This window comes from Orbus sasakiae, assembly GCF_039542345.1.
GTDB lineage: Bacteria > Pseudomonadota > Gammaproteobacteria > Enterobacterales > Orbaceae > Orbus > Orbus sasakiae.
On record NZ_BAABHY010000013.1, the window covers coordinates 1 to 57,671 of the forward strand.

General features: G+C 38.4%; 50 protein-coding genes and 1 riboswitch (1 of these 51 running past the window's edge). Of the genes, 21 read left to right on the forward strand and 29 right to left on the reverse strand.

Annotation, left to right across the window (positions count from 1 at the left end; all coding sequences use genetic code 11):
* The 19 genes from ABEA36_RS12270 to ABEA36_RS12360 all read right to left on the reverse strand — a co-directional run.
* Positions 1-294 (reverse strand): hypothetical protein (locus tag ABEA36_RS12270; protein ID WP_345492604.1); only part of this gene is annotated, 294 nt, incomplete at its 3' end.
* Positions 295-428: 134 nt separating this feature from the next.
* Positions 429-3,212 (reverse strand): type VI secretion system ATPase TssH, encoded by a 2,784-nt coding sequence (tssH, locus tag ABEA36_RS12275; protein WP_345492606.1) that lies wholly within the window; start codon positions 3,210-3,212, stop codon positions 429-431.
* 303 nt (positions 3,213-3,515) lie between these two features.
* Positions 3,516-4,004: an Hcp family type VI secretion system effector gene (locus tag ABEA36_RS12280; RefSeq protein WP_345492608.1), complete on the reverse strand. Its 489-nt coding sequence runs from the start codon at positions 4,002-4,004 to the stop codon at positions 3,516-3,518.
* Between the two features lie 38 nt (positions 4,005-4,042).
* Positions 4,043-5,824: an OmpA family protein gene (locus ABEA36_RS12285; RefSeq protein ID WP_345492610.1), complete on the reverse strand. Its 1,782-nt coding sequence runs from the start codon at positions 5,822-5,824 to the stop codon at positions 4,043-4,045.
* Between the two features lie 15 nt (positions 5,825-5,839).
* The gene (gene tssL, locus ABEA36_RS12290) at positions 5,840-6,505 is read right to left on the reverse strand and encodes a type VI secretion system protein TssL, short form (RefSeq protein ID WP_345492612.1); all 666 of its coding nucleotides are present in this window, start codon (positions 6,503-6,505) and stop codon (positions 5,840-5,842) included.
* A 10-nt stretch (positions 6,506-6,515) separates the two neighbouring features.
* Positions 6,516-7,868, reverse strand: a complete 1,353-nt coding sequence (gene tssK, locus ABEA36_RS12295; protein WP_345492614.1) for a type VI secretion system baseplate subunit TssK — start codon at positions 7,866-7,868, stop codon at positions 6,516-6,518.
* A 219-nt stretch (positions 7,869-8,087) separates the two neighbouring features.
* A complete protein-coding gene (tssC, locus tag ABEA36_RS12300; protein ID WP_345492617.1) occupies positions 8,088-9,617 on the reverse strand; it encodes a type VI secretion system contractile sheath large subunit in 1,530 nt (509 codons plus the stop codon).
* Between the two features lie 80 nt (positions 9,618-9,697).
* A complete protein-coding gene (tssB, locus tag ABEA36_RS12305) occupies positions 9,698-10,201 on the reverse strand; it encodes a type VI secretion system contractile sheath small subunit (RefSeq protein WP_345492619.1) in 504 nt (167 codons plus the stop codon).
* Positions 10,202-10,562: 361 nt separating this feature from the next.
* Complete coding sequence (locus ABEA36_RS12310) at positions 10,563-11,237, reverse strand: helix-turn-helix transcriptional regulator (protein ID WP_345492621.1); 675 nt, start codon at positions 11,235-11,237, stop codon at positions 10,563-10,565.
* 229 nt (positions 11,238-11,466) lie between these two features.
* Positions 11,467-11,781 carry a hypothetical protein gene (locus ABEA36_RS12315; RefSeq protein ID WP_345492623.1) on the reverse strand — a complete coding sequence of 105 codons (315 nt, stop codon included), beginning with the start codon at positions 11,779-11,781 and terminating at the stop codon, positions 11,467-11,469.
* Positions 11,782-11,929: 148 nt separating this feature from the next.
* Complete coding sequence (locus tag ABEA36_RS12320) at positions 11,930-13,342, reverse strand: FAD-dependent oxidoreductase (RefSeq protein ID WP_345492625.1); 1,413 nt, start codon at positions 13,340-13,342, stop codon at positions 11,930-11,932.
* 13 nt (positions 13,343-13,355) lie between these two features.
* Positions 13,356-17,813, reverse strand: a complete 4,458-nt coding sequence (gltB, locus tag ABEA36_RS12325) for a glutamate synthase large subunit (protein ID WP_345492627.1) — start codon at positions 17,811-17,813, stop codon at positions 13,356-13,358.
* A gap of 270 nt (positions 17,814-18,083) precedes the next feature.
* The gene (locus ABEA36_RS12330; RefSeq protein WP_345492629.1) at positions 18,084-18,956 is read right to left on the reverse strand and encodes an arginase family protein; all 873 of its coding nucleotides are present in this window, start codon (positions 18,954-18,956) and stop codon (positions 18,084-18,086) included.
* Positions 18,934-20,037 carry a GNAT family N-acetyltransferase gene (locus tag ABEA36_RS12335; RefSeq protein ID WP_345492632.1) on the reverse strand — a complete coding sequence of 368 codons (1,104 nt, stop codon included), beginning with the start codon at positions 20,035-20,037 and terminating at the stop codon, positions 18,934-18,936. Before ABEA36_RS12335 ends, ABEA36_RS12330 begins: the two co-directional genes overlap by 23 nt.
* A 71-nt stretch (positions 20,038-20,108) precedes the next feature.
* A complete protein-coding gene (locus ABEA36_RS12340) occupies positions 20,109-21,518 on the reverse strand; it encodes an aspartate aminotransferase family protein (RefSeq protein WP_345492634.1) in 1,410 nt (469 codons plus the stop codon).
* A 148-nt stretch (positions 21,519-21,666) separates the two neighbouring features.
* Positions 21,667-22,074: a DMT family transporter gene (locus tag ABEA36_RS12345; protein ID WP_345492636.1), complete on the reverse strand. Its 408-nt coding sequence runs from the start codon at positions 22,072-22,074 to the stop codon at positions 21,667-21,669.
* On the reverse strand, positions 22,074-22,430 hold the full coding sequence (locus ABEA36_RS12350; RefSeq protein ID WP_345492638.1) for a DMT family transporter: 357 nt from the start codon (positions 22,428-22,430) through the stop codon (positions 22,074-22,076). The genes ABEA36_RS12345 and ABEA36_RS12350 overlap by 1 nt, the downstream gene beginning before the upstream one ends.
* Complete coding sequence (locus ABEA36_RS12355) at positions 22,427-23,290, reverse strand: alpha/beta hydrolase (RefSeq protein ID WP_345492640.1); 864 nt, start codon at positions 23,288-23,290, stop codon at positions 22,427-22,429. The genes ABEA36_RS12350 and ABEA36_RS12355 overlap by 4 nt, the downstream gene beginning before the upstream one ends.
* Positions 23,287-24,072 carry an MtnX-like HAD-IB family phosphatase gene (locus ABEA36_RS12360; RefSeq protein WP_345492642.1) on the reverse strand — a complete coding sequence of 262 codons (786 nt, stop codon included), beginning with the start codon at positions 24,070-24,072 and terminating at the stop codon, positions 23,287-23,289. The genes ABEA36_RS12355 and ABEA36_RS12360 overlap by 4 nt, the downstream gene beginning before the upstream one ends.
* Positions 24,073-24,254: 182 nt before the next feature.
* Between ABEA36_RS12360 and ABEA36_RS12365 the strand changes: the two genes are divergently transcribed.
* From ABEA36_RS12365 to mnmL, 3 genes are all read left to right on the forward strand, one after another.
* Entirely contained in the window at positions 24,255-24,986 is a 732-nt protein-coding gene (locus ABEA36_RS12365; protein WP_345492644.1) for a response regulator, read from the forward strand.
* Entirely contained in the window at positions 24,979-26,325 is a 1,347-nt protein-coding gene (locus tag ABEA36_RS12370; RefSeq protein ID WP_345492646.1) for an ATP-binding protein, read from the forward strand. The genes ABEA36_RS12365 and ABEA36_RS12370 overlap by 8 nt, the downstream gene beginning before the upstream one ends.
* 100 nt (positions 26,326-26,425) lie before the next feature.
* Positions 26,426-27,355, forward strand: coding sequence for a tRNA modification radical SAM protein MnmL/YtqA (mnmL, locus tag ABEA36_RS12375; protein ID WP_345492648.1), 930 nt, complete (start codon positions 26,426-26,428; stop codon positions 27,353-27,355).
* A 12-nt stretch (positions 27,356-27,367) separates the two neighbouring features.
* On the opposite strand, the gene ABEA36_RS12380 is transcribed toward mnmL, so the two are convergent.
* Both ABEA36_RS12380 and ABEA36_RS12385 read right to left on the reverse strand, forming a co-directional pair.
* On the reverse strand, positions 27,368-28,327 hold the full coding sequence (locus ABEA36_RS12380; protein ID WP_345492650.1) for a sugar kinase: 960 nt from the start codon (positions 28,325-28,327) through the stop codon (positions 27,368-27,370).
* A 1-nt stretch (position 28,328) separates the two neighbouring features.
* Complete coding sequence (locus ABEA36_RS12385; RefSeq protein ID WP_345492652.1) at positions 28,329-29,156, reverse strand: DeoR/GlpR family DNA-binding transcription regulator; 828 nt, start codon at positions 29,154-29,156, stop codon at positions 28,329-28,331.
* 296 nt (positions 29,157-29,452) lie between these two features.
* Between ABEA36_RS12385 and ABEA36_RS12390 the strand changes: the two genes are divergently transcribed.
* The 4 genes from ABEA36_RS12390 to ABEA36_RS12405 are packed head-to-tail and all read left to right on the forward strand — an operon-like array spanning position 29,453 to position 33,142.
* On the forward strand, positions 29,453-30,307 hold the full coding sequence (locus ABEA36_RS12390) for a tagatose bisphosphate family class II aldolase (protein ID WP_345492654.1): 855 nt from the start codon (positions 29,453-29,455) through the stop codon (positions 30,305-30,307).
* 12 nt (positions 30,308-30,319) lie between these two features.
* A complete protein-coding gene (locus tag ABEA36_RS12395; protein WP_345492657.1) occupies positions 30,320-31,240 on the forward strand; it encodes a 1-phosphofructokinase family hexose kinase in 921 nt (306 codons plus the stop codon).
* 10 nt (positions 31,241-31,250) lie between these two features.
* Positions 31,251-32,645, forward strand: coding sequence for a PTS fructose transporter subunit IIC (locus tag ABEA36_RS12400; RefSeq protein WP_345492659.1), 1,395 nt, complete (start codon positions 31,251-31,253; stop codon positions 32,643-32,645).
* Positions 32,646-32,704: 59 nt separating this feature from the next.
* On the forward strand, positions 32,705-33,142 hold the full coding sequence (locus ABEA36_RS12405) for a PTS mannitol transporter subunit IIA (protein ID WP_345492660.1): 438 nt from the start codon (positions 32,705-32,707) through the stop codon (positions 33,140-33,142).
* 63 nt (positions 33,143-33,205) lie between these two features.
* On the opposite strand, the gene ribD is transcribed toward ABEA36_RS12405, so the two are convergent.
* The 7 genes from ribD to ABEA36_RS12440 all read right to left on the reverse strand — a co-directional run bounded on the left by ribD (position 33,206) and on the right by ABEA36_RS12440 (position 41,870).
* Positions 33,206-34,327, reverse strand: coding sequence for a bifunctional diaminohydroxyphosphoribosylaminopyrimidine deaminase/5-amino-6-(5-phosphoribosylamino)uracil reductase RibD (gene ribD, locus ABEA36_RS12410; RefSeq protein WP_345492661.1), 1,122 nt, complete (start codon positions 34,325-34,327; stop codon positions 33,206-33,208).
* A gap of 2 nt (positions 34,328-34,329) precedes the next feature.
* Positions 34,330-34,782, reverse strand: a complete 453-nt coding sequence (gene nrdR / locus ABEA36_RS12415) for a transcriptional regulator NrdR (protein WP_345492662.1) — start codon at positions 34,780-34,782, stop codon at positions 34,330-34,332.
* A gap of 100 nt (positions 34,783-34,882) precedes the next feature.
* Positions 34,883-36,172 (reverse strand): threonine synthase, encoded by a 1,290-nt coding sequence (gene thrC, locus ABEA36_RS12420; protein WP_345492663.1) that lies wholly within the window; start codon positions 36,170-36,172, stop codon positions 34,883-34,885.
* 116 nt (positions 36,173-36,288) lie between these two features.
* Positions 36,289-37,224 (reverse strand): homoserine kinase, encoded by a 936-nt coding sequence (thrB, locus tag ABEA36_RS12425; protein ID WP_345492664.1) that lies wholly within the window; start codon positions 37,222-37,224, stop codon positions 36,289-36,291.
* Positions 37,225-39,681, reverse strand: coding sequence for a bifunctional aspartate kinase/homoserine dehydrogenase I (thrA, locus tag ABEA36_RS12430; protein WP_345492665.1), 2,457 nt, complete (start codon positions 39,679-39,681; stop codon positions 37,225-37,227).
* A gap of 266 nt (positions 39,682-39,947) precedes the next feature.
* A complete protein-coding gene (locus tag ABEA36_RS12435) occupies positions 39,948-40,277 on the reverse strand; it encodes a hypothetical protein (protein WP_345492666.1) in 330 nt (109 codons plus the stop codon).
* A gap of 837 nt (positions 40,278-41,114) precedes the next feature.
* Positions 41,115-41,870 carry an SDR family oxidoreductase gene (locus ABEA36_RS12440; protein ID WP_345492667.1) on the reverse strand — a complete coding sequence of 252 codons (756 nt, stop codon included), beginning with the start codon at positions 41,868-41,870 and terminating at the stop codon, positions 41,115-41,117.
* 265 nt (positions 41,871-42,135) lie between these two features.
* Between ABEA36_RS12440 and folK the strand changes: the two genes are divergently transcribed.
* The 3 genes from folK (at position 42,136) to gluQRS (ending at position 44,269) form a co-directional block, all read left to right on the forward strand.
* Positions 42,136-42,621, forward strand: coding sequence for a 2-amino-4-hydroxy-6-hydroxymethyldihydropteridine diphosphokinase (folK, locus tag ABEA36_RS12445; protein ID WP_345492668.1), 486 nt, complete (start codon positions 42,136-42,138; stop codon positions 42,619-42,621).
* A 298-nt stretch (positions 42,622-42,919) separates the two neighbouring features.
* Positions 42,920-43,327, forward strand: coding sequence for an RNA polymerase-binding protein DksA (dksA, locus tag ABEA36_RS12450; protein ID WP_425571947.1), 408 nt, complete (start codon positions 42,920-42,922; stop codon positions 43,325-43,327).
* 57 nt (positions 43,328-43,384) lie between these two features.
* On the forward strand, positions 43,385-44,269 hold the full coding sequence (gluQRS, locus tag ABEA36_RS12455) for a tRNA glutamyl-Q(34) synthetase GluQRS (RefSeq protein ID WP_345492670.1): 885 nt from the start codon (positions 43,385-43,387) through the stop codon (positions 44,267-44,269).
* Positions 44,270-44,279: 10 nt separating this feature from the next.
* Here the strand turns inward: gluQRS and moaA are convergent, their stop codons facing one another.
* The gene (gene moaA, locus ABEA36_RS12460) at positions 44,280-45,275 is read right to left on the reverse strand and encodes a GTP 3',8-cyclase MoaA (RefSeq protein WP_345492671.1); all 996 of its coding nucleotides are present in this window, start codon (positions 45,273-45,275) and stop codon (positions 44,280-44,282) included.
* A riboswitch (molybdenum cofactor riboswitch) is annotated at positions 45,266-45,407 on the reverse strand. It overlaps the preceding gene by 10 nt.
* 637 nt (positions 45,408-46,044) lie before the next feature.
* Here moaA and rne point away from each other — a divergent pair.
* The 11 genes from rne to ABEA36_RS12515 all read left to right on the forward strand — a co-directional run.
* Entirely contained in the window at positions 46,045-48,792 is a 2,748-nt protein-coding gene (gene rne / locus ABEA36_RS12465; protein ID WP_345492672.1) for a ribonuclease E, read from the forward strand.
* Between the two features lie 202 nt (positions 48,793-48,994).
* Entirely contained in the window at positions 48,995-49,891 is an 897-nt protein-coding gene (locus tag ABEA36_RS12470) for an ABC transporter permease subunit (protein WP_345492673.1), read from the forward strand.
* Positions 49,884-50,756 carry an ABC transporter permease subunit gene (locus tag ABEA36_RS12475; RefSeq protein ID WP_345492674.1) on the forward strand — a complete coding sequence of 291 codons (873 nt, stop codon included), beginning with the start codon at positions 49,884-49,886 and terminating at the stop codon, positions 50,754-50,756. Before ABEA36_RS12470 ends, ABEA36_RS12475 begins: the two co-directional genes overlap by 8 nt.
* 2 nt (positions 50,757-50,758) lie before the next feature.
* On the forward strand, positions 50,759-51,763 hold the full coding sequence (locus tag ABEA36_RS12480) for a peptide ABC transporter ATP-binding protein (RefSeq protein WP_345492675.1): 1,005 nt from the start codon (positions 50,759-50,761) through the stop codon (positions 51,761-51,763).
* Positions 51,757-52,572 (forward strand): peptide ABC transporter ATP-binding protein, encoded by an 816-nt coding sequence (locus tag ABEA36_RS12485; RefSeq protein ID WP_345492707.1) that lies wholly within the window; start codon positions 51,757-51,759, stop codon positions 52,570-52,572. The genes ABEA36_RS12480 and ABEA36_RS12485 overlap by 7 nt, the downstream gene beginning before the upstream one ends.
* A gap of 331 nt (positions 52,573-52,903) precedes the next feature.
* Positions 52,904-53,401, forward strand: coding sequence for a peptidoglycan-associated lipoprotein Pal (pal, locus tag ABEA36_RS12490; RefSeq protein ID WP_345492676.1), 498 nt, complete (start codon positions 52,904-52,906; stop codon positions 53,399-53,401).
* Between the two features lie 612 nt (positions 53,402-54,013).
* Entirely contained in the window at positions 54,014-54,220 is a 207-nt protein-coding gene (locus ABEA36_RS12495; protein ID WP_345492677.1) for a Flp family type IVb pilin, read from the forward strand.
* Between the two features lie 303 nt (positions 54,221-54,523).
* Positions 54,524-55,831, forward strand: coding sequence for a TadA family conjugal transfer-associated ATPase (locus ABEA36_RS12500; protein WP_345492678.1), 1,308 nt, complete (start codon positions 54,524-54,526; stop codon positions 55,829-55,831).
* Positions 55,828-56,754, forward strand: a complete 927-nt coding sequence (locus ABEA36_RS12505; RefSeq protein WP_345492679.1) for a type II secretion system F family protein — start codon at positions 55,828-55,830, stop codon at positions 56,752-56,754. Before ABEA36_RS12500 ends, ABEA36_RS12505 begins: the two co-directional genes overlap by 4 nt.
* Before the next feature lie 3 nt (positions 56,755-56,757).
* Positions 56,758-57,633, forward strand: coding sequence for a type II secretion system F family protein (locus ABEA36_RS12510; RefSeq protein WP_345492680.1), 876 nt, complete (start codon positions 56,758-56,760; stop codon positions 57,631-57,633).
* Positions 57,634-57,638: 5 nt separating this feature from the next.
* Positions 57,639-57,671: the 5' end (the start) of a tetratricopeptide repeat protein gene (locus ABEA36_RS12515; RefSeq protein WP_345492681.1), read on the forward strand. It continues 1,239 nt past the right edge of the window; only the first 33 of its 1,272 coding nucleotides appear in the window; it begins with the start codon at positions 57,639-57,641; its stop codon lies beyond the right edge, outside the window.

The following is a 57,671-nucleotide window of genomic DNA, read 5'->3' on the forward strand; positions in this document are numbered from 1 at the left end:
TGTGCGAGGCATGGCCGGCGTATCGAGTGAGCTGATATGCCGCAGCATGTCACTGACACTGTGTGGTTTAAAGGAGAAAGAGGCAGGTTGGGTTAATACAGAACTGACCCGAATATGCTTATCCAAACTGGTGAACGTCACCTCATAACGCCATGGCTTATCAAGCTGCTCGTCACCCTGCACCGATAAAACTGAAATCGATGATGGCAAATCGGTCAGATTCAAAATATAAGCATTTTGACTTAAATTATCGTTGAGCCATGTTGTGCCAGTTTGTATTAGCGATTTTTTCATCATTTCCTCTTTTCAATATTGAAAGGTGGTTATTTATTATTATTGGCTTTTATACCTTGCTCATATCTTTCAATAATAGTTTAATGAACAGAACTGTTGTTTTATCGCCCTCATCGGGCGATAACCTGTTTAATTCACAGTTCGTCCTTTTTAACAACTTTTTTCGGTTTATTGGCTTTTGTTGTTTTTGTTTCTTTGGTTACTGTTTTTTTTGTTTTAGGCTTACTCGCTGCTGATTTAGCTTTATGCGTTTCCCATTCTAAAACAATGCCCTCACCATCAATAAAATCAAGGCACAATACTTGACTATTGGTATCACGTTTTTGTAATAATAAATTAGATACCACTGGTAAGATTTGTTGATTTAAAATGCTGTCAATATTACGCGCCCCTGTATCTGGCAGTAAGCATGCACCCACTAACTGCTCATACAATGCCTCACCCACTTTGAAACTAATGCGGTAATGCTGTTTGAGTCGTTTCGCGACTTTATTAAATTTCATTTCCACAATTTGACGCATGGCATCACGCGCCAGTGGCGTGAAAATAACAGTTTGGAAACGGGCTAATAACGCAGGCTGGAAATGCTCTCGAATAATGGGGCGTAATAGTTCTTGTTGGCTAGCAACAGGCGCATCGGGCATTTCATCAAACAGTGCCATTAACTGATCACTGCCGAGATTCGAGGTCATTAAAATTAATGTGTTACGAAAATCAATTTCACGCCCTTCACCGTCGCGCATAAAGCCACGGTCAAAGACTTGATAAAATAGATTTAATACGTCACGGTGTGCCTTTTCTACTTCATCGAGTAAAACAACACTGTATGGACGTTTACGGACGGCTTCCGTCAAGACCCCACCTTGGCCATAACCGACATAACCCGGCGGCGAACCTTTTAATTGCGATACAGTATGTGCTTCTTGGTACTCTGACATATTAATCGTAACCAGTGACTGCTCACCACCAAATAATGTATCAGCAAGTGCTAATGCACATTCTGTTTTACCGACTCCAGACGGTCCCACTAATAAAAATACGCCCATAGGTGCATCTTCAGAGGTCAAGCCAGTTTTAGCGGCTCGAATACGTCTTGCTAGCTCGGAAAGTGCGACATCTTGCCCGACAACGCGCATTCGCAAGTCATCTTCAATATGCAATAAGTGGCTTTGTTCATCTTTTAATAAACTTTCCAGTGGTACACCCGTCCAATCAGCAATAACGGTCGACACCGTGCGACTATCCACGTCAAGCGATAACAGAGGAGAACTGCCTTGCCGATCATGCAGCTGTTGCTGAGCGTCGCTAATTTGTTTAGCCACTTTTTTATCGTTTGCATTATCTTGAGCGCGTAAGCTAATCAGTTTTTCAACTAATGCTTTTTCCTGTTCAAATTGCGCTTTGGCTTTAGATAGTTCCTTATCCATTAACGCGATTTGTGTATCAATTTCCGTGATACGAGGTTGCAAGTCTTGTTCACCTAATGCTTGATCCGCAACCAATGCCGCTTGTTCTAGTTGTAATGCGGTGATGTTAGCTTCAAGTTTGGTTATCGATTCAGGGATCGTATCTAAACTCATTCTCACCCGCGCTGAGGCCGTGTCTAATAAATCCACCGCTTTATCGGGCAGTTGTCGGCCACTAATATAACGACGGGAAAGACTGACTGCGGTTTTTACTGCTTCATCTAAAATATGCACACCATGATGCTTTGCATAACGTGATTTTAGACCACGTAACATTAAGCAAGCATTATCGTCATTAGGTTCATCGACCTTGACCATTTGGAAACGACGTTCAAGCGCAGCATCTTTCTCAAAATACTGTTTATATTCAGACCATGTCGTCGCTGCAATGGTACGCAATTCACCACGCGCTAAAGCGGGTTTTAATAGGTTAGCCGCATCCGCACCGCCAGCTGAGTTACCTGCACCAATAATGGTGTGTGCTTCATCAATAAAAAGTAATATGGGTGTTGGTGATTGCTGCACAGCATCTATTACGTTTTTTAAACGTTGTTCAAATTCACCTTTAACGCCCGCACCCGCTTGTAATAAACCAAGATCGAGCGTCATAATGGCCACTTCTTTTAGGCTACTTGGCACATTACCTTCAACGATCCGTAACGCTAATCCTTCCACCAATGCCGTTTTACCAACACCTGGTTCCCCCACTAAAATCGGGTTATTCTTACGGCGTCTTGATAGGATATCGACCATTTGACGGATTTCACTATCACGCCCAAATACTGGGTCAATTTTGCCAAGACGGGCTTTTTCTGTTACATTTTCACAAAAACGACTTAACGCTGCTTGATGGTGTTTTTGCACATCAGGCGTCGCTTTTGGATCGTGAGTCACTTTATCAGTGCTTTCTTTACTTGCTGTTGCAATTGATTGTGTAGCATTATCAATCGCAATACCTGAGTGATAAGTTTGTTGTAGCGGGCTTTCATCCGATGTTTCATTGAGCATTGGGCGTAAGCGTTGTAATGCAATAACCGATAAACTGAGTAATGGCCAAGCATCTTTTGCTTTTAAGCAGTGAGGCGACTCTTGAAGTGCTTGTAATAAATGGACAGAACGAATTTGCTCTTCATGATCGTCAAGTGATGCTTTTAACCAAGCCGCTTGTAACAAATTAATCAATGAATGAGATAAGCTTGGTTTTTGATTAATCGTATGAGGTAGTGAATCAAGAAACGTCAGTAATCCTTGCCAAATCTCATCCATATTGAGCTGATAATGACGCACGATGACCGTAATATCCCCATTACCTTGTTCTAATAATTTGAGTAACCAGTGCTCTAACGTGATCTCAGTATGAGCACGCGTTTGACAAAGTCCTGCTGCTGATTCAAGTGCGCTGGCGCAATAAGGACTTAAACGCCGTAATAGTGTAGATGGATCAGTGATCATAACGCTTCCTTTTTCTCATTCTTACTTCATTGTTTAATGGTGTTATCAATACGGATGATTCATATTGACCGATGGGTTTATAGGATCAGTAATGATTTAATATAATTACCACTTATTATTAAAAACAACCGACTTGTTACCCATTTCGTTTAGAGGTGTGCACTTAAATTTATATCTACAAGAATTGAATAAATCCTATTGATACACCGATAATCTTAGTACACACCTCTAACTAAAATGGATTTATTCTGCCACCCTAGTGGCAGAATAAGCCCTAAATCTCACTATGTGAGAAATCGTAAATTAGCTACGACCTTCTACCCAGCTATCTGAGTGGATGATGTTGCCATCTTTGTAGGTCCAAGTAATTTTTTCATAACGAAGTTCAATACGCTCAAGGTGATTGTATTGCTCTTTCGCTGGGTCTTTGATATTGTGCATTTCAGGTTTAACAGAAACAACTTTTACGCCTTCCATTAAGGTATTGAAATACTCAATTTCTTGACCTGCGTTATCAATTTGATACCATTTGATTTCAACTGATTTTAGGTTTTGACCCGTTGTCACCGCTTTGTAAAGGTAAGGAGATGAAGAATCTACTTCTTTTACAAATTCAAGTGCTTTATGTACACGTGTACCGGTTAATTTACCTGTGTTACCATCTGTTGGGATGTAGACTTGGTGATCAAATTCAATCACTTCAACACTTCCTTCACGATCTTGAACTGTTACAGAACCTTTAATTTCTGAACCGCCGTCGTCTTTTAAAAACATATACGCTGGAACTGCCATTGTTTTAACTCCTTATTTTTATTTTTCAACATTAATGATTAGTTTTCATCCATCAACTGACACGTTGATATTTGAGGAACTAAACTTATTTCTACTCGTCGGTTTTGTGCACGATCCTCTGGAGTATCGTTACTCACCAACGGTTTTTTTGCGCCATAACCTTGTATCGCAAAACAGGTTTCAGGAATATCACTGGTTTGAATTATCCAGTCCCTGACGGCAGCTGCTCTATCTAGAGAGAGCTGCTGATTTTTAGTTGGATCACCCGTTGCATCGGTGTGTCCAGAAATGAGAATTAACCACCCCACATTATCGTTTTGTTTAATCTGCGTTTTAATTTCCATTAGCGCATTGATTAATACTTTGGTGGACTCTGGTTTTAATGCCCCCTTACCGCTTTCAAACAGAGATAAACTGTCTAATCGAATCACTGGATACTCTTTAATCACTTCAACAGGTACCGTTTCTTTTATCACAATCGTCTCAGGGATCGGGATCGGCGGCGGCGGCGGTGGTTCAGGAACATAACGGCCAATCGCTTCATTAATGGGTCGTAATAAAGCCTGACCATGGTATAAGCCAAGTCCCAATTTAACCGGTTCACCTTGTTTAAAATAGTTGTTAAGTTGCGTGTTATCCGCTTTTAAGATATTGAGTGCTTGCCATTTCTCGGCATAGCTGTCCATCGCAATTAGATCATAATGGGTAATATCATTTTCAATTTGCTGTGCGAGTTTGATGTTATTCCAATAAGAGGCACATAACCCACCGATAAAGAACAGTGATGTCATGATAATCATATTGCATACTGTTTTACGAATCGGTGAATAGGGATATGCAATCGGCATGTGCTTAACCAAACCATCTGGTGGTGTAACCACATCTTGTAACTGATAGTTGTTTGGTAAATTCAGTGTGGTCAACTTAACGCATTCACGTTCTAATAAGTTATCTTTTACAAAATGCGCATTCAGAGGATAGATTGCAACGCCCGCTGGAATACACTTAGCAATAGGTTGTTTACTGTCATTTAATACATCAAGAATGTGACGATTAACCCAAGTTTGACTCTCTGTTAGCATCACACGAATCGCAAGCCGTTTTTCACGTTCAACAGAACTTAATGTTTTATCATTAACCCAATTATTGAGCGGTGATAAAAATTCATCTAACAGATATAACTGACCTGATAACATTTGATACCAATAAATCGGTAACGTTGCTTCATCGTGATAGTGCAAATTATTTAAGCCAACGTGCGTTGAAATATATACCGGTAAGCGGTATTTCGCGACACGACAGGTATCAACCCATGACTGCCTAAAGGCTTGTAATTTCGCGGTAAATAAGCCTTGTTTTGTTTCAAGTTCAGGCGTTAATGCTAAAAAGATACCAACACGGCCAAGCATATCAGGCCAACGAGCAACTAGTGAATCAAATACGATAGGTAATTCAGCATACTCTTCAACATAAACCCAGACAGCTTCTGATGAAACAATCACATTTGACTTTGCAAGCGTCAGATCATCAGGGAAGAAATCTTTAGCACTATTTCCTGTCACCAAAAGTATCGGTAACCGATAACGTTGCCTTGCTGGCAATAACGCCAGTTTTTCCGTTAAAAAGTCAATATTTTGCGTGCAAGCATTTAAGCGCTTACGATATTCAATTTGTCGATAAAACAACGCACCACATACAATGAGAATGAGTAGCGAGCCAATAATTTTCCAACCGAGTGCTATCGGTAAAAACACCAGCAATAAAATAAAGCTGAGAATTGCACCATAAATAATCTGTATACGCCAAGGATAATCGTTCATTACACCCTCTTGCCCTTATTGTATTAATGGTTTAATCATCTCACCAAGCTTATAATCCAAGAAAAAATATAAGCCGATAGTGAAACAAATAGAGAGCGCAGTACACAGCATAAGTACCGACTTTCTGCCTAAATAACGATAACTCTGCTTCTGTTCAATAATGGGGTGAGCAAGATCTGGTTCGCTAGCTTTTAATGCTTCCCTTAATGCCATAATAAGGTGTTCACGTTCCATTTGCGCCTGTCCAAGGTAGCATCCTTGAAATCCTAAACCCAATACGCGGTCAAAACACGCTAAGACAAGGTACTCTTTTTTATCTGCGCGTAAACGATGGCGAACTTTTTCAAATAAATCGTAACCGGCATTATGGGTATTAAAAAAAACAACTTGTAACGGTGCACCTAACCACTCATCGTAATTTTGTGAATGACGACTATTTTTACTACACAGTAAAACAGTTTCATCTAAAAAGGCACATTGTGCGTAACTGATATCATCAATCACATCTTGGCTATACTGTGCTTCATGTAATGTTTCACGTAAATTGATGATTTGTTGCTTACACTGTTTATAGAGTTGGCTAACAGAGGGAATATCCGTGCCCTCTTTTAATTGGACAACCGTTAATACGGTGTCCCTTAACAATTCGTCTATCACTATCTTCTTTTGTTCAATACTCATAGTTGTGACCTTATGATCGCAGTACTGCGAAAAGTTCTAATGAAATATCAGGCATCGCCCTTGGCACATAGAACTCACAGCATCGCGCTAATAACATATTTTTAGCTGCCGGATGAGATAGGTCTAAGGCAAAATACTGATTCTCAAGTCGCATTGGAATCGCAGCGGGTACATGACTAAGGGCTTTAATTGGAATTCCTGACAAGGCCGAATGAATAATTTGTCTTACATCATCGGGGGTACCGGCTTTACACAGTAATGGGAACTGAGATTGTAATTGATGACCTGGCATACTTGATCGGACAGATAAATAGAAATCAGCATCTTCAACAAGACGTCCATCATTAAGTCGCCCTGTCCATAAGGTATCTTTATTATGAACCAGATCAATTTTAATCACGCGAGATGGTAAGCTTTCTTCTAATAAGCTACGAACTAAATCAAAAAGTGGGGGGAATACCGCATTCAAATTATCGTGCTGATAAGCCGGTATACCATCAACATCATGTGCTAATGAAAACGTGAGGAGCGCACCGGTAAACGCAACCAATTTTTGGTATAAATTTTCGGGATGAATCGTTGGATTATCACGTAAAAATTTCAATTGTGGTTCGAAACTGTTTAACGCATTTAATAACCAAAATAATGACACATCGGCGACTGCAAACTCAGCCATTTGTTGATTACGTTCATGTCTCATGCCCATTAAACGCTGACGTTTAGCCTGAATTTGAATACACAATAATTCCAATTCTTTAATTAATGAACCGCTTTGTGTATAAAGTGATAATACAGGGGGAATATATTCATTATCTAATACAAAACGGCCGTTTAAATCGCGTTTTAATTTGGCAATAGGGCAAGTTAAATATTCGCTGTGGTCTTCAAAATCAAAAATAAAATTTAATGCACAGCGTTCAACAGCAATAGTTTCGCTACCATGTCCAAGTAAGTCGGGGACATCGACCCATTCTTGGCGGTAGCGAGTTGGTCTTTCAATACGATTATCATCGAATATACAGTTTTCACCATTTGCGTGGAGTAACGGTAAACCAAGGAAGACTTTGACCTCATCGATTGCAGGAGGAATATCAGTAGCGAGGTTTCTTACAGTGGGTAGATTGTCAGCAATATCGCTATCAATCAGCGTACCATCTGAAAAACGTAGACTTAAAGTATGAATACTTAAACGATCTAGCGTTAATGCCTGCTGATCAATCTGTACCCGCTCAATCCCCCACGGATTGGCCAGATAGAGCTTTGCCAGTTGTTGTTTACTGTAAGATTCCCACAATGATTGTTGTTGAAATTGTTCAGGTGTCAAAAAGACCCCTTCATTCCATAGCGGGCGATATATTTTCATGCGCTTATTAGCTCCACTCAAGTCGATAGCCAATAGTCAGGTAACGGTTACATTACCAACATCCTTGTATGCTTTATCATTTTTAAAACATAACCAAAATGCGATAAACTAACCACACATGCCTATTGATAAAATGTCTATTTATCCGATGTAAAAACAGCCTTCACTTGCACTAACAATCCGCACACCCTAAGGTGTACGGATGTGTTGCAAGGATAATTACGCTTTCGCTTTAGGCATTTGTGATACCATCGATAAATTAATATCCATTCCTTCAATTTGGAAATGTGGTACTAAAAAGGTTTTTACTCTAAAGAAGCCTGGGTTATCATCAATATCTTCAACAATAACTTGTGCTTGACGCAATGGATGCGATGCTTGTACTTCATCACTTGGATCCGTCATTTCAGTCACAAGATTGTTAATCCATTTGTTCAGTTCTAGCTCAAGCACTCGACGATCTTTGGTCGCACCAATATTTTCACGTTGAATCACTTTTAAGTAATGTGCAATACGCGATAGTAAGAAAATATAAGGCAAACGAGAGTTAATACGGCTATTTGCTGTCGCTTCTTTTGTATCATACAGTGTTGGTTTCTGTGATGAGTTCGCAGAGAAGAAACACGCATAATCACGGTTTTTATAAAATGATAATGGAATAAATCCAAGATTCGCAAATTCAAATTCACGTGTTTCAGGAATTAACACTTCTGTTGGAATCTTCACTTGATTACCGGTACCTAAATCGTATAAGTGAATCGGTAAGTCTTCAACCAATCCACCGGCTTGTGGGCCACGAATCTGTACACACCAACCATTACGAACAAAGCTTTGAACCATATTTGCTGCAAAAGCAAATGATGCATTTGCCCATAGGTAACGATCATGATCAGGACCTTTCACTTCTTCTACATAGTTAAAACTACGTACTGGTACTGTATCTGGACCATATGGTAAACGAGCAAGCACACGCGGAAGCGTTAAACCCACATAGCGTGAATCGTCAGTTTCCCTAAAGCTGTTCCACTTGGTGTACTCTGCACGATCGAAATAGTTGGCAATATCTTTAATTGCTGCTACTTCTTCCATCGATTCTTTACCGAAGAACTTAGGACCGACTGACGCGATAAATGGCATATGTGCCGCTGCAGCAACTTTAGAAACATTACGTAGTAAAGCGACATCTTGCGGACCACGGTCAAATTCATAGTTAGAAATAGTCACACCTAATGGTTCACCACCTGGTGTATCATATTCTTGAATATAGGTATGACGATAGAAACCGGTTTGGTTAATTTCGGGTGCATCTTCAAAATCTTGACGTAATGCATCTTTAGAGACATCAAGTAATTCAATTTTTACGTTGCGACGGAAATCAGTACGGTCGACAACAAATTTTAATCCACGCCAAGTGGATTCAATTTCTTGGAATTCGGGATGATGCATAATGGCATCGAGTTGGCGGCTTAATTTTTGGTCAATTTGACTAATATGATAATCTAATAGGTGTTTGTCTAATTTTTCAACTTTCTGCGATGAATCTTGGATCATTTTTAATAAGATATTCACTGCCATCGTAACACGTTCGTCGGTTGATGATTCAGATAAAACATCATTATCTTCATACTTATCCATATCTTGCGCTGTGGCAACTGGATTTAAGTTGATTTTATTAAATAAGGATTGATACACACTACCAGCATCTTGAGTTACAGTCTGTGCTGCACTCTGTTCTTTTTGTACGGACATTATTTTTTATTCCTTCTTACTTAATTTTCATCATAATTGCTTTTTAATAAAGCAATAATGCTATTATTCGTTTTTATAAATTACGCTTTCGTACTTTCAGCAACGATAGCTTCTAACTCTGCTCGTAACTCGTCAGACAATTGTTCATCTTTCACAATTTTTTCTAATTCATGACGGAATGTGGCGTTATCCATTAAGTTAGATTTTAGATCACGTAGTAAGTTACGCATCGCAAGTAAAGAACGTAATTGAGGAATTTTTTTAGCAACTTGTTCAGGCGTAAAATCTTTCATTGATTGGAAATCAAGTTTAATATTGACTTCAGAACCATCATCAGCCAGCGTATTTGCAACAGTAATAGTGGCTTGTGGATTTAATTCTTTTAGGACTGAATCAAAATTATTTTTATTGATAGATACTTTTTCTTTTTCAGCTAGTGGTCTTGTATCTTTACCGTGGCTATAATCACCCATTGCTAGAATTTTTAAAGGGAGTTCGACTTTCTTCTGAGCTCCACCGGTATGAAGATCTAACTGAATATTCACGCGAGAAGCTGGCACTTCATTTTGATAGCTGTTTGACATATCTATTCCTTTTCAATATAAAATCAATTAGTTATAATTAACCGCATTTGAATTTTACATCTAAAGCGATAACTCAAACAACTGTACCAAAGTGCAATTAAAATTAGCAAATTTTCACTATGCAAAGATTACAAAAATGAATACTTATTTGTTTTTTAATAAATTTATCAAAAACAAAAAGTGCAACAATAGTGTTAAAACTTACTGTATTTACTAACAAAATATTTAAAATTTCTTAACAGTTTGCTTATTTTATGTAAAAAAAATACTACTTTATTAACCATTGTCGGACAAGCGTTTAGCGTATGAAGAGGAAGAATGAGCGATGGAATGAGAATAGCGTGATTGTAACGTTAGCCAATTAAATAATGTTGAGTTCTTTGACCCTTAAAAAAGCCTGTTTAGCATTAGCGACTTCCAATTTATCCACAATCTTACTCATGTGGAATTTCACAGTCCGTTCTGAAATGCCCAGTTTTGATGCAATCTCTTTATATTTAAGTCCATCACAACCTAAAGAAAGCACTTGTTTCTCTTTTTCAGAAATAATTAAATGGGCTTTATTACGATAATATTCAATGTATTTTTTCTGGCGTAAATAAAGATCATACAGATCCACCAATAGCATTTGCAGTTCGGCGCGATGCGAATTAAAAAAGAGAATATCAATGTGTAATTCATCATCACACATCACATTTAAAAAGGCTGAATTACCTAATGCATCGTTAACAGCAAACGTATAGCCATCATGAATACCAAACTGTTTAGCACGTTTAAAAAAAATTTGATCGTCAGACGATAAAAATGGAATGATCGAACTCCATGCAAACGGTTTTACCGTTGTCCGAGCCGAATTAATAATAGGATCCGTGTGGTATAATTTTTCTTTTTGATAAAATTTTAACCACGCTTTTGGATAGGTAGAGCAAATTTCTGGCGCAATAACCGAGCTACGATCAAAAAATAAATATTGATATTGTTTGATATTAAATGTGCCTAGTTTGCTATGTAAATCATCATGAAAATTATTATTCAATTTAGTTTCTTTACCCGATATCGTTATTGTTATATCTAGTCTAAACAGATAATCGTTGGAATGTTATCGTGTATGATCCAAGATGTAAAGTACTAATCAAATTATGCTGAATTTTTTTGTTATCAATTGCTAAGAAATGAAAATAAAATTAAATAAATTAAAATGTTATTTTTTTTGTATACAATTTATTCTTGTCACTTTTTAAGCGACAAGAATAACCTAATTACCACTATTTTTCCGATTCCTCATCATCATCGGCATAGCCAACGTCGTGTTCACTACTCAATGAATCAATATTATTGATTTCATCTGTGCTTTGCATATCGGTAGTATCGAACAATAGATTCATCCCTTTACGGTTAGACTGTTCATCCATATTAGCCATATTGTTAATGCTATCCATATCATCGATCCCTTCAAGTTCTTCGCTGGGATCATCACCACCGGCTGTTGCCGTAACTACAGTTATATCATCAAATTCATCTAAACTTGCGTCTTTTGCCTCATCGATATTTTTAATCGCATTGGGATTGAACTTTTTCATAACTATTTCCTGTTTTGTATAATAGATTTACTAATGATAGTAACACTCCAGTAATGGCATGGCTAATTAGATAGCTAAATCTTAGTGATAGGAAAAATAAGCAAAAAAATACCGCTACTAAGCGCGGCATTTAAATGCATTGTTTAAATTAAACATCAAGATAATCTAAAATACCTTCAGCCGCTTTACGACCTTCCGCAATCGCAGTTACAACAAGATCTGACCCACGCACGGCATCACCGCCAGCAAAGATTTTTGGATTTGTTGTTTGATAAGCATTACGTTCAGGCGCGATAATACGACCTTGTTTATCTAATTCAATGTGGTGCTCTGCAAGCCAAGGCATACTATGTGGTTTAAAACCAAATGCCATAATCACGGCATCGGCAGGCAGAACAAACTCAGAACCCTTAATCGCAACAGCAGAGCGACGTCCTTTATCATCAGGTTCACCAAGTTCAGTTTTTACCATTTTAATGCCCGTCACTTGCCCTTGCTGATCAATTTCTATGCTCAGTGGTTGCACATTAAATAAAAATGCAGCCCCTTCCTCTTTGGCATTTTTGACTTCGCGTTTTGAACCTGGCATATTCGCTTCATCACGGCGATAAGCACAGGTTACCTCTGTTGCCCCTTGGCGAATCGATGTTCTCACGCAATCCATTGCAGTATCACCACCACCAAGTACGACGACACGTTTGCCTTGCATATCAACATAAGGTGTATCGGAGGCTTGTTGATGTTGCATGATATGCTTTGTATTGGCAATTAAAAAAGGTAAGGCTTCGTATACACCTTTAGCATCTTCATTTTCAAGTCCACCACGCATCGATTGATATGTCCCGGTACCAATAAATACCGCATCAAATTCATCAACTAACGAGGTTAAACTTACATCTTTGCCAACTTCGGTATTTAAACGGAATTCGATCCCCATATCGGTAAAAATAATCCGGCGATTAATTAATACCTCTTTATCGAGTTTAAAAGCAGGAATACCAAATGTTAATAATCCACCAATTTCAGGATGACGATCAAACACAACCGGTTTGACACCATTGCGAATTAAGACATCGGCACAAGCAAGTCCAGCTGGCCCAGCGCCAATTATCGCGACACGTTCTCCCGTCATTTCAACGTTAGATAAGTTTGGCCGCCACCCCATCTTAAAGGCTTCATCAGTAATATAGCGTTCAATATTACCAATTGTGACCGCACCAAATTCCGCATTAAGTGTACATGAACCTTCACATAAGCGGTCTTGGGGACAAACTCTGCCACACACTTCGGGTAAACTATTGGTTTGATGACACAATTCAACAGCTTCTAAAATATGCCCTTCATTAACTAATTTTAACCAGTTTGGAATATAGTTATGAACAGGGCATTTCCACTCACAATAAGGATTACCACAAGCCAAACATCGGTCGGCTTGAGTCGCGGCTTGTGATTTAGAAAATCCTTCATAGATTTCAACAAACTCAATTTTTCTAATCTTTAGCGATTTTTTAGGTGGATCAACACGTTGTAAATCGATAAATTGATAAACATTCTGACTCATTCGCATCCCCTCCTTATTGCGCCAAAACACGTAATTCGGCAGCTGACCGACTACGATGACCCAGTAATGCTTTTACATCACTCGATTTCGGTTTCACTAACACAAACTGTTTAGCATAATGTGACCAATTTGCTAAAATTTCCTCCGCCCTAGACGAATGGGTCAATTGTGCATGCTCAGTAATCAAGCCTCGTAAATGTTCTTCGTGGATGGCATAATCAGCGACATTTAACATTTCAACCAATTCTTTGTTGATACGTTTTTTAAACTCATCATTTTCGTTGAGAATATATGCAAATCCACCTGTCATTCCCGCCCCAAAGTTGACGCCTGTTTTGCCAAGTACACAAACAATACCGCCTGTCATATACTCACAACCATTATCACCGATACCTTCAACAACACTCACCGCACCAGAGTTACGTACAGCGAAGCGTTCGCCTGCTTTACCGGCAGCAAAAAGCTTACCGCCCGTTGCACCATATAAACACGTATTACCAATGATGGTTGCTTCATGGCTTAAAAATGCTGATCCGACGGGTGGATAAATAACAATCTTGCCACCAGCCATGCCTTTGCCAACATAATCGTTTGCATCACCCGTTAAGGTTAAATCAACGCCGCTAGCATTCCATACACCAAAGCTTTGGCCAGCCGTACCATTAAAATTCAATTTGATCGGTTCAGAAACAAGCCCTTGATCTCCATACTGCTGTGCAATATAGCCAGATAGTGTCGTACCAATTGAGCGATGTGTATTTTGAATATCAAAATAGAATGACTTAGATTGCCTACTGTCAACAGCCTCTTTTGCTTGGATCATAATGTCGTTATTTAAAACACCTTTATCAAACGGCGCATTGAGCTGTGTATGATAGACGGCATGGCCATCAATCGGTTTTGCTGTTGCTAATAAGCTCGATAAATCCAGTTTTTGTTGTTTACTGGTTAAACCGTCTAATTCAGTAAGTAAATCGGTTCGGCCAATTAAGTCAACAATACTCTTTACACCGAGTTCGGCCATAATTTCACGTGTTTCTTGTGCAATAAAACGGAAATAGTTCATCGCTTTTTCAGGTAAGCCATGATAATGATTTTGGCGCAGTTTATCATCTTGCGTCGCAACACCTGTCGCACAATTATTAAGGTGACAAATACGTAAATATTTACAACCCAGCGCGACCATGGGTCCAGTACCGAAACCAAAACTTTCTGCACCTAAAATCGCAGCTTTAACAATATCGAGCCCTGTTTTTAATCCACCATCAACTTGTAATCGAATTTTGTGACGAAGCCCATTGGCAACAAGTGCTTGCTGCGTTTCAACCAGACCAAGCTCCCACGGTGAACCTGCATATTTAACCGAAGTTAAAGGACTGGCTCCCGTTCCACCATCATAACCGGCGACGGTTATCATATCAGCATAGGCTTTAGCCACACCCGTTGCAATTGTCCCGACACCTGGCTCTGAGACTAATTTGACAGAAATCATCGCTTTTGGATTAATTTGTTTCAAATCAAAAATCAGCTGCGCCAAATCTTCAATTGAGTAAATATCATGATGTGGCGGTGGTGAAATCAAGGTTGCCCCTGGCACGGCAAAACGTAATCGAGCAATATATGGCGTGACTTTATCACCCGGTAGTTGACCCCCTTCGCCAGGTTTAGCGCCTTGAGCAACTTTGATTTGAATGATGTCTGCACTCATTAAGTAACTTGGCGTCACACCAAATCGACCCGATGCGACTTGCTTAATACGAGACACTTTGATCGTATTATAACGTGCAGGATCTTCGCCACCTTCACCTGAATTTGAAAAACCACCTAATGTATTCATGGCTTCAGCTAACGATTCATGTGCTTCTGGACTAAGGGCGCCAATTGACATAGCTGCAGAGTCAAAACGTTTGAATAGCGCTTCACTCGGCTCAACGTGTTCTATCGGGATAGCCGCCCCAGGCTGAGGTGTTAATGTCAATAAATCACGTAATGTTGCGACGGGTCGCTGATTGACAATATTCGAATATTGCTGATACGCTTCATAGCTACCACTGTTAACGGCCTGTTGCAGTGACTGGACGACATCGGGATTATAGGCATGGTATTCACCACCGTGAATGTATTTCAGTAAGCCACCTTGTTCGAGTGGTTTACGTTTAAGCCATGCTCGTTTTGATAACTCGAATAAGTCTTGTTGGAAGTCATCAAAATTGGCACCGTTTATACGGCTTGTAACGCCTGGGAAACAGATTTTGACGACGTCATCGTGTAAACCGACTGCTTCAAATAACTTAGCACAACGGTATGAGGCAATGGTCGAAATGCCCATTTTAGACATAATCTTATACAGCCCTTTATTAATTCCATTACGGTAATTAATCATGGCTTCACGATACGTGTTATTCAATGTACCGTTATCAATCAGTTGCGCTAATGTTTCATAAGCAAGATAAGGATAAATTGCAGTGGCACCAAAACCAATTAAAACAGCAAACTGATGAGGATCGCGACAACTAGCTGTTTCAACAATAATATTAGCATCACAACGTAAATTTTTCTCAACCAAACGTTGTTGTACGGCACCAACTGCCATTGGCGCAGGAATTGGCAAACGGTCAGCCGCAATATTTTTATCAGATAAAACAAGCAATACCGCCCCGTTACGTACTTTATTTTCAGCATCACCACACAACTGTTCAATAGCATCATTCAAACTACCATCAATTTCATAGGTAATATCAAGAACATCCATTTGATAATATTTTGACTCGAGCGTTGTTAGCTGTTCAAAGTCAGAATATAACAACACGGGGGATTTAAATGATACCCGATGAGCTTGGCCTTCTGCTTCCGCAAACACATTCATTTCACGACCAATACTGGTTGACAGGGACATGACATGCGCTTCGCGTAATGGATCTATTGGTGGATTGGTGACCTGTGCAAATTTTTGTCTAAAGTAGTCATAAATGATTCTTGGGCGACTTGATAGCACAGCAAAAGGGGTATCATCACCCATCGAACCAGTGGCTTCTTGACCATTTTCACCCAATGAACGAATCACCTGATCGAGTTCCTCAAATGAGTAACCAAATTGTTTTTGATAAGATGCTAACGTGACCTCATCAAAATCTCGCTTACCTAAGTGGCTATCAGCAAGTTCTTCAAATGGGGTAAGCTGCTTAACATTTTTAGTCATCCACGTTTTATAAGGATGGCGTTTTTGTAAATCATTATCAGTTTCGGATGGTTGTAAGATACGTCCTTCACTGGTATCAATCACTAACAACTCACCTGGCCCAACACGCCCTTTTTTTACGACCTCATCGGGTTCATAGTCCCAAATACCAATTTCAGAAGCACACGTAATTAACCCATCGGTTGTAATCACATATCGCGCGGGTCTTAATCCGTTACGATCAAGACTACAAGCGGCATAGCGGCCATCTGATAAAACAATCCCTGCCGGGCCATCCCACGGTTCCATATGCATTGAATTGAAGTCGAAGAATGCACGTAAATCTTCATTCATATCAGGGTTGTTTTGCCAGGCTGGCGGAACAAGTAGACGCATTGCTCTCACGATATCCATACCACCGACGAGAAAAAGTTCAAGCATATTATCCAGAGAGCTAGAATCTGAGCCCGTTTCATTCACGAAAGGCGCAGCATCTTGAATATCAGGAATCAGTGGTGTTCTGAATTTGTAAGAACGTGCTTTAGCCCATTGGCGGTTACCTTCAATCGTATTAATTTCACCATTGTGTGCTAAATGTCGAAATGGCTGTGCAAGTGGCCACTTGGGAACGGTATTCGTTGAAAAACGTTGATGGAATAGACAAATTGAAGACTCCATACGTAAATCAGCAAGGTCAAGGTAAAAACGCGGTAAATCTTTAGGCATACACAAGCCTTTATAGATATTGACCTGATTTGAAAAACTGCACACATAAAACGCATCATCTTGAACACGTTTTTCAATCCGCCGACGCACCATATATAAACGACGTTCTAAATCGATGGTACTCCACCCTGCCGGTGCATTGATAAATACCTGCTCAATTTGCGGCATCGAAGATAACGCAATTTCACCCAGCACACTGGTATCGATTGGCACTTTTCGCCATCCGACTAATGAGAGCGTCTCTTTCGATAATTCGTCTTCAATAATGTCTCGACTAATTTGCGCTTCACGTTCATCTTGGCTTAAAAATAGCATACCCACGGCATAATTAGTGGCTAAACGCCAGCCTGCTTCTTCGGCAACTAAATGAAAATATCGATCCGGTTTTTGTAGGAGTAAGCCACAACCATCGCCCGTTTTACCGTCGGCTAAAATTGCGCCACGATGCTGCATACGAGCAAGTCCGTGAATCGCTGTACGCACCACTTTGTGACTTGGTTTGCCTTCTATGTGAGCAATTAATCCAAAACCACAGTTATCTTTTTCATGATGCTGGTTATATAACATGTCATTGCCTCTCAATAATTTTTATCTTTACATCGTTGTGACAATCATCCGTTACAATCGCGTTACACACGATAAAAAAAGACAGATAAAGACGACGATAATGGCTCAAAAATTAGCGAGAAAAGCGGTTTTGGTCAAATAAATTCTACTTATAAGTCAATATTTTAATAACAGCATGATGGGTATTAATAGAATTAATGGATCATCATAAAGCAGGTGATCCATTATTGTGACTTATTGTTTCATTATGGTGCATCTTTTTGGGGTAGATTAGCCCAATAAGGTCAAAAGTTGTCGATTTAATTGATGCTGCTCACCTTGCCATTCATGCAATTTATCAAGAGCAATATCGGGTTGTGCATCAAGTGAACTTAATACGCGCTTCCAACGGGTTTGGTAATGATATGATGACAATTCACCCGTTATATCACTGCCGATAATATCATGTCCCAGTGCGGTTATCGTATCAGCAAGGTGATAGACCGCTAATTGCCCTTGATCCCAGTTAGTTTTGATGACATGTTCACTGAGTACATCTTTATCGATTGATAAATAGGTTGGTAATGCGAGCTTATCTTGCGTTGCGATAAAGGCAGAGATCATTTCATCGGCAGAATGAAAGCAACGAAACGCTTTAGACAGCCCAAGATATTTTGCCCATTGCGTATTGTGATTTAATGTCCAATACGTCAGCTTTTTTCGATATAACGGTAATAAACGGTTTTCAAAACAATGCGCATTACCAATATCATTAGAGCAAATACCCATCACATGCACATGACTCACAAAGGGTAATTTTGCGACATGGCTGACCCATGACCCACAGTGAATACCAAATGGAAAACGCATATTATCAGGATGGTTGTCAAATATAACAACTTGGATCGGGTTTGTGGCACTATAATGTTGTGCTAAACGCTCGATTAAAAATAGGCTTAAATGATGATAATCACCGCTGCCCATTAAGACAGGACCGTAATGATGATCGGGTAACAATGGTGCCAGATGCTCACACAACGAACGATAATGTTGTTGACTACAGCCAAAACGAATTCGTTCTTGGTAATCAGCCAGCGAAATAGTTAGCGCACCATCGATATTGCCAACACTGTTATCAAAATTAAGAATGATCGGCGTTTTCATGCTTCACCTGTGATGATGTCTTATTCTGCTGTTTATCCAGTAGTTGTTTGTCTGTTTCAAAATATCGGCTCAGACGCCCTAGTACCCATCGTAACAATGGATTACGGATATAAACCCAATGCTGGGTTAATGTAAATTGCGCACCGAGACTTGCTTTAACTTCAGGGTCAGTCCAACCCGCAATATAATAGGTAAGATTATGATCGAGCAAATACTGTAAATTATAAAACCAGCTGACGTAATACAAATTAAACTCATGGCATTTTGGGTAAACAAAACCAATATATTTATCGATTAGCGTATCACCGACGATAAAGCAAATATTATAGCCAATTAGTTGATTATCATGGTAATAATTGAAAATAATAGCATGATTATTTTTGTCTTGCAGCAGTGCTTGAAAAAAGGCTTGGCTAAGTTTATCAAAATGAATATCACTTTGCTCATAAACATTCAAATAAAGCTGATAGTATTGCGCGATATGTTGTGATTCAAAAAAACAGTCATCGCCACTGTAACTGACTTTTACATCAATATCTTTTGCCACTTTTAATTTACGACGAAAATTTTTACGCCGACTGTATGACAATCGCGATAAGTAATCATCAATAGACTGATAATCACATTTCACAAACGCCAAAGCTTGGCCTTCCACTTGGATAAATTGCTCTGCGGCAAGGTGTTTCGCGAACAATTCACTTTGATCATTTTCGTTTTCTGACAGCAGTGTTGAGTGATTCGGTAAATCTTTGACAATCAAGAATGGATAGCGTTTGGCATAATGCGTTTTTAACGCACTAACCAGTAAATAAGTATCAGCATCTGTTGGCAATAAAGCATATTCAGACACTGTTGTACCGACAAATGCCGTATTAAATCGTAACCAATTGCCCCAGATTCGATAAAACGGTAACTTCATAATTTTATGGCGCAAAGCTGGGTCGACGGTAGTTAACAAATCAAATCGAGCCGCAAACATCGGTAGGCCACTTTCTGTTTGCCATGCCGTAAAATCAACGGGCGGATTAGCGAGAAAATGTGCAATCAGTTCATTGGGTTCTAATTGGTTTAGATACGGCATGTTAACTCTCAAATGATCAACGTAGAAGCATCACCCCTCATCAATAAGAGAGGTGATAAAGTATGACAATGTTATAACGCTTTTTTCGCCATCGTGAGTAATTGATCTAGTAATTCAATAGCCTGATCAATTTCTGGTTTACTAATGTGTAATGATGGAGCGAACGTAATCACGTTTTTATAATAACCACCTACATCAAGAACCAAGCCCATTTTTTGGCCTTTCCAATCTAAATTACCCTCTAGACCAAGGTCAAACATTTTATCAAGTAATGGTTTATTTGGCGTGTAGCCATCTTCCGTACAAATTTCAGCACGTAGTGCAAGGCCTAGACCATCCACTTCACCAATCTCTTTATGACGTTTTTCAAGTTCACGTAAACCGTCAAGGAAGTAAGCACCTTTTTCCATGACCATGGTTTCATAATCCATTTCTTGAGTCATTTTCATTACTTCAAGACCTAATGCCGTACCGATTGGGTTTGATGCAAATGTTGAATGTGTTGAGCCTACTGGGAATATTGTTGGATTAATTAATTCTTCACGCGCCCACATACCACCTAATGGGTTTAATCCATTCGTTAATGCTTTTGCAAATACAAGCACGTCTGGTTTGACATCAAAATGTTCAATTGACCATAATTTACCGGTACGATAAAAGCCCATTTGGATTTCATCAACAACCATCAAAATACCGTATTGATCTAAGACTTTTTTCAAGCCTTTGAAGAAGTTACGTGGGGGAACAACATAACCACCGGTTCCTTGTAAAGGTTCAACATAAAACGCAGCATATTCAGATTGACCCGCTTTCGGATCCCATACCCCGTTGTATTCTGTTTCAAATAGACGCGCGAATTGGTTAACACAGTGATCGCCATACTCTTCAGGTGTCATCCCTTTTGGTCGACGGAATGGGTAAGGGAAAGGAATAAACATGGCTCTTTCACCAAAGTGTCCATAACGACGACGATAACGATAACTCGACGTAATTGATGAAGCACCAAGGGTACGTCCATGATACCCGCCTTCAAAAGCGAACATTAAACTTTTACCATTACTGGCATTACGCACTAATTTTAGTGAGTCTTCGATACATTGTGAACCACCCACATTAAAATGCACACGACCTGGTAAATTAAACTTACGTTCCATATCTTGTGCGATGGTTTTAGCGAGTTCAATTTTAGTTGGGTGCAAATATTGGCTTGCACATTGTGGTAAGGTGTCAATTTGATTTTTTAGGACATCATCTAAACGTTTATTAGCATACCCAAAGTTACACGCTGAATACCACATTTGTAAGTCAAGATAAGATTTCCCTTCTCGGTCATACATATAACTACCATCACAGCCAACAAAAATTTTAGCGGGTGTTGCGTAATGTACGGTATCGCCATAAGAACAATATTTTGCTTCATCAGCTAACATTTGTTCATCACTAGGCAGTTGACTAACAAGTTCTGCGGTTGGTTTACTCATAATATTTTTACTCCAAAATGAAATGAATTTGAGTTCACGGCAAATCTTAAAGATCAATCTGCCGTTACAATAGAGAATTAATGTATAGTTTGTGTAACATAATTTTGTAACATCGCGTTTATCTCATGCCGATATTGATGACATACTGCTAGTCACTGTCATGGACAATCCGATTTTCTTTTTCATGAATCTGCTTTTCGGCTAATGCCAGAAAAACGATCCCCGCAGTAATGAATATGGCCCCTAAAAAGCGCATGACCGTAATCTGTTCATTAAACAACCATACCGATACAAACATCACCGTGACAACTTCCATATGAGATGCGGCAAAAGCTGGGCCAATAGGTGCTTTTTTTAATAGGATCATCCAAGTGAAAAACGTTAAAATATAACCTAAAATAGCAATATAGACCCAAACCTGCCCGAATATGCGAGCGAGCCATTCGACATTAGCTTCCAATGGCTCAGCCGCAATTGCAGTCATCTTAAAACTGCAATGACCTATTGTGTCGAATAACAATAACAGGGCAAAACCAATTAAATAAAACTTACGCATTAACTTGCCCCCACAAAAATAACACCGGTTGTGATAAAGACCATCCCTATCACACGAAACGATGTCAGCTTTTCATTAAATAAAAATCGCCCCACCAGCATGACGGTAATGATATTAATCGAGACCATCAACACACCTTGGAAAAGCGGTACTAAAGTCAAAAAAGCAAGCCACAACAAAAATTCTGCTACATAAGCCGAAATACCGATCCAAACCCAATAATTACTGAATAAAGCACGCCAATATTGCAGGCCTTCATTATCTTTTTTATTGGATGCCGCATACTTAAAGGAAATCTGCCCTAACGTATCAAACGAGATATTGGCAATCCATAATGCTATCGCTAATAATGTCATGATATGTCCTCATCACTTTGAAGATTATTTATTGCGTCAATCGGTTTGTTTAATACTTGATTAAAAAAGATGACGGTTTCGTTAATCACACGACGACGTTCACGGTCAATCGTAATCAAATGATAGCTTTCATCAAGTTTGACTAACTTACTGGTACCTTGAATTTTTTGCTGTACCAACATTGCATTAGTTTTAATATCAGCAATATCATCATGACTGGAATGCATAATCAGGCACGGCGCTTTAATCTGCGGTAATTGTTGTTTAACGCACTTCACCAGATATTGCATTTCAGCTAATGCAGCTAACGGGTTTCCCGCTAGTCCGGCGGACGCACTATCACCGCTTAACATACTTTCTGACACCTGTTGGCGAATACGTTCATCTTTTAAACCATAAGGTGGCTGTTCAATAAACGACGTCTTTTGGAATAAATTCAATTTTTTGAGCCATTTTAGTAAGAAAAAGAAATGTTTTGCCCAAAATGGAATACTCCAGCCATCATAATGAAACGTCACGCCATATACCCCAACCGCTTTAATTTGTTCAGGTCTATCTGCGGCCAATTTTAATGATAACAATGCGCCCATTGATAAGCCGGCAACAAAGACATTATCCACTTTTTCTGATAAAAAATCGGCTGCTTGTTCAACGCTTTGATACCAATCTTGCCACGTCGTCTGTCTAAGATCATTTTCATCACCACAGTGCCCAGCAAGTTGCATACCATACACGGTGAAACCCGCTTTATTCAGACCTTTGCCGATGATACGCATTTCGGTTGGAGTACCCGTTAAGCCATGAATCAGTAATACGCCATCGCGATTACCAGGGAGAAAAAACGTTGAATCTTGAATCATAGTGAAATCACACTCTTGTATTGTGTTCCGCAAATATTGGGTTGTTTAGTAAAGCTATGATCAAACACACTTAATAACGTCGGCATCAGTTCAATCACATGAGAAAAATCAGCGATTTGGCTGTGATTAATTTTATGTTGTTGGCAAAAGTGAATCAGTTTGTCTTTGGCAAACACATAATCAACTTTATTCGACACACAAAAATCAGAGGTACCATCACCGACATAAAATATGGGTGAAAAAGTTTGCCGTTGTTTTTTAACATGAGCACATTTACAGTTACCACTTGCTTTTTCACAATCAGGAGCACTATAAGGAAATTGTAACTTCCAACCACGTTGATTATCATGTTTCAATTCATTCGCATAAACGGGTAATGGTGCCAGGCCATTGTTAGCTAAAATAGACTGAATAGCATAATCTAAACCATCGCTAACAATATGAACATCGATATGATTTTTTTGCGCAAACTGCACAAAAGCTTTAAAAAATGGGTCAATTTTAATTTTAGCTAAAACACTATTGAGTTCGTCAAATGACGCATCAAGTAACGCGATTTGCTTACTCATACACTCTTGTGAACCAATTTGACCACTGCACCATAACGCTTCAAGCTCATCACAGCCATCTTGTCCAAAATGATTAAGTAATGTGTCTGTCACATCAACCAATGAGATTGTGCCATCGAAATCACATAGCACAATAGGGCGGCAATGCGGGTTGCCACGCATGTTTTCTTGCGACAAAAAAACCGGATCGGATATTGAAAAAAAATTACTCATACTATATTTATTCCTTCAAATAAATTACAATACCCATGCAAAAATGGATGAATAAGATTCTACCGTAGATTGAAAATAAGCGATTCAAATAGTTTGTATAGATTTTGTAACAAGCCAGTAACATGGTGCTTACTGAGATGACGTTATCTCTATCCATATAACATAAAACTCGAAGTAGTCAGATGAATGATAAAATACTCATTATTGAAGATGATGAACGTTTAGCCAAATTAATCCTCACCTATTTAACGCGTTATCATTATCATGTCACGTGGCATGATCATGGCGATACTGCTGAAGACGTGATTAATCACACCTCACCCGATTTAATTATTTTAGATGTCATGTTACCTGGTAAATCTGGATTTGATATTTGCCGAGACATTCGAGCAAACTATCCCGGACGCATCTTAATTATGACCGCAAATGACGACAGTATTGATGAAATACTGGGGTTAGAAATTGGCGCTGATGATTATTTAGCAAAACCCGTTGAACCAAGATTATTATTAGCCAGAATTCGTGCTTTATTACGTCGTAAAGAAAATGCTCATGAGCATTATGAAAATAGTGATCACATTGATAAGCCGAATGAATCAGCGCAAGTTTTTGGTCAACTGTTAATTAATTTGACCAATCGAACCGCTACACTTAGTAAACAAGTTCTTGATTTAACCACATCAGAATTTGATTTATTATGTTTATTTGCTGATTCACACGGTAAAATATTATCGCGTGATAACATTTTTAACCAGATGCGAGGCATTGATTTTGATGGAATGGATCGCTCAATTGATGCGCGAGTGTCCAGACTACGTAAAAAATTGTTAGATGATCCGGATAACCCGCATTTTATCAAAACAGTACGTGGTAAGGGCTATCTGTTTTGCCCTGAGGGAGCGCAGAGTGAGTAATGTTAATCCATTAAAACCCAGTAATCGTATTTTCACCAAACGTTTATTTATCTATTTTATTATTTCGTTAATTTTACAATCTGTCGTGGCATATGGCGCACTCATTATTTTTGCATCACTGCCTTACTCTTTAACCGGTTTATCTGATGATAATGTTATTGAGCGCAGAGCACATCAAGGAACGATCTACTTAATTCGACAGGAAATCAATAATAATCCTCAATTGACCACAGAACAAGTATTAACCAATTTACAACCTCATTTTGGTTTTCGGCTACAAATCCAATCGCGTGATTTATCACTCCCTTTAATCACTCAACACGATATTAACAAATATGGTATTGGTTATGATGAAGATAATGAGATGATCTATGCAACACTCAATGCTGAGCAATATTTAGCATTAGGGCCATTGATTGGCGATGATATATTTGCTAGCAATATTTTACCCTTTGTAAGCTTTCTTTTATTGTTTGCTGGATTTAGTGCCATCATGTTTAGTGTGTTGCTGTACTTTACATTTTCTTACTTATGGCGTGATGCTAAAAACATGAGTATCACAGTGGATGAACTGGGCAAAGGAAATTTACAAGTTAGAGCGAAACCCGCACAAAGTTGGTTGTTTAAACAGCTTGCTGGTGTCATTAATACCATGTGTAATCAGATTGAAAAACTGATTTCGAGTAACCGAATTATCTTACATGCTATGGCGCATGAACTCCGTACGCCACTGGCCCGTATGAATTTTGAAGTCGAAATGCTAGCAAATGAACCTGACGAGTTAGAAAAGCAACGTTTAATCAATGAAATTACCAATGACATCAAAGAATTAGAAGTATTAATTAATAGTAGTTTAAATTATTTCAAAATACAGCAAACACAGTTACTTAAAAATATTACGCCGGTACCATTAACCGCATGGACAATGAGTATCATCGATAACTTAACATTGCTCAAACCTCATAATTTCGATTTAGAATACGAAATAGAAGATAAAACCGTTTCACTTGATAAGCAATTGGTCGAAACGATCATTAAAAATCTGCTACTTAATGCCTTTAAATATTCAAGTAACAAAGCTATTCTGCGGTTATCTCAACAAGATGACCTGCTGTTTATTATTGTTGATGACAACGGGCCAGGCGTCCCCCTTAAAGATCGCGAAACAATCTTTTTACCATTTTCACGTATTGATTCAAGTCGCACTAAATCAACGGGAGGTTATGGACTAGGGCTTGCTTACGTCAAATTAATTGCCGAATATTGTCAAGGCAATGCATTTGTCATTACTAGCCCACTAGGTGGTGCTCGGTTTGTGATAACACTTAACTTTTCTTAAAAGATATTAAAGATTGGTTAAATTTAAAGACGGCTATGTACAAGTGAATTTCAATACGATAATGTACGTGACCATTAAACCGACTTTTAAATGAATCATTATGCAATTACATCTTGTTGTAAATACCTTTGGTGCAGATCTGGCTAAACGCTATGGTGAAAAAATCTATAAATTAACCCTGCATGGTGGTTTTAGTTGCCCAAACCGAGACGGTGAGTTAGCAAAAGGTGGCTGTACATTTTGTAATGTTGCATCCATTATTGATGAATCCATTCAAGTTAAATCAATTCCTGAGCAACTGATTTTACAAGCGGCACAGATGAAAAAATCAAAACGCTATCTTGCCTATTTTCAAGCCTATACCAGTACTTATGCTGAAGTCGAAATTTTACAAAAAATGTACGAAGAAGCATTACAAAATGCTGATATCGTAGGCTTATGTGTGGGTACTCGGCCGGATTGTGTGCCCGATGCAGCACTGAACTTATTAGCACAATATCAAGATAAAGGTTACGAAGTTTGGTTAGAGCTTGGCTTGCAAACTGCCAATAATAAAACACTACACGAAATCAATCGTGGTCACACTTATGATGATTATCATCAAACCACCCAAAAAGCCCGTCAATTAGGCATTAAGGTGTGCACCCACTTAATTGTGGGTTTACCTAAAGAGACGAAACGAGACTGTTTTACCACTCTCAATCAAGTCTTAGAAACTGGGGTGGATGGATTAAAACTGCACCCGCTGCATATTGTTGAAGGCAGTATTCTGGCGAAAGCATGGCGAGCAGGTAGGCAATCTGTTTTAACACTCGATGAATATGTGGATATCGCAGGTGACTTAATCCGCCATACACCAAAAGACATTTTATTTCACCGCATTTCAGCCAATGCCAGAAAACCAACATTACTTGCACCAGATTGGTGTGCAAATCACTGGGAATCAATGAATGCCGTTGATCATAATTTGCGGCAATTTGGTGTACAAGGTAGTGCGCTTGGCGATAGCTACCAATTTATTGATGCGTGACAGTCATTGACTTTACCGTAACGCAATAAATTGTTTTAGCTCATCTAAAGTTGACGTCCCTTCCATTGGCCCTTTTTGTGCGACCGCTAATGCGCCACTTGCATTAGCGTATTGTAGAGCCGTTTCAACTTCATAACCAGCAAGCATCAAACTCACAAATGTTGCACCAAAGCAGTCTCCCGCACCAGTAGGATCAATGGTATCAATGGCATAACTGTCGGCATGAATAGTGCGAAAGTTATCTTGTGCGTCTCTCCCATAATAATTGGCACCTTTACTACCACACTTAACAACAATATGTTTAACGCCTCTTTTTAACAGCAATGTCATGGTTTTCTTTTCACTGTCAGTGTTGTTACTCGCAAAATAGCTGACTTCGCTTTCGCTCGGCAAGAAAATATCTGTATAATCCATAATATAATCAAATGAGGCCTCCATTTCGGGAATATCAAACATTTCTTTACGTAAATTAGGATCAAAGGAAATCGTACCACCGTTACTTTTGACGATATATAATGCTTTACGCATCGCATCAATCACACGAAATGAATAGAGTGACGACCCCATGACATGTAAATGGTTACAATCTTTGAGTAACTCTTCATTTATGTGATCAAAAGAAAGTAAACCACACGCGCTATTTGGAATATTAAAAATAAAATCTCGTTCATTGGGTCCTTTATAAGTCACAAAGGCACTGCCGGTATTTGCTTTATTATGTAAGGATATCCCGTCAGTAATCACACCATCGTCTTTTAAACGTTTAATGCACATCTTACCAAACGCATCTTTGCCAACGCAGCTAAAAAAAACAACAGGGAAACCTAACTTTGCAACCTGTGAGGCAAAAATAGCCGGTGCTCCGCTGGGAAAAGGACCAATAAATTCACCCGTTTGATCAAAACGCTGATGTTGTTCTTTGGCTAAAAATTCAACAAGAAGTTCACCCATAGTACAAATTTTAAAATTCATATTATTCCTCCACGGTATTTTGATAAATCATACTGTGCTTAGTTGAATCTATTTGCTTAAAGTGACAATCTAATAACTGCTGATGATAATTCGTGACAGCTGGCCTTGATAAAATCGCAACATCAATGTCTTTCAACTTCCCAATATGATTTGCGTCTTCATATAAAGTCCGTTGAGGTAAAATAACCATAGTCTTATCAGCATTTTTTAATAATTGACGGTAATTTTTAAGTTGTTCAGCATCTTCAATTAATATCTCGTTATCGGCAGAAATACCGACAGCCTCAACAATAAACTGAGTAATCGGATACTGACTTAAAACGAATCCTAGCATTTTGCTATCATGCACAATATTGTTGTCAGATAACACACCACCAATAATGACAATTTCGGCTTGCGTAAATTCTTTAGCTAATTCGGCATTTGATAAGTCATTCATAATAAGTGTGATGGCTTTTTTATGATGTAAAAAAGGAATCAATTTACGCATTAAGTAACCATGACTTAAAAATAATGTATCACCATCATGAATATCATTCAGCGCCTGCTTAACCAGATCAATATCATTATTGTCATAGCTATTTTGGATTGGGTTTTGGGACAGAATCTTAGCATGATTCACCGTACTTTCAGGAGCAATATAAATTGCCCCACCAAAAGACCGTTTTAAATAGCCTTGTTGTTCGAGGTAAGTTAAATCCTGTCGAATCGTGACCCCTGAAACATTGAGTAGTTCAGATAATTCATCGACTTTAACTTCACCTTGTTTTCGAACTATTTCAGCGATATCGAGTCGCCGTTTTAGTAATGCTGAAGATGCCCTAGCCAACGTTCAATTTTCCTATTTTTAAAATAATTAAAACTGCAATATCGCTTGATAATAAATGCAACAATAGCATTGGTCAATCTAAGCTAGTGTCATTTTAACGTGACTTAAACGATTTACAGTATAGCTATTAAACTTTCAAAATGAAATTAAAAAAGATAATAAACTTTAAACATGAAAGTTAAAAGTCATTTTTGTGATAATAATCACATCATTTTCATTCAATATGTTTTATTTTGTAATAAATAAAACACAAAATAACTTTCATTTTGAAAGATTTTATTCATTAGGAGAATGACATGTTTATTATTTCTAGCAATAACATGCTAAAAAAAGCACAACAACAGCACTATGCAGTACCTGCCTTTAATATTCATAATCTTGAAACCATGCAGGTGATTGTTGAAACGGTTGCTGAATTACAATCCCCCGTCATCCTTGCCGGTACGCCCGGTACCTATAGCTATGCGGGTACTGAAAATATTGTTGCGATCGCATCTGCACTGGCTGAAAAATATAATGTCCCCCTTGCTTTACACTTGGATCATCATGAAGATTTTAATGATATCAATGACAAAATACACGCGGGTGTCCGTTCAGTTATGATTGATGGTTCACACGAAACATTTAATGAAAACATCGCGATTGTAAAACGTGTCGTCGATTATGCCCATCGTTATGATGTGAGTGTCGAAGCTGAGCTTGGTCGTCTTGGCGGTATTGAAGATGATCTTGTGGTGGACAGCAAAGATGCGTTATATACCAATCCAAAACAAGCTGCTGAGTTTGTTGAGAAAACAGGGATTGATTCATTAGCCATTGCCATCGGTACTGCACATGGACTTTATAAATCAGAACCTAAATTAGATTTCGAGCGTTTATCACAAATCCGTTCGGTGGTGGATATTCCATTAGTTTTACATGGTGCATCAGGTATTCCAGATAAAGACGTACGTGAATGTATCAAACGTGGAATTTGTAAAGTTAACGTTGCAACGGAACTGAAAATCGCCTTTTCTGATGCTTTAAAACACTATTTTATTGCTAATCCAGATGCGAATGATCCCCGTCACTATATGAAACCAGCCAAAGCAGCCATGAAAGATGTTGTCAAAAAAATCATTGATACTTGTGGCTGTGCTGGCAAACTTTAGTATGGAATAACTATGATATATACACTGACCCTTAACACAGCAATCGATATGAATATCCGCTGTCAGGGCTTAAACCCTAACACAGTCAACCGGACATTACATACCGAGTACAGCCCCAACGGCAAAGCCGTCAATGTGTCAATTGTGCTAAATAAATTTGGTAAACAGACCACCGCACTTGGCTTTTTTGGTGATTTTTCAGGCAAATATATCGTTGATGAACTGAATAAACGTCATATCGACACAATACCATGCTGGATTGATGATATCACTCGAATCAACGTCTTTATTAATGATGGCAAAGATGAATATAAGTTAGTGGGTAAAGGCCCTTTTGTGGCTAATGATAAAAAGCAGGAGATGTTATCACTGATTGATTCACTCAACGATAATAGCTATTTAGTCATTAGCGGCAGCTTACCGAATAATATTGATGCTGATTATTATGATCATATTTTAACATTATGCCAACGTAAAAAAATTGCCGTTATTTTAGATATTAGTCATCAAAAACTGAGTGAATTATTAGCGTATCAGCCATTATTAATCAAACCAAATAACGATGAAGTCAAAGAGATATTTGGTCTGGACACCAACAACCGTGAACAAATCATTCATGCGATCGAACAGATTCATAATCTAGGTGCTCAAAACATCTTGTTAACCATGGGGGATAAAGGACTGTATTTTTCAAACCAACGGCATATCTGGTTTTGTGATGCGATGCCAATACAACTCGTCAGTTCCGCTTGCGCTGGTGACGCCTCGTTAGCAGCCTTTTTGAGTGTATGGCTTCCAACACAACAAAACATAGACCTTGCGATGAAAAAAGCCTCTGCCACCGGCGCTAATGTTGCTGAATCGGATGGTTTAGGGTTACTCAATCACATTGATGAGTATATGCAGCAATTATCGATCACCCAAATAAAATGAGGGAATAATAATGAAAAAAATATTAGCCGTTACAGGTTGCCCAACAGGAATAGCTCATACCTATATGGCAGAGGAAGCATTGAAAGCAGCCGCGAAAAAAGCAGGTGTAGAAATTAAAGTTGAAACAAATGGTGCCGGTGGCATTGATAATGCAATTACGGATTCTGATCTTAAAGATGCTATCGGTGTCATCATTGCTGCAGACAAGGATATCAATGCTGAACGTTTTAATGGTATGGCGGTCATTGAAGTCCCTGTAAAAGATGGTATTCATAAAGCAGGCGCCTTAGTTGAGCAGCTTTTATCTGGTCATGCCTCAATCCGTAAAGGTCATGTGTCGACCACTAGCACCGATATTAATGTTAAAGAGTCAATTGGCAGACAAATTTATAAGCACCTCATGAGTGGTGTCTCGAATATGTTACCTTTTGTGGTTGCGGGAGGGGTTTTAATTGCCATTTCATTTTTATGGGGTATCTATTCAGCAGATCCAACGAGCCCTCAATATAATGAATTTGCAGCGTTGTTAATGAAAATTGGCGGACAAGCATTTGGCATTATGGTCCCAGTATTTACCGCCTTTATTGCATCATCAATCGCAGGCCGACCTGGTATGGTTGCAGGCTTTGTCGGTGGACTGGTTGCTAACATCACAGGTGCGGGTTTTCTAGGTGGGATTATCGCAGGCTTTGCTGCGGGTTATCTGATGTTGTATGTTAAAAAATGGCTTGATCATCTACCGCGACAATTTGAAGGGCTTAAATCGATTTTTATTATGCCATTGATTGGGGTGTTTATTATCGGAGCAGGCATGTTTTTACTCGGTGAACCAATTGCCTCCATTAATAATGGTATGAAAGACTGGTTACAATCGTTACAACAAGCTAATCCGATTTTATTAGGTATTGTGATCGGCTGTATGTGTTCATTTGACTTTGGTGGTCCTGTTAATAAAGCGGCTTATGTCACTGGCACCATGTTATTGGGCGAAGGGAATTTCTTCTTCATGGCTGGTGTTTCAGCCGCATGTATTGTACCACCGTTTGTTATTGCATTTTCAACAACGATTTTCCGAGGTAAAGCCTTTAGTGAAGATGAACGCGCTGCCGGACTTGTCAATTACGTTTTAGGTTCAACCCATATCACCGAAGGCGCCATCCCATTTGCAGCTAAAGATCCATTGCGGGTATTACCGATTATGATGCTATCTTCTGCCATTGCTGCGGTGTTGACATTCTTAAGTCATATTCAAGTGCCCGCTCCGCATGGCGGATTCCTCGTTTTACCCTTAGTGAATAAACCGTTTTTATGGGTCGGATGTATTTTTGTTGGGGCATTAGTAGGTGCAATCTTACTGGGATTAAGCCGTATGCATCAAAATCGTAAATTAATCACTAACGTATAATGGATAGAGGTTGCTAAAGCACTCTTGTTTGGCAACTCATGATAATAAAGGATAGTAAAATGAGTTTAATACAATTACATCATAATGACATCACGCTGCTTGATGGTGCTTACTCAAAACAGCAAGCCATCGAAACTGTCGCTCAAAAAATGATTGAAGCGGGTTTGGTCAAAGCCGATTATACGCAAGCGATGTTTGACCGAGATCAACAAATTTCAACGTTTTTAGGTAATGGTATTGCCATTCCTCATGGCACAACCGAAAAACGTGATAGCGTGTTACATACTGGTTTGAAAATACTCTTTTGTAAAGAAGGTATCGCTTGGGATGACGATGGTAATATTGCTTATGTCGTCGTTGGGATTGCAGCAAAAGCGAATGAACACTTAAATGTACTCAGGCAATTAACCCATGCCGTCATTGCTGAAGATACCTTAGCGCGTATTCAAAATGTGACAAGTGCCGATCAACTGTTGGCGATTTTGCAAGGTGAATAACTGATTTAAACGACATACCATTACTTCACTAATTCAATGAAACCCATTTCGCATAGGTGGGTTTCATTTATGCAATATACAACGTAAATCAGGACCAATCATTTGCACGGATTGGAAAGTCAAGGTGGGCGCTAAAGCCAGTTTTTGTAAATTCGGAAGAACACACATATCAATGGCGTTATGCCCTAATAGTTTAGGTGCATAATAAATAATGAATTCATCGACTAAATCTTGTTCAATTAACGCACCAGCTAAATGGCTACCCGCTTCAATCCACACCGAATTAATTTGCTTTTCAGCTAACTGCTGTAACAACCATCGTAAATCAATATGTGCTGACGTTGATGAGTCAACGATAATTTGACAATCTCTATGATTCACAGCCAAGGCTTGCTTACGTACAACCCATATTTCGCCTGCTTGTTCAAAAAGCGGTTCTTGCCCAGTCAGCTTATTTTGACTATCAATAATCACGCGTATTGGCTGACGCACATCATCGACTAAATAACGCTGTTGAATGGCGGTAGGCAGTTCAGCGTGACGAACAGTTAAACTTGCATTATCTGCTTGCACTGTCGCACGGGTACTTAAAATCGCACTCGCTTGGGCTCGAAATTGTTGTACATCTTGCCTTGCTGTCGTCGATGTTATCCATTTACTTTCACCAGATGCCATCGCAATTTTACCATCTAATGAGGCTGCTAATTTCAGCTGGATATAAGGCATTCCTGTGCGCATTCGTTTTAAAAAGGCTCGATTAAGTGTTTCAGCCTCTTGACCACATAAACCGACATCGACTCGGATACCTGATTGGCGTAACCTGGCAATACCTTGACCACAAACATGCGGATTCGGATCTTGCATCGCTACAACAACGCGAGTGATCCCTGCATCGATAAGAGCATTAGCGCACGGCGGCGTTCGACCATAATGGCTACAAGGCTCAAGTGTAACATAAGCGGTAGCACCGCGTGCTTGATTGCCCGCCTGCCTTAACGCATACACTTCAGCATGAGGCTGGCCGGCTTTGATATGGTATCCCTGACCCACAATATGATGATCTTTAACGATCAAACAGCCAACATTCGGATTAGGTGTTGTCGTCATAGAACCCAATTTGGCCAGCTCAATGGCTTGGTACATATACTGCTGATCAGTATCATTAAAACGGGATAAATGGCTCATCACTATTTCTGCTGTAACTTAGCAATCTCTTTACTAAACTGTTCAATATCATCAAAGCTGAAATAGACCGAAGCAAAGCGGATATAAGCCACTTTATCAAGACTTTTTAGTTCTTCAATAACATAATCACCGATCAGTTTAGCAGTAACCTCGCGCTCACCTGTGGCGCGAAGTTTAGACTCAATACGCGTAATGGCATCTTCAACAGCATCAGAACTGACGGGGCGTTTTTCTAACGCCCGTTTCATACCACTACGCAGTTTCTCTGCATTGAAAGGTTCACGAATTTTATTACTTTTAATGACACTTGGCATAATTAGCTCAGCCACTTCAAAGGTCGTAAAGCGTTCATTACATTCTGTGCATTGCCGTCTACGGCGAACTTGATAACCCTCCCCCACTAATCGTGAGTCGATCACTTTGGTATCATCTGCATTACAAAATGGACAGTGCATTTACTCTCTCCGCTATTTATGCCAAATAGTGTGTCACAACGCAATTGCGTTCGTTATAAAATTGTTGTTATACATCATTATAGTATAAAAAATGTCAATATTACCATTCAAGGTTCATTAAAAACTCACGTAACTGAGCAAAATCATCCGCCATAACATGTGATAGTAATGTCATATCGGCACGTTCCGCAAGTTCTTTTGGTAACGGAATTGATTTGCCTAAAATGTTTTCAACAACTTCTTTGAACTTAGCCGGATGGGCTGTGCCTAAAAATAGACCATATTCACCATCTTGCAGTTCATCTCGTAAAACACGATAAGCAATCGCGCCATGTGGCTCTGAAAGGTAACCCTTTTTATCCAGTTCTCTGACAGTCTCACTAGCCACTTCATCAGAAACCGCACCATGACCTAACGATTTTAATGCCCAACCTTCACGTTGATAAATCTCTTCAATACGTGGCCAGTTATTCGGTTGGCTCACATCCATGGCATTGGACAAAGTAGCAACCGTTTTATGTGGTTCCCATTTACCCGTTTCTAAATAACGAGGTACCGTGTCATTAGCATTAGTCGCCGCAATAAAACGTTTAATTGGCAACCCCATTGTTTTAGCAAGCAGTCCCGCTGTTAAATCACCAAAATTACCACTTGGTACAGAAATAACGAGTTGTTCTCGTTGTTTTGGTGTCAATTGAGCAAATGCTTCAAAGTAGTAACAGATTTGTGCCATTAAACGACTAATATTAATCGAATTCGCTGAGTTTAGGCCAATTGCAGTTTTTAATTCTTCGTCATCAAATGATTTTTTAACCAGCGCCTGACATGCATCAAAATCACTTTCAATCGCTATTGTATGGATGTTATCACCCAGTGTACAAAATAGTTTTTCTTGTAACGGGCTGATTTTACCTTGTGGGTACAAGATCACGACACGAATATTTGGCAAGTGGTAAAATGCATGAGCAACAGCAGCTCCCGTATCGCCTGAAGTGGCAGTTAAAATCGTAATTTTTTTATCTGCTGCGACCTGCACTAATGCTTGTGCCATAAAACGTCCACCAAAATCTTTAAAGGCAAGTGTTGGACCATGGAATAGTTCAAGTGTACCGATATCGTCTTCAACTGATTTAACTGGCGCTGGAAATTGAAACGCATTTTTAACCAGACGTTCAACATCTTCACCACTGATTTCATTACCAATAAATGCTGATAAAATCTTTGCACTACGTTTAACAAAGTCTAATTTTAATAATGAATCAATCTCAGTAGCACTAAATTTTGGTAAATCTTGTGGGAAAAAGAGTCCCTGACCTTTACCTAATCCTTGTTGCACTGCTTGAGCAAAACTCACTTGTTCTGAATGATCTTTTAGATTATAAAGTTTCATTGTACTGTTCCGATTTTTAACATTAATTTTTAATTTCTAGTATGCTGTGATAAGCGCCATCATTTTGTTTGTTGACAAGCACCAGCCAAACGTGATGACTGATTATGTCGATCACGTTAAACCACTCTGGCACCTTGTTTATCAATTTTACAGATATGAATAAAGCCTTCATCATTTTGTAAATAATGTGCTTTCAGCCACAGCTCAATTTGCTGAGCCGTTTCTAACTTATCGGTTACCACAAAAATGGTCGGGCCTGAACCTGAAATACCGGATGCTAATGCCCCCAAATTTTTGACCGCTTTTTGGGCTTCATCAAAATTAGGTAATAATTGCTTACGGTAAGGTTCAGCGATATTATCATGTAACATCGCAGCGGCCAGTTGTGGTTGCCTGCTATAACAAGCATGAACAAATCCACCCACATAGCGCCCATGTGCCACACAGTCCTGCTTTTGGTATTGAGCAGGTAAAATAGCACGCGCTTCAGCTGTCGAAACTTTAATACCAGGATAAGCCATCACCCAATACCAGTTATCAAAATGCGGAATTGATTGACTAATAATGCCCATTTCATCAAGGATAAGTTGCATCCCACCCAGATAACATGGCGCGACATTATCATAGTGTACGCTGCCTGACACCCGTCCTTCGAGCTCGCCCATCATGCCAAGCATCTGTTGCTCATTAAAGGGTTTATCAAAATACTCATTTAATGCCACTAGTGCGCCTACCACTGAGCAAGCACTTGAACCGAGTCCTGAACCAATTGGCATATTTTTTTCAAGGGTCATCGCAACGGGCAGTTCTTTGCCCATTGCTTGACAAAAACGCTGCCAACATTGGTAAACAATGTTGAATTTAGGATCTTTGGGTAACTTTTTAACAAATTGCCCTTTATTGGTTAAGTGGAACTGCGATGCATCTTCAACAGTAATACAGTCGCCGAGCATGACGCCGCTAATAGGATTAACGGCAGCCCCTAAAATATCAAAACCAACACTAATATTCGCCATTGAAGCTGGCGCATATACTTTTATTGTCTTACTCATTTAACCACCAATTTTACTCGAGGTTGTACGTAAAATATCAGCAAATACCCCTGCTGCCGTTACATCATTACCCGCCCCATATCCTCTTAATACCAGTGGGATTGGTTGGTAATAACGCGTATAAAATGCTAACGCATTTTCACCGTTTTTCACTTTGTAAAGTGGATCATCGCTATCAACTGCTTCGATTTTAACGCTACATTGACCATTCTCGATGCTACCAACGTAACGCAGCACTTTACCTGCTTTAGCCGCTTCATCGGCACGTACTTTAAATTCACTATCAAGCTGAGGTAATTTAGTCATAAACTCACTCACATCCCCTTGTGAATAAGCCGCGGGTAAAACTGATTCCACATTAATTTGATCGAGTTCAAGCTGTAGGCCTGATTCGCGCGCTAAAATGAGGAGCTTTCTTGCAACATCCGTTCCAGAAAGATCATCTCGCGGATCGGGTTCGGTAAAGCCTTTATCTTTCGCTAATTTTGTTGCCTCTGATAATGACATACCTTCATCAAGTTTACCAAATATAAATGATAATGATCCAGATAAAATCCCAGAGAAACGAATTAACTCATCACCCGCATTAAGTAGATTTTGTAAGTTTTCAATAACCGGTAAACCGGCACCAACGTTAGTATCGTATTGGAACTTACGTTTACTTTTAGCCGCTTCTTGGCGTAAACGTAAATAATAAGCCATTGAGCTAGTATTGGCCTTTTTATTTGGCGTGACAACATGGAAACCATTAGCTAATAAATCAGCATATTTATCAGCGACGTCTGAGCTTGACGTGCAATCAACCAAAATAGGATTAAGTAAGCGGTTATCTTTGGCAAATTCAATAATTTTATCTAATGTGTACGTGCGCGTACTTTGTTTAATTTGATCTCGCCAGTCACTTAAATTAAGCCCATCACGATTAAGTACCGCGAATTTTGAGTTAAATAATCCACAAACTCGCAAATCAATTTGTTTATTTTTCAACCAATGTTGCTGGCGATTAATTTGATCAACAAGGGCACCACCTACGCCACCAATACCGATGACAAATACATCCAATATTTGATCGGTACCAAATAACATTTGGTGAGCCACGCGAACGCCCATAACAGCGATATCATTATCAACTACAACTGAGATCGAACGTTCTGATGAACCTTGTGCGATTGCAACAATATTGATATTCGCACGCGCAAGTGCAGTAAAGAAATTAGCTGATAAGCCTCGTAGTGTTCGCATACCATCACCCACTACTGAAATAATCGCTAAACGTTCAATAATTTCGATAGGCTCAAGTAAACCATCTTTTAATTCTAAATAAAACTCATCACTTAATGCTTCTTCTGCGCGATAAAGCTCAGCTTGAGGGACACAGAAACTAATGCTGTACTCTGATGAGGATTGGGTGATTAATACGACTGAAATTCCCGCATATGACATGGCAGAAAAAACGCGTGATGACATGCCAACCATACCTTTTAAACCAGGCCCAGAAACATTGATCATCGCCATATTATTTAAATTCGTAATCCCTTTTACTGGGTTTGATGAATCCACGACATTCGCACCAATTAACGTACCTGGTGCGTCAGGATTATTGGTATTTTTAATTAAACAAGGGATTTGGAACTGAGCAATCGGTAATATTGTACGTGGATGTAAAACCTTAGCACCAAAATAAGACAACTCCATCGCTTCTTGGTAAGACATCGTTTTTAAAAGTCGTGCATCAGGTACTAAACGTGGATCACAGGTATACACGCCATCAACATCTGTCCAAATCTCGCAGCAATTAGCTCTTAAACAGGCGGCAAGTACAGCTGCCGAATAATCCGAACCGTTACGGCCTAGGACAACTAATTCACCTTTTTCATTTCCAGCTGTAAAGCCTGGCATCAAAATCATGTCTTTTGGTGCAATATTTAATTCTTTGATGCGGTGAGTAGACTCGGTAATATCGACGGTTGATTCAAGGTAGCTGCCATCAGCAAGCAAGCTGACGACAGGATTAATGACCGTAACACTATGACCTTTCGCTTTAAGCAATGCTTGCATGATTGCAATAGAAAGCTTTTCGCCTCGGCAAATAATTGATGCATTAATGCTGTCAGGACATTGCCCTAATAATTGAATGCCATGAAATAATTGTTTGAGATGATTGAGCTCATTAAGTGAAAATTGTTTCATCTCTTCATAGGCAAAGTTCGGTTGTGCTTTTGATAAACCCTCTAAAAGATCAGCAAAAATCTTTTCAGCTTCATAGATATTGCTCTGAATATCTTGGCCAGCTACCGTTTTTTCTACCATGGCCACTAAATGGTTAGTAATTTTTGCGGGCGCCGATAAAACGGTAGCGGTTTGTTCTTGCTTGGCATTGTTTTCAATAATCTCTGCAACGCGAAGAAAACGCTCAGCGTTTGCAACAGATGTTCCTCCAAATTTTAAGACTTTCATATTGCACCTTTTTATTGTTCATCAAAATTAAATTATGTATGTGTTTTCGATGCCCCTTGCATTGAAAACATAAAAAAACCCGCTAATTTTAGCGGGTTCTTTCGACGATTTTTTTAGGAAAAGTCAACCCGCTCCGAGCCTAATGGTGCCAGAGGTGCCAATAATCATGCCAATCATCATTACTGTTTTCATTTTGCCTAAAACCTTATTACGTTTCTGTGAATCTAAAAACAAAACAGCCCGACGTTTTAAGTCAGGCTGCAATATTAAAAAACTTTTTTGCTATTTTCGTATTCATTAACAACACGATTTAATGCACTGTACAAGCTCGATGCATCACCTTGTTTGAGCGCTCCTTCTAATATATTTAGATAGGATAACATCAACTTTTGATTATCTTCTGCAAATTGCGGTGATACTTCTTGGTCTTCATATAACATGACATAAGTTCTTGCAAAACCAAAAATCAAGAAATACACAGATGCATTACTTGGATCATCTTGAATTAATTTTTGCATTGCATGACGTAACTTCACATAGGTATCAGTACCTGGAAGACTACTTGCAAATGTTGTTACAACTTCAGAGAATGTCATTATTAATCAACCTAAACTCGCATTTCAAGGCAAAAGAATAGCAATCACTTTAAAGAAGTGCAAGAGGATTTTATTCACAATTCAAAATTTTTTACCTCATCACCGTTTTTTATATTGTGATGTTATTTATTGGGCGTGATAACATTGTACTCAGCAGTACACGATTTTAGTCCTATTGCCTTAATATTTTGATGATCCGCAGTAAGCGTCATTTTTTCAAATAACGGTCTCTTTTTCACCCTAAATATGTTGGATGAAATATCAGGTTATTGATAGATGCCTGGCTAATACCGCCCCAAACCGAATTCTGCAAACGTACTGATTGCCGATAGCTGGCGAAAGAAAACCATCACGATATCCGACAATATAAAATATCCCCTCTTTTGCCCTGACAGCACCACATACACAAATCATCAGATACGATTAGATTATCTGTTGGTCTTTATAGCGTCTTTCATCTGTGTTAAAACTTATGAGGATAAGGCCGTATTTGCACAATAATAAGATACTAACAATTGGCAGTTAAGTAACTTGAACGGCAAAGTGTTGCGAGACGCAGTGTTTGTTCAAGAATACGCCAATGTTAGTGTGTCAATTCAAATAACGGCAGAAGACCCATTTTTCAGAGAAAATTTAACCCTTGCTTATGACTGATTTGAAAGGAACAACGCCATGAAAAGAATGAGTATTATCGGTGAAAGCGCCCCACACTTGCTAGGACGTGTAGAATAATTAAGGGCGCTCAAACGCCCTTAATCAAGTGCATACAACATTCAATATTATGGTTCATAATACAAATACACTAAAGTCCTATTCGCCACTACCATCAAAAAATACCTATTTCATATCCTTTGATACGGCAAGTCCTGCTGGTGCTTGTGCTGTTGGCATAATTTCAATGGAATTCACATTAAAGTGAACCGGTGAATTGACTAACCAAGAGACGGTGTTGGCAATATCTTCAGGTGTAATAAAATCGACGTTTTGATAAACAGCATCAGCTTGATGATCATCACCGTGGAATCTGACATTAGAAAATTCTGTCCCGCCACATAAACCGGGTTCAATATTGGTAACTCGGATTTTTTTGCCAAAAAGATCCGTGCGTAAATTGGCACTAAACTGTTTAACAAACGCTTTACTTGCACCATAAACATTACCACCACGGTAAGCATAATTACCAGCAGTTGACCCTAAATTAATAATATAACCAAAATTACGTTCAACCATAGTAGGTAATACCACTCGCGTAAGATGCATTAAACCAATGACATTAGTTTGTACCATGGTTTCCCAATCAGCATAATTTGCTTGATAAGCAGGCTCCATTCCCAGTGCAAGCCCCGCATTATTAATTAATATATCAATTTGCTTAAACGCATCCGGTAGTCCAAGCAGTAAATTGTCTACCGCATCTTTACGGGTCACATCAAGTTGAAAAGGTAGAAAGTCATCGCCCAGTTCTGTTGCTAATGATTTCAATTTATCCTCACGCCTTGCAGTACCAATCACTTTATACCCATCAGCAATTAACTTACGACAAATCGCTTCACCAAAACCTGATGACGCACCGGTGACTAAAACAACATTCATGGTATATCTCCTCACTCTTTGTTAAAGATGATAACAGCCTTGTATAAAGATTATACGGGATTTATCCATAATTGCACACCATCAGCTTATAAAGGCAAGCAAACATAACACAATATCGGATAAAGGCTCGTTAACATTTTCGTTATATTTTTATCATAATAGGTGATTATAGTGTAAAAATGTGTTTGAAACGGCTAACAGTATTTAATGTTATTCCGTTTTGTTTTATGCTAACGCATATGTTGACTAAAGGAATAAAATAATTATGGCTAACGTATTTGTCGCATTAGGTGCCAACTTAGGTGATCCCTTACAGCAAGCTCACGAAGCCATCACGGCAATCGCGCAGCTACCCTTAACGCATATTACCCAAACATCCCCTTTTTACCGCAGCAAACCGTTAGGCCCTCAAGATCAGCCAGATTACTTAAATGCCGTGGTTCAAATCAATACGGGCTTATCACCATTAGATTTATTATCAGCATTGCAACAGATTGAAACCGATTTAGGCCGTGTACGCAAAGACCAGCGCTGGGGAGCAAGAACACTTGATTTAGATATTTTACTGTACGACGATATTGTGATGAATACTGAAATCTTAACCATCCCCCATTATGATATGAAACAACGTGAATTTGTTCTCTATCCGTTATTTGATATTGCACCACAATTAGTATTGCCCGATAACACACCATTGTCTTCGATTATCAAAAATGTAGCCTTAAATGGTATGACGCATTGGTCATCATAATAGAAAATGTCAATTTATGGTAATAAAAACGGATTCCCCTCTTCCCTGCAACAAAAAGTTGCGTAATTGCACAATAAAAGCGCAAAGAGACAGCGGTTATCATTCTTACCACAAGGGTGTTTAAATATAAAACTTGTTAAAAAACAATGAGTTTTGTTTTTTTCGTAAAAATAGTTAAAAACCATTTGATAAAGCGGAATTTGTTGCTATAGTTTAGCGTTTTTAATATTCCGTTAGAAAGGAGATTGCGGTGAAAAAGGAACAAAAAATAAATAGCTCTTCCTTAAGCCTTTTAGCAATGGCGGGCCTTGAACCTTATAAAGAGGCAAAAGGTGAAGAGTATATGAATCCTAAGCAATTGAAACATTTCCACCTGATTTTAGAAGCGTGGTTAAATCAGCTACGTGGTGAAATGGATAAAACGGTTACCTATATGCAAGATGAGGCAGCGAATTTTCCAGATCCGGCAGATAGAGCGACCCAAGAAGAAGAGTTTAGTTTAGAGCTAAGAGCACGTGACAGAGAACGCAAACTGATCAAAAAAATCGAAAAAACATTAGCAAAAATTGAAAATGATGATTTTGGTTTTTGTGACTCATGTGGTGTTGAGATTGGCATTAAACGCTTAGAAGCAAGACCAACAGCAGACCTTTGTATCGATTGCAAAACGCTTGCTGAACTCCGTGAAAAACAGATGGGAATGTAATTTCTATGCCGTCGGCCTAAGTTGACGGCAGTTCTTCTCGTTTTCGGCTTATCTATTATGCATAGTATTGGTCGTTTTGCTCCGTCACCTTCTGGTTTATTGCATTTTGGTTCATTTATCACAGCACTAGCAAGCTATTTACAGGCAAAGGCAAAACAAGGTGAATGGTTGGTTCGAATTGAAGATCTCGATCCACCACGTGAAGTTGCGGGCGCAGCTAAACACATTCTGACTACACTTGAAAAACTCGGTTTACATTGGGATAAAGAGATTGTTTATCAATCAGCCCGGTTAGACGAGTACCAACACATTCTTGACCAATTAGTCCAGCAAAAACGAGCCTATTATTGTGACTGTTCAAGGCAGCGTATACAACATTTACCTCACCATCTTTACGACAACCATTGTCAAAATCGACATCTCAAGCCGTCAGTTGATAATTCAATGGCTATCCGATTAAAACAAAATCACCCTATCTGCCATTTTATTGATAATATCCGTGGACGACAAAATATAACGCAAGCCGTTGCACGAGAAGATTTTACTATCAAACGTAAAGATAACCTATTTGCCTATAATTTAGCGGTCGTCATTGATGATCATTATCAGGGGGTTACTGAGATTGTGCGTGGTGCGGATTTACTGCCGGTCACGACTAAACAGATATCACTCTATTTGCTATTGGGTTGGCAATTACCCAGTTATTACCATTTACCCTTAGTATTAGATCAAAATCACAATAAGTTATCTAAGCAAAATCATGCGACCCCTATTAAACTTGATAATATTGGTCAATTGATGGTGGATGGTTTACGTTTTTTAGGTCAACCGATTCCTGAAGACTGGCAAGATGCAACACCACAACAATTACTAATGTGGGCAATCAGTCATTGGAATATTGATTATGTGCCTAAATACGATAAGATGTTTAATTATGAATAAGTTAACCGAATCAACCACCAATAAATGAAAGGTTTTGCGTGATTCCAGCATGATGCTGATGTAAAAAATGCGTCGCAGGTTTAATGTGCAACGAGTCTAAAATACGGTTCTTAAGAATGTTTTTTTGACTTTCATCATGTAACAAATCACGTAAATCAATCGCTGAATCACCAAATAAACAATAATGCAACCTACCTGTTGAAGAAACGCGCAATCGATTACAACTTTGGCAAAAATCTTGTGAATAAGGCATGATTAATCCGATTCGACCTTGATACTCATCATGTTGATACACTTTCGCAGGGCCTGCTAAGCTGTCTTTAGTCATTAATTGCCAACCGGATTCAATTAATTTGTGTTCAATTACCGAACCGGATAAATGATAACGTTGAAAATGAGGCGCACCCTCACCGGTTTCCATCAGTTCAATAAACCGCAAATCAATGTTACGTGTTTTTAACCAAGGTAAATAATGATTAAGATCATCATTTAAACCTTTCATCAAAACAGTGTTAATCTTAACTTTGCGCATCCCGATACTCAGCGCTTTATCAATACCGCGAATCACTTGATTTAACTTATCTTCACCCGTAATCATCGCAAACATATGCGGTAAAAAGCTGTCTATACTGACGTTGAGCGCCGTTAAACCCGCCCTTTGCCACTCTTCTATGCGATCGTATAGACGACTACCATTGGTGGTGACGGCGATATCTTTAATTGTTGAGTGAGCGGCAACCAAACGAATAATATCGGTGAAATCACGACGTAATGTCGGTTCGCCACCGGTTAACCGAATTTTTTGTACACCCAAATCACTAAATGCATTAATGATATGATAAATCTCATTAAGGGTTAAAAATTGGTGGGTACGGTTGGCTTGATAACCATCAGGCAAGCAATACTGACAACGGAAGTTACATAACTCCGTTAGAGATAAACGTAAATACTGAAATCGTCGTTGATAACGATCAACTAGCAAAGAATCAACACGTTGTTGCTGCATTAAAAACACCTTTCCAAAAGGGGGAGATATCGGTATTTCTACGGATACCCGGCGACAAGTCATTTCACTATCGCGGCTAGCAAACCTTATCACAATGACTTAGGTTTAAAAGCTTCAGAGTTTTCTTTTTGCGTTAGTATAGCATAAGTTTATCAGATAAGCAGTGCTATCCTGAAATAGCGCACAATTGATAACATGGTGATAGGTTGTTCACCTAACAGGCGAGACAAAATATTTCATGGCAAGAAAATGCTTAATAAATGTCTATAAATCATAATGATTATAAAATAAACAGTTGAATTTACTTGCTATCCTGCCATGAAATGTTAATAATATACATGGGTTTTTCTATTTATAATGCAGCAATGGCATCAGACATTATAAATAATATATTAATCTAAATAAATTTTTATCAACAATAACAAGTAAGTAGAATAACTAAATTAGATAAGAGTGTTATTTTAACAATAGTGCAAATTGTGTTGGAAAGTCATCCATCTCAGCAAACGTGATAGGATGTTTTAGACACAAATAACAAATATATAAAAATTTTTTAGCTACATTGAATCAAGTTCGGCAATAATCTTAATCAGTGTAGATTTATAATTAAAGATGTGTTCACATAATATAATAAAAACAACAACATAAATAAAATAATGAATGCAATTATGACATGTTTAATTAAAATATTTGAAAAGTACAATTAAAATAAGTTCTCTTTTTTCATTTGCTTTATTCTGCTGCTTTTGAATTTAAAGAGTATAAGATAATGAAAAGAATGTTAATTAATGCTACACAGCAAGAAGAGCTGCGTATTGCACTTGTTGACGGTCAACGTTTGTATGACCTTGATATTGAAAGCCTTGGCCATGAACAAAAAAAGGCAAATATTTATAAAGGCACCATTACTAAAATTAATCCAAGTTTAGAAGCTGCGTTTGTCTCTTACGGTGGCGAACGTGATGGATTCCTCCCCCTTAAAGAAATTGCTGAAAGCTATTTCCCTAATGATGTTTCAGGTCGTCGTAGTATTAAACACCTACAAGAAGGCCAAGAAGTTTTAATCCAAATCGAAAAAGAGATTCGTGGTAAAAAAGGGGCGGCATTAACAACCTATATCAGTCTCGCTGGTAGCTATTTAGTCTTAATGCCAAACGATCCACGAGCTGGCGGCGTTTCAAGACGTATTGAAGGCGAAGATCGCGCGGACTTAAAACGTAATATCGATGCACTAGAAAAACCAAAAGGTATGGGCGTTATTGCTCGTACTGCAGGTGTTGGCAAGAATCAAGAAGAGTTACAACAAGATCTTGATGCCCTAATTACCTACTGGAATGCAATTTTAGTTGAAGCCAAAAATCATCCTGCACCGAGCTTGATTCATAAAGAAAGTGATGTCATTACTCGCGCCTTTAGGGATTATTTGCGTGATGATGTAGGTGAAATTCTAATCGATAACCAAAAAATCTTAGAGATTGCCAAAAAACGCTTAGTTGACCTTGGCCGCGTTGAATATATTAATCGCTTAAAACTTTATTCTGGCGAAATTTCGCTATTTAGCCATTTCCAAATCGAAGGTCAAATTGAATCGGCATTTCAACGCGAAGTTCGTTTACCATCAGGTGGTTCAATTGTGATTGATACAACTGAAGCCTTGACCGCGATTGATATTAACTCAGCAAAATCAATTAAAGGTAGTGATATTGAAGAAACCGCGTTTAATACAAACCTTGAAGCGGCGGAAGAAATCGCGAGACAACTTCGTTTACGTGACTTGGGTGGTTTAATTGTTATCGACTTTATCGATATGACGCCAATTCGCAATCAACGAGAAGTTGAAAATCGCCTAAAAGAAGCGATGAAAACGGATCGTGCTCGAATTCAAACCGTGCGTATATCACGTTTTGGTTTATTAGAGATGTCACGTCAACGTTTGAGTCCATCGCTTCGTGAAGCAACACACCATATCTGTCCACGTTGTCAAGGTACGGGCACGATTCGTGACAATAATTCTTTATCCCTCTCAATCTTGCGTTTGATTCAAGAAGAAGCGATGAAAGATAATACTGTACAAATTGATGTTATCGTTCCTGTACCGATTGCGAGCTATTTACTCAATGAAAAACGTCGAGCAATTACCCATATTGAAAGCAGCTATCCTGATGTTAAGATTGTAATTGCCGCCGATAGCGAAATGGAAACACCTCTTTACAAAGTCATTCGTAAGCGTCGTGGTGAAGAAACGGATGTACTCAGTTACAATTTACCGAAACTAATTCGTGAAAAAGAAGAAGAGGAAGAAGAACACGTTACTGAATTTGTGGCTGAAGAAGCGATATTATCAGGTGTGAAAGTTGAGCTTAATCCTGCTGTCAATAAAACGAAAGTTGCACCGAAAACAGAGCACGCTTCTGCGGGTATTTTCAGCTCATTCGCCAAAAAACTACGAGGCTTGTTCTCATCATCTGAAAAGCCTGCAACGGTAGCCAAAGCGACTGAAAATAAATCATCTGAATCGCCTAAAGAGGCCAAAGAGAAAGAGTACAAACGACCAACAAACAACCGTCGAAATAAACAACCAACTCGCAATAATGCGGCAAACCAAGACGCCAAAGAAAAAGAAACACCAAATAAAAATAATCGTCGTAATAATCGACCGAATAAAAATGAGGAAGTGACGCAATCGCAAACAGTACCTGCGGTAACGCCACCACAAGCACAACCTACGCCTGTCGAAGCTAAACCACGCAGAGCACAGCGTAATCTCAATAAAAAGGTCAGAACGACTAACACTAATGTGACTCAAGCCAATAATGTCGCTGCGCCAGCCGCGAAATTACCAACAAAAGAGGCTCGCATTAATATTGTGATTCCTGCCATTTTACAAGCCGTGGTATTAAAAGATACCAGTGCAGAAAATCATGATAATCAAACAAATCGTCGACCAAGACGTACTTCTCGCCATTTGCGTCTCAATGGGCAACGTCGTAGAAAACCAAAAACGACTGTTCAAAGTGTCTCACCAATGCCGTTAGTTTCAGCGGTTTATTCACCAGAGTTGGCAATGGGGAAAATCGCGATTGATTACAGCTTAATTCATGAATCGAATACACATGAAACGGATAAACAAGCACCATCACCAAAAGTCACTCAGGGTTATGTCGCTGGAATGGTCATTCCATCATTGTTAGTGCCTGTTGTCATTGCGATACCAAGCCAAACAACAGTTAAACCGGTAAAAGAACCTGCCGTCACAAAAAGTGAGATGACAGACGTTAAAACGGTTACGGTTAATGATGATGTTAATATAACCACCACGTCCACCATTGTGGGTTTTGCTTCATCATCAATGACCAAAGCACCCGCGCCTGATGCATCAGTGAATATCACACCAGCCGTTGTATCTTCGCGTGATGAATCGCACTATCAATATAGTGGTAAAGGCAATGCTGGGGGGATGAGTGCACAGAATCATGCGTATGCTCAGGCAACAAAGCCACCTGCTGACGAAGCATAATAACTAATGCAGGAGAATGAGCACGCTTAGTTGTTCAGATAAATTCGCCCATATTGCATTTGCCTCAATATGGGCTGTGATGATAAATAAACGTTATATTGACATAGCGTTTAATTCAATCAAAATAGATAACACGATGTTGCTGTTAATATTCATGAGATAAATAATGCTGATTTATATTATAAAAAAGATACTCTCTTTTTTGCTTATACTGCTTTTATTGTCTCTTATTAGTATTAGCATTATTTACTATGCACCGCATTCACCATTTGAAAATTTATCGTTGCTCGATGCATATGATGTTTTTTACCATCAATTTATCCTTAATCAATTTAGCTTTGCTAACCATACCATGTGGGAAATCATCGCTCAAATTGTATTACCCACTTTTGAACTGGCCATTTTAGCCATTATTTGCTCAATCATGATTGGCTTCCCAATTGGTATCTTTGCTGGCTTAACCCATAGTAATAAGACCAACCATTTTATCAAATTTGTCTGTTTAGTGCTTTATGCTAGCCCAATCATATGGCTTGCCGTATTAGTAATGTTCATGCTTTCAACTGACTGGATTTTTACCCGAAATACAAGCTATCAACCGATTGCAAACAGTTTATCGCTGTTAGATGTTGCATTAACGCCCAGCATTGATAAATTAACGATACTGATGAATGAAATCAAGCATCTGTTAATACCCGTTATGATTTTAACCATTCAACCATGCATAATTACGATTCAACTGGTTAGCCAACGCGTAAATGTGACCGCTCATCAAAATTATATTAAAGTTGCCAGCATCCGTGAAAATTCATCATTAAAGGTGCTATTTCGTCATTTACTACCTAATGCGATTCCGAAAACGATTCCCCAATTAACCTATAATATTACGACATTGCTATTTTCAACCATGGCGATTGAGATATTATTAAACCGTTCGGGCTTAGGTACGTGGCTATTTTGGGCATTTCACCAACAAGATTATACAATTATCGCTGTCGCCATTTTTAGTTGTGGTGCTCTCGTCAGTTTACTTACGTTACTGAGCGAAATCATTGTCGTCATGGTCTATCCAGTACAATCAAGGGCGCTCTATGAATAACGTTATACGTTCTTTGATTCAGCACAGTATTAATTTAAAAAATACTATTCATAGTAATATTTACATGATTATTGGTTGTTATGGCATATTTGCAATTATTTTTGTCTGTTTAGCAACAAAGTGGATTTTTAACGCTCAACTGGCGCCAATATTTGATCATCTACTCCCCCCTGCTTGGCAAAATAATGGTGATATCAACCATATTTTAGGTACCGACAATTCTGGCCATGATATTTTTAATTATTTGCTCATTAGCTATAAAACAACCTTAACATTAACGTTACGCACAACCTGCTTTGTCCTGGTTATTGGTGCAGTGATTAACTATTTACTCTTTTTTATCCCCGCGTTGAGAGGCTTAATTGCGATACTATTTCGACTCGTTATTGCCATCCCACCACTGTTAAGTGCCATCGTGATAGCCCTTGTCTGGAATAATCAGATTGATTCAATATTATTGATCGTAGGCATATCCTATTTACCCAGATTTGTGCATAATGTACACAGCCAAATTATGCAAGAGTGGCAAAAAACCTATATTACAGCTCACCGTTTAGATGGAATCTCTACGCCAAAAATTTTGAATGGCTACATCGTGCCGAATATTTTTCCAGCGTATTTAACCGAAGTTGTCGCCCTATTTAGCCATATTATTTTGGCATTATCGGTGCTAACCTTTTTAGGTTTTGGTGACAATTTGAATTTACCTGATCTTGGGATTATGATGTATCAAATGTTGACCATCATGAAAACCAATTATTGGGCATTTGTGTCAGCTGGATTAGCCATTATGGTGACGGTATTGTTTATCCATATGTTCAACTTAGGCGTACATATGATATTAACAAAACGTGTGGAAAATTAATTATGGCCTTGCTTGATATTCGTAACCTTACAGTCGAATTTATTACGCCAAATGGCTTGCTACGTGCCGTCGATCGTGTGAATTTAAAACTCAATGCTGGTGAAATTCGAGGATTAGTTGGCGAGTCTGGTTCAGGTAAAAGCCTAATAGCTAAAGCCATTCTTGGTGCAACCAATAACAATTGGAAGGTCACCGCGGATCGTTTTTATTTTGATAATATTGATTTATTAAAATTGTCACCAAAACAAAGACGCAAAATTATCAGTGCCAATATTTCGATGATTTTCCAAGAGCCTCAGTCGTGTTTAGATCCCACCATGAAAATCGGTCGTTTATTGATACAATCTATCCCTTCATGGACGTACAAAGGTCGTTGGTGGCAGCGCTTATTTTGGCGTAAAAACCGTGCGATTGAGTTATTGCACCGCGTTGGTATAAAAGAACACAAAGAGATCATGAGCGCATACCCTTATGAGTTAACAGAAGGTGAATGCCAAAAAGTTATGATCGCAATAGCCTTAGCGAATCAGCCTAAATTATTAATTGCTGACGAACCGACTAACTCAATGGAATCAACAACTGAAGCGCAGATATTCCGTTTGTTAGCCAGCCTCAATCAAAATTCAGGCACCACTATTTTATTGATTAGTCATGACTTACAAATGGTGACACGCTGGACCGATCGTATCAACGTGTTATATTGTGGACAAACAGTTGAAGTCGCTGACAGTGAAGAATTGATTAAAAAATCCTATCACCCTTATACCCAAGCTTTAATCTTTGCAATTCCGGATTTTGGCAAAGCGATTGCTCACAAAAGTCCACTCAACTCATTACCTGGCGTCATTCCGCCACTTGAACACTTACCGATTGGTTGCAGGCTTGGCCCCCGTTGCCCTTATGCACAACGCAAATGTATCGAAACACCAAAGTTAATTGCCATTAAAGATCATGCGGTAGCTTGTCATTTCCCACTCAATACTGAATTACCGGACAACAAATCATGAATCCTGTATTAAAAGTACGTAACTTATCTAAACGCTTTAAAATTCCGAAGGGATTGTTTGGACATATTAGTATTGATGCAGTAAAGCCATTGTCCTTTTCGCTCAATGAAGGTAAAACGCTCGCGATTATAGGTAAAAACGGTTCAGGTAAATCAACGTTGGCTAAAATGTTAGTCGGTATGATTAGCCCAGATGCTGGCGATATTTGGGTTGAAGACCAAAAATTGGAATACGGTGATTACCAAACCCGCTGTAAATTAATTAGAATGATTTTCCAAAATGTCGATAGCTCATTTGATCCACGCTTAAAAATTGGCAAGATATTGGATATCCCATTAAAACAAAATACCAAATTGTCGGCAAACCAACGTGAACAGCTAATTTATGAGGTACTCAAACAAGTCGGTTTATCGGCTGAACATGCTTCCTATTATCCATCGGTCATGGCCGCAGGGCAAAAGCAGCGGGTTGCTTTAGCTCGGGCTCTCATCTTACAACCAAAAGTTATTATTTTTGATGAGGCCCTGACCGCGCTTGATATTTCAATGCGTTCGCAAATTATAAACTTGATGTTGTCATTGCAAGAAGAACAAAAATTATCTTATGTTTATGTCACGCAAGATATTGGTATGATGAAGCATATTAGTGATCAAATTCTTGTGATGCATAATGGTGAAGTCGTTGAAAGTGGTAATACTGCTGAGGTACTCGCTTCACCACTGAGTGATATTACTCAAAAATTAGTTCAAAGCTATTTTGGTGAAGCATTAACAGCGGACACGTGGCGCACTGACACCCGTTTTAATTAATCAACTTTTTTTTTAAATGCTATGTTGGTTGTGCCAATCTTATGACGATTTTCGTTAAATAAATTCTCATTAAGAATAGCACCAGCCTGATATTTTACGCTTTCTTATCATTAAATTTCGTTTACTTGATCAATTTTTTACCTTTCAATCACATTTTTATAATTTTACCTATATCAATTCTACCAATAAAAATAGATTTAAATCAGGCAGTCATGTGTAATAAAAGACAATTACCATCGGTATTTCGCGACAAAACCCCACACTTTAATGTTGAATATGCACACTTTAATGGATAATATACACCGTAAAAATAACGATATAAGGAAAAACGATGCAATTATCAAAAATAACAAAATGCTTACTTGTTGTCATTCCATGTTTAGCGTTTGTGGCTGATGCAACAGATAATAATGCTAAAATCGTCGTAAATAATCCTACGTTTTTAACAACCACTCCTCATACCAATTATATTACCGATAATAATGCTTACAGCGCGATTCAAAATCACCAAAATAAAGTTTATTTTGATTTTGATAAATCGATAATCAAGCAAAATTTCGCCACCATTTTAGATAAACATGCGAAGTATCTACTAGCACACCCATCATTCAACATTATGGTTGAAGGGCATGCTGATGAGCGTGGAACATCAGCCTATAATTTTGGATTAGGGGAAAGACGAGCCCAAGCAATCAAGGACTATTTAGTGCAAAAGGGTGTCGCTTCATCACAAATTTATACCGTTTCGTATGGTAAAGAAAAACCTGCTGTGTTTGGTCATGATGCTCAGTCATATGCTCAAAACCGTCGCTCGGTCATTATTTATTAATACGCTACTATTTTTTAATTAAAACCAGATCAATGAAAACTAATGATCATATTTGTTTTTTTGCTTCTATTATTTAAGCAATGATCCAAATGATATTAGTACCTAATTTACTCGTTACCCAATGCGTCAATGGAAATGCGTTGTTTATACATCATTCAGCAATAGTGCTCAGTTGGAAATGGATTAGTTAATGAATATTAATCTGACGTTCAACATGTGAATTGCTGATGTGTAATTACCCCATCAACTGCAGATGACAAAAATTAAGCAAAACAACTAAAAGGAATTAGATATCAATTTAACATTACTATGCTATTAATTTTTTAATAATTTCTTATAATTTTATTTATATTTAACTTATAAGATCATGGTAATTATCAATATTTCATTCTTAATACATTTATATGGACCTCATACATAGAATGTATTTTTGAGACTAACTAATTATTTAATAATTATTTGTTGGTAATAACAAGAATTGTTGTCACCACTTTTGATAGCCTTTGACTATCATAAATAAGTACATTGATCTGTTTAACAGATCAATGTATAATAAAAAAGGTTTGTAAAAAAATTACAAATTAAATCAAAAAAAATATAAGGAGAAAACTGATGAAATTAACAACAAAAGTAAGATCGTTTTTAGGTAAGTTTGTAAAAAACCAACAAGGTGTAACGGCAATTGAGTATGCCATTGTAGCAGCAGGGGTTGCCGCAGTTGTACTTGTTATTTTTAACAAAGACTCAGGACCTGTTTTTGAAATGTTAACGGGTGTATTTAACGCTTTAAAAACCAAATTAACTGGCATCATTGGTTAATTACTATAATTTTAAGCAACATTTTATAGGTGAAGCGTTTGAATTTTTTCTTAAAAATTAAATTATTTTCCATTAAATTTATAAAAAATAAGCAAGGTTCAAATGCTGTTGAGTATGCCATTATAAGCGCCAGTATCGCAGCAATAATACTGGTGATTTTTAAAAGCGAGAGTGGCAACTCTATCTATGATCTGCTATCGAGTGTATTTGAAACAATCAAAAGTAAAATACATTAATCATAAATAATAAAGCTACTAGCAGATCAGTAGCTTTTAAATAAAAACAATATGATAACGAGATATTATGCTTGATGAACGATTTAAATTTTCTCAAGAATGGGGCAAAATTCGCGATTTAGTTTTTCAAACACTGAATCTTGATCTTATTGAAGAATTAAAAAATGATCCTAACCGAATTCAACGAGAAATTCAGACAATAATTAGAGATATCATCAATTCAGGCAATGCATATATTACAACGGATGAATCGGTTGTTTTGGCAAACATGATATGTGATGAAATTATTGGTTATGGCCCAATCGATTCATTGATGAAAGATGAGACCGTTAATGATATTTTAGTTAATGGCCCGTATAGTATTTACGTTGAACGCGCTGGTGTTTTAAGTAAAACCAACAAATTTTTTATTAATGATCGTCAACTGATTGATATTGCAAGGCGCCTTGTCAATAAAATTGGCAAAAATATTGATGAATCCCATCCCTTAGTTGATTCACGAATGCCTGATGGTAGCCGATTAAATGTCGTTATTCCACCCATTGCAATTGATGGCGCATCGTTATCGATCCGTAAATTTGGTAAAGGAAGCCGTACGTTCCACGATTTAATTCAATTCGGATCATTGAATGAAGATATGGCAAATTTCCTCGTTATTGCCGCTCGCTGCAGAATGAATATTATTATTTCAGGGGGTACTGGTGCAGGTAAAACCACCCTACTTAATGCTCTATCACAATTTATAGGCGAAACGGAACGAACGATCACCTTAGAGGATGCCGCCGAATTACGATTACAACAAGATCATGTTGTAAGAATGGAAACCCGAGTCGGTGGTGAGGATGGTCGAGGCCAGGTCACAATGCGTAATCTCTTAATTAATGCATTACGAATGCGTCCAGATCGTATCATTTTAGGTGAGTGCCGTGGTGAAGAAGCATTCGAAATGTTACAAGCCATGAATACCGGACATAATGGCTCTATGTCAACCTTACATGCGAATACCGCAAAAGATGCCTTATCCCGTTTAGAAAGTATGATTATTATGGCTCAGGCTGAACTGCCTCTTGTTGCCATTCGACGTTATATTAGCTCTTCAGTAAATTTTGTGATTCAGATATCTCGTTTACCGGATGGTCAACGTAAGATAACCAGTATTACCGAAATCGTGGGTTTAGAATCAGACAATGTTGTGACCCAAGATGTTTTTAAATTTCATATCAATGATGAAAGAGATGAGCAAGGAAAGCTGCAAGGTAAATTTGTTTGCAATGGTCTGATCAAACGTTCAGCTCTGTACGAAGGTGCACAATATTATGGCATGGCAGATGTCCTTGAAAAGTTGATGTTAAAAGCTGGAGGAATTTCAGTATGATTTTAGTGCTTGCTATTGCGCTCATATTTGCTGCATTCATCAATATTTTAGCCTTACGTAGACGGACAAAACGGTTACAAATTTTTGATAAAATTGAAACCAAAAATCTTTCCTTGTCCGCGCTTGTTGAAAGTCAATTAGCCCAACAAAAACAGACATTTTGGCAAAAAATGGTGTTTGATACAAAGCAAACCATCAAATCATATTTTAATCTATTAATGATTGGCCAATCCAAAGTGACATTATGTGGTTATCTCTTTGTGGGTATCGCCGCAGGGATGATTTTTAATAATTATTATATTGGTATAAATCGTTATCTCGCTATAGTTCTTAGCTTTGCAATATCCATCCTTGCAATTCTTTATATTAAAAAACGCAAATTGGCCAAAGAGTTTTACGAGACATTTCCTGAAGCACTCGGGACCATTGCAGGCGTCGTATCTTCTGGTTATGCCATCACCACCTCGTTTAAAACATGTGGTGATTCAATCAGTGGTGTCGTCGGGAGTACAATGAAAGAGATACATAACCGTATGGAAGTGGGTGAAAGTATTGAAAGTGTTCTACTTTCATCATATCGGCAACTACCATTTCAGGAATATTATTTTTTTATTTTAACGGTTATGGTTAACCTTGATAGTGGTGGTGAACTCAAAGAAGTGCTCAATCGTTTGTCTAAAATGCTGACAAACAACCGAATTTTAAATAAAACACGAGACAGTAAAACGGCTGAGCTACGAATGACGATGATCATCTTAGCGTGTATTCCTTTTGGTTTTATTCTACTGCTAAAAGTCTCTTCACCCATGCATTATGACTATCTCGTTGGAACCACTGTCGGTCACTATATTCTGTATTACGTTGTCAGTAGTGTCGCCATCGGTATCTTTTTCATTAAGAACATGATTAGTAAGATTATTTAAACTATGAATAACGTATTGAATATACTCATTCCTATCATTTTAATCGTGATTTCGAGTAAAGAAATCATCAGTTCTTATGCTTCATACCGCCGAAAAGCAAAAATGTGCCTTTTTTTAAATGATGCAAATCCAGAAAAGAAAGTCCCTAAAAAGCATCTTAACCAAAAGCATGTCGCGTTTGAAAAAATTGTTGCTAAAAATAGTTTAACGGTCAACTTTTTGCGTCGTTTCCAAGAAGAGAGTATGTGGAAAATCTATGCGGTGATTATTGGATTTTCTTTATTTTATCTGTCGAACCAATTATTTTCTTTTATTACGGTAAATTCAAACACACTCATCATCATTTTGCTGTTTATTACTATCGCCGTCATTATTTTACCTGATCGTATTGTTAAAAGACAAACCGAACGAAAAATTCGTCATATTTCGCGAGACTTACCCTTAATTATTGACATGATGGCGATCATGGTTAAATCCGGTATGACGGTTGAGAATGGCTTTAGATATTTAAGCGGTAAAGTCAAAGTCATCAATAATGATGTCGCTACCATTTTAGAAAGAGCGTGTTTGATGATGGATGTCAATGGCATCGAACAGGCAATTGATTTAATTCACCGGGAAGTGCCCTGTAAAGAAGTTAGGATGTTTTGTGTTACGTTAAGACGAAGTATTAGTTATGGTAACTCAATTTATGATGCTCTACTTGAATTGTCTGCTGAAATTCGTGAGTTACAAAAATTGAGTACAGAGGAGAAAATTGCGGCTATTTCCGCCAAGATGACATTACCCATGATGGGATTTATTTTAGTTCCCGTGCTTGTCATTGTCGCAGGTCCAGTTGTAATGAATATCGTATCAATGTTAAGTAAAGGAATATAGAGACAATGAACCATTTTTCAACATACAGTCATGTGCGG

Excerpts from the sequence above, each read along its gene's own strand:
- ABEA36_RS12355 (WP_345492640.1), bottom strand. The coding sequence starts at position 23,290 with ATGATTCAAGATTCAACGTTTTTTCTCCCTGGTAATCGCGATGGCGTA.
- moaA (WP_345492671.1), bottom strand. The coding sequence starts at position 45,275 with ATGCAGCAACAACGTGTTGATTCTTTGCTAGTTGATCGTTATCAACGA.
- nrdR (WP_345492662.1), bottom strand. The coding sequence starts at position 34,782 with ATGCACTGTCCATTTTGTAATGCAGATGATACCAAAGTGATCGACTCA.
- ABEA36_RS12435 (WP_345492666.1), bottom strand. The coding sequence starts at position 40,277 with ATGACATTCTCTGAAGTTGTAACAACATTTGCAAGTAGTCTTCCAGGT.
- pal (WP_345492676.1), top strand. The coding sequence starts at position 52,904 with ATGCAATTATCAAAAATAACAAAATGCTTACTTGTTGTCATTCCATGT.
- ABEA36_RS12345 (WP_345492636.1), bottom strand. The coding sequence starts at position 22,074 with ATGCGTAAGTTTTATTTAATTGGTTTTGCCCTGTTATTGTTATTCGAC.
- thrC (WP_345492663.1), bottom strand. The coding sequence starts at position 36,172 with ATGAAACTTTATAATCTAAAAGATCATTCAGAACAAGTGAGTTTTGCT.
- ABEA36_RS12280 (WP_345492608.1), bottom strand. The coding sequence starts at position 4,004 with ATGGCAGTTCCAGCGTATATGTTTTTAAAAGACGACGGCGGTTCAGAA.
- ABEA36_RS12380 (WP_345492650.1), bottom strand. The coding sequence starts at position 28,327 with ATGAATTTTAAAATTTGTACTATGGGTGAACTTCTTGTTGAATTTTTA.
- ABEA36_RS12365 (WP_345492644.1), top strand. The coding sequence starts at position 24,255 with ATGAATGATAAAATACTCATTATTGAAGATGATGAACGTTTAGCCAAA.
- ABEA36_RS12480 (WP_345492675.1), top strand. The coding sequence starts at position 50,759 with ATGGCCTTGCTTGATATTCGTAACCTTACAGTCGAATTTATTACGCCA.
- gltB (WP_345492627.1), bottom strand. The coding sequence starts at position 17,813 with ATGTTATATAACCAGCATCATGAAAAAGATAACTGTGGTTTTGGATTA.
- ABEA36_RS12315 (WP_345492623.1), bottom strand. The coding sequence starts at position 11,781 with ATGAAAAAGTTCAATCCCAATGCGATTAAAAATATCGATGAGGCAAAA.
- ABEA36_RS12335 (WP_345492632.1), bottom strand. The coding sequence starts at position 20,037 with ATGCCGTATCTAAACCAATTAGAACCCAATGAACTGATTGCACATTTT.
- ABEA36_RS12390 (WP_345492654.1), top strand. The coding sequence starts at position 29,453 with ATGTTTATTATTTCTAGCAATAACATGCTAAAAAAAGCACAACAACAG.
- folK (WP_345492668.1), top strand. The coding sequence starts at position 42,136 with ATGGCTAACGTATTTGTCGCATTAGGTGCCAACTTAGGTGATCCCTTA.
- rne (WP_345492672.1), top strand. The coding sequence starts at position 46,045 with ATGAAAAGAATGTTAATTAATGCTACACAGCAAGAAGAGCTGCGTATT.
- tssC (WP_345492617.1), bottom strand. The coding sequence starts at position 9,617 with ATGTCCGTACAAAAAGAACAGAGTGCAGCACAGACTGTAACTCAAGAT.
- ABEA36_RS12285 (WP_345492610.1), bottom strand. The coding sequence starts at position 5,824 with ATGAACGATTATCCTTGGCGTATACAGATTATTTATGGTGCAATTCTC.
- ABEA36_RS12405 (WP_345492660.1), top strand. The coding sequence starts at position 32,705 with ATGAGTTTAATACAATTACATCATAATGACATCACGCTGCTTGATGGT.
- tssH (WP_345492606.1), bottom strand. The coding sequence starts at position 3,212 with ATGATCACTGATCCATCTACACTATTACGGCGTTTAAGTCCTTATTGC.
- mnmL (WP_345492648.1), top strand. The coding sequence starts at position 26,426 with ATGCAATTACATCTTGTTGTAAATACCTTTGGTGCAGATCTGGCTAAA.
- ABEA36_RS12505 (WP_345492679.1), top strand. The coding sequence starts at position 55,828 with ATGATTTTAGTGCTTGCTATTGCGCTCATATTTGCTGCATTCATCAAT.
- ABEA36_RS12320 (WP_345492625.1), bottom strand. The coding sequence starts at position 13,342 with ATGAGTCAGAATGTTTATCAATTTATCGATTTACAACGTGTTGATCCA.
- tssB (WP_345492619.1), bottom strand. The coding sequence starts at position 10,201 with ATGTCAAACAGCTATCAAAATGAAGTGCCAGCTTCTCGCGTGAATATT.
- ABEA36_RS12360 (WP_345492642.1), bottom strand. The coding sequence starts at position 24,072 with ATGAGTAATTTTTTTTCAATATCCGATCCGGTTTTTTTGTCGCAAGAA.
- ABEA36_RS12400 (WP_345492659.1), top strand. The coding sequence starts at position 31,251 with ATGAAAAAAATATTAGCCGTTACAGGTTGCCCAACAGGAATAGCTCAT.
- ABEA36_RS12340 (WP_345492634.1), bottom strand. The coding sequence starts at position 21,518 with ATGAGTAAACCAACCGCAGAACTTGTTAGTCAACTGCCTAGTGATGAA.
- tssK (WP_345492614.1), bottom strand. The coding sequence starts at position 7,868 with ATGAAAATATATCGCCCGCTATGGAATGAAGGGGTCTTTTTGACACCT.
- ABEA36_RS12475 (WP_345492674.1), top strand. The coding sequence starts at position 49,884 with ATGAATAACGTTATACGTTCTTTGATTCAGCACAGTATTAATTTAAAA.
- ribD (WP_345492661.1), bottom strand. The coding sequence starts at position 34,327 with ATGAGCCATTTATCCCGTTTTAATGATACTGATCAGCAGTATATGTAC.
- ABEA36_RS12500 (WP_345492678.1), top strand. The coding sequence starts at position 54,524 with ATGCTTGATGAACGATTTAAATTTTCTCAAGAATGGGGCAAAATTCGC.
- ABEA36_RS12495 (WP_345492677.1), top strand. The coding sequence starts at position 54,014 with ATGAAATTAACAACAAAAGTAAGATCGTTTTTAGGTAAGTTTGTAAAA.
- ABEA36_RS12350 (WP_345492638.1), bottom strand. The coding sequence starts at position 22,430 with ATGACATTATTAGCGATAGCATTATGGATTGCCAATATCTCGTTTGAT.
- thrB (WP_345492664.1), bottom strand. The coding sequence starts at position 37,224 with ATGAGTAAGACAATAAAAGTATATGCGCCAGCTTCAATGGCGAATATT.
- dksA (WP_425571947.1), top strand. The coding sequence starts at position 42,920 with ATGGCGGGCCTTGAACCTTATAAAGAGGCAAAAGGTGAAGAGTATATG.
- thrA (WP_345492665.1), bottom strand. The coding sequence starts at position 39,681 with ATGAAAGTCTTAAAATTTGGAGGAACATCTGTTGCAAACGCTGAGCGT.
- ABEA36_RS12330 (WP_345492629.1), bottom strand. The coding sequence starts at position 18,956 with ATGAAAACGCCGATCATTCTTAATTTTGATAACAGTGTTGGCAATATC.
- ABEA36_RS12510 (WP_345492680.1), top strand. The coding sequence starts at position 56,758 with ATGAATAACGTATTGAATATACTCATTCCTATCATTTTAATCGTGATT.
- ABEA36_RS12395 (WP_345492657.1), top strand. The coding sequence starts at position 30,320 with ATGATATATACACTGACCCTTAACACAGCAATCGATATGAATATCCGC.
- ABEA36_RS12440 (WP_345492667.1), bottom strand. The coding sequence starts at position 41,870 with ATGAATGTTGTTTTAGTCACCGGTGCGTCATCAGGTTTTGGTGAAGCG.
- tssL (WP_345492612.1), bottom strand. The coding sequence starts at position 6,505 with ATGAGTATTGAACAAAAGAAGATAGTGATAGACGAATTGTTAAGGGAC.
- gluQRS (WP_345492670.1), top strand. The coding sequence starts at position 43,385 with ATGCATAGTATTGGTCGTTTTGCTCCGTCACCTTCTGGTTTATTGCAT.